This window comes from Pseudoalteromonas sp. Ld20, from assembly GCF_045064175.1.
Lineage (GTDB): Bacteria > Pseudomonadota > Gammaproteobacteria > Enterobacterales > Alteromonadaceae > Pseudoalteromonas > Pseudoalteromonas neustonica.
Genome location: NZ_JBISHB010000046.1, coordinates 113,626 through 171,296, shown reverse-complemented (window position 1 = coordinate 171,296; position 57,671 = coordinate 113,626). Strand labels below are relative to the sequence as shown.

45 protein-coding genes, 1 pseudogene and 1 riboswitch (2 of these 47 only partly in view) are annotated in these 57,671 nt (G+C 40.6%); of the genes and pseudogenes, 19 read left to right on the top strand and 27 right to left on the bottom strand.

The genetic code is table 11. The features are described from left to right. Nucleotides 1-1,292, bottom strand: the 5' portion of a protein-coding gene (locus ACJJVX_RS20955; RefSeq protein ID WP_405633375.1) for a 5-methyltetrahydrofolate--homocysteine methyltransferase. Its footprint begins 106 nt before the window's first position; the window shows 1,292 of its 1,398 coding nt (coding positions 1-1,292); it begins with the start codon at nt 1,290-1,292; the stop codon falls past the left edge of the window. Nucleotides 1,293-1,324: 32 nt separating this feature from the next. After that, on the bottom strand, nt 1,325-3,739 hold the full coding sequence (locus tag ACJJVX_RS20950) for a TonB-dependent receptor (RefSeq protein WP_405633373.1): 2,415 nt from the start codon (nt 3,737-3,739) through the stop codon (nt 1,325-1,327). Nucleotides 3,740-3,917: 178 nt separating this feature from the next. Between ACJJVX_RS20950 and ACJJVX_RS20945 the strand changes: the two genes are divergently transcribed. The 4 genes from ACJJVX_RS20945 to folE2 are packed head-to-tail and all read left to right on the top strand — an operon-like array spanning nt 3,918 to nt 7,093. After that, complete coding sequence (locus ACJJVX_RS20945) at nt 3,918-4,394, top strand: Fur family transcriptional regulator (RefSeq protein ID WP_054205896.1); 477 nt, start codon at nt 3,918-3,920, stop codon at nt 4,392-4,394. Nucleotides 4,395-4,404: 10 nt separating this feature from the next. Further along, nucleotides 4,405-4,833: a MerC domain-containing protein gene (locus tag ACJJVX_RS20940; RefSeq protein WP_342883015.1), complete on the top strand. Its 429-nt coding sequence runs from the start codon at nt 4,405-4,407 to the stop codon at nt 4,831-4,833. Further along, the gene (locus tag ACJJVX_RS20935; RefSeq protein ID WP_054205827.1) at nt 4,830-6,158 is read left to right on the top strand and encodes a dihydroorotase; all 1,329 of its coding nucleotides are present in this window, start codon (nt 4,830-4,832) and stop codon (nt 6,156-6,158) included. Before ACJJVX_RS20940 ends, ACJJVX_RS20935 begins: the two co-directional genes overlap by 4 nt. 20 nt (nt 6,159-6,178) lie before the next feature. Continuing rightward, a complete protein-coding gene (gene folE2, locus ACJJVX_RS20930; protein ID WP_054205828.1) occupies nt 6,179-7,093 on the top strand; it encodes a GTP cyclohydrolase FolE2 in 915 nt (304 codons plus the stop codon). 107 nt (nt 7,094-7,200) lie between these two features. On the opposite strand, the gene ACJJVX_RS20925 is transcribed toward folE2, so the two are convergent. Continuing rightward, entirely contained in the window at nt 7,201-7,998 is a 798-nt protein-coding gene (locus ACJJVX_RS20925) for a response regulator (protein WP_054205829.1), read from the bottom strand. Nucleotides 7,999-8,245: 247 nt separating this feature from the next. Here ACJJVX_RS20925 and ACJJVX_RS20920 point away from each other — a divergent pair, with 247 nt between their 5' ends. After that, the gene (locus tag ACJJVX_RS20920; RefSeq protein ID WP_405633368.1) at nt 8,246-8,680 is read left to right on the top strand and encodes a fatty acid desaturase; all 435 of its coding nucleotides are present in this window, start codon (nt 8,246-8,248) and stop codon (nt 8,678-8,680) included. A gap of 77 nt (nt 8,681-8,757) precedes the next feature. Here ACJJVX_RS20920 and ACJJVX_RS20915 read toward each other — a convergent pair whose 3' ends face one another. From ACJJVX_RS20915 to ACJJVX_RS20880, 8 genes are all read right to left on the bottom strand, one after another. Beyond that, nucleotides 8,758-9,003 carry a DUF3297 family protein gene (locus tag ACJJVX_RS20915; RefSeq protein WP_054205830.1) on the bottom strand — a complete coding sequence of 82 codons (246 nt, stop codon included), beginning with the start codon at nt 9,001-9,003 and terminating at the stop codon, nt 8,758-8,760. Nucleotides 9,004-9,119: 116 nt separating this feature from the next. Beyond that, nucleotides 9,120-9,563, bottom strand: a complete 444-nt coding sequence (gene nudB / locus ACJJVX_RS20910; RefSeq protein ID WP_054205831.1) for a dihydroneopterin triphosphate diphosphatase — start codon at nt 9,561-9,563, stop codon at nt 9,120-9,122. Between the two features lie 251 nt (nt 9,564-9,814). Continuing rightward, the gene (locus tag ACJJVX_RS20905; RefSeq protein WP_170173272.1) at nt 9,815-10,933 is read right to left on the bottom strand and encodes a serine hydrolase; all 1,119 of its coding nucleotides are present in this window, start codon (nt 10,931-10,933) and stop codon (nt 9,815-9,817) included. 435 nt (nt 10,934-11,368) lie between these two features. Next, nucleotides 11,369-12,259, bottom strand: a complete 891-nt coding sequence (locus ACJJVX_RS20900) for a DUF4097 family beta strand repeat protein (RefSeq protein WP_054205833.1) — start codon at nt 12,257-12,259, stop codon at nt 11,369-11,371. A gap of 229 nt (nt 12,260-12,488) precedes the next feature. Next, the gene (locus ACJJVX_RS20895) at nt 12,489-14,894 is read right to left on the bottom strand and encodes a PKD domain-containing protein (RefSeq protein ID WP_405633364.1); all 2,406 of its coding nucleotides are present in this window, start codon (nt 14,892-14,894) and stop codon (nt 12,489-12,491) included. 441 nt (nt 14,895-15,335) lie between these two features. Continuing rightward, nucleotides 15,336-16,178, bottom strand: a complete 843-nt coding sequence (locus tag ACJJVX_RS20890) for a DUF4198 domain-containing protein (RefSeq protein WP_054454313.1) — start codon at nt 16,176-16,178, stop codon at nt 15,336-15,338. A 43-nt stretch (nt 16,179-16,221) separates the two neighbouring features. Beyond that, nucleotides 16,222-16,731 carry a DUF2271 domain-containing protein gene (locus tag ACJJVX_RS20885; protein ID WP_405633362.1) on the bottom strand — a complete coding sequence of 170 codons (510 nt, stop codon included), beginning with the start codon at nt 16,729-16,731 and terminating at the stop codon, nt 16,222-16,224. After that, entirely contained in the window at nt 16,731-17,363 is a 633-nt protein-coding gene (locus ACJJVX_RS20880; protein WP_170173275.1) for a PepSY-associated TM helix domain-containing protein, read from the bottom strand. Before ACJJVX_RS20880 ends, ACJJVX_RS20885 begins: the two co-directional genes overlap by 1 nt. A gap of 182 nt (nt 17,364-17,545) precedes the next feature. Here ACJJVX_RS20880 and ACJJVX_RS20875 point away from each other — a divergent pair, with 182 nt between their 5' ends. Next, nucleotides 17,546-18,304 (top strand): transporter substrate-binding domain-containing protein, encoded by a 759-nt coding sequence (locus ACJJVX_RS20875; protein ID WP_405633360.1) that lies wholly within the window; start codon nt 17,546-17,548, stop codon nt 18,302-18,304. A gap of 181 nt (nt 18,305-18,485) precedes the next feature. On the opposite strand, the pseudogene ACJJVX_RS20870 reads toward ACJJVX_RS20875, so the two are convergent. From ACJJVX_RS20870 to ACJJVX_RS20840, 7 genes and pseudogenes are all read right to left on the bottom strand, one after another. Then, nucleotides 18,486-18,869 (bottom strand): annotated as a pseudogene (locus ACJJVX_RS20870) (YbaN family protein); the annotation flags it as partial. Continuing rightward, entirely contained in the window at nt 18,866-19,453 is a 588-nt protein-coding gene (locus ACJJVX_RS20865) for a biliverdin-producing heme oxygenase (RefSeq protein ID WP_342883023.1), read from the bottom strand. The pseudogene ACJJVX_RS20870 and the gene ACJJVX_RS20865, both read right to left, overlap by 4 nt. 91 nt (nt 19,454-19,544) lie before the next feature. Further along, entirely contained in the window at nt 19,545-22,172 is a 2,628-nt protein-coding gene (locus ACJJVX_RS20860; RefSeq protein ID WP_405633357.1) for a TonB-dependent receptor domain-containing protein, read from the bottom strand. 91 nt (nt 22,173-22,263) lie between these two features. Continuing rightward, complete coding sequence (locus tag ACJJVX_RS20855; protein WP_231659060.1) at nt 22,264-23,214, bottom strand: FecR family protein; 951 nt, start codon at nt 23,212-23,214, stop codon at nt 22,264-22,266. A gap of 11 nt (nt 23,215-23,225) precedes the next feature. Continuing rightward, nucleotides 23,226-23,693, bottom strand: coding sequence for an RNA polymerase sigma factor (locus ACJJVX_RS20850; protein WP_054205841.1), 468 nt, complete (start codon nt 23,691-23,693; stop codon nt 23,226-23,228). A gap of 194 nt (nt 23,694-23,887) precedes the next feature. After that, nucleotides 23,888-25,186 (bottom strand): porin, encoded by a 1,299-nt coding sequence (locus ACJJVX_RS20845; RefSeq protein ID WP_169326668.1) that lies wholly within the window; start codon nt 25,184-25,186, stop codon nt 23,888-23,890. A gap of 97 nt (nt 25,187-25,283) precedes the next feature. Then, the gene (locus ACJJVX_RS20840; RefSeq protein WP_054205843.1) at nt 25,284-25,787 is read right to left on the bottom strand and encodes a MarR family winged helix-turn-helix transcriptional regulator; all 504 of its coding nucleotides are present in this window, start codon (nt 25,785-25,787) and stop codon (nt 25,284-25,286) included. Nucleotides 25,788-26,123: 336 nt separating this feature from the next. Between ACJJVX_RS20840 and ACJJVX_RS20835 the strand changes: the two genes are divergently transcribed. From ACJJVX_RS20835 to ACJJVX_RS20815, 5 genes are all read left to right on the top strand, one after another. Further along, nucleotides 26,124-26,975, top strand: coding sequence for a D-hexose-6-phosphate mutarotase (locus tag ACJJVX_RS20835; RefSeq protein WP_054205844.1), 852 nt, complete (start codon nt 26,124-26,126; stop codon nt 26,973-26,975). A 65-nt stretch (nt 26,976-27,040) separates the two neighbouring features. Then, the gene (locus ACJJVX_RS20830; protein ID WP_405633353.1) at nt 27,041-27,613 is read left to right on the top strand and encodes a PH domain-containing protein; all 573 of its coding nucleotides are present in this window, start codon (nt 27,041-27,043) and stop codon (nt 27,611-27,613) included. After that, nucleotides 27,606-29,141 carry a PH domain-containing protein gene (locus tag ACJJVX_RS20825; protein ID WP_082916327.1) on the top strand — a complete coding sequence of 512 codons (1,536 nt, stop codon included), beginning with the start codon at nt 27,606-27,608 and terminating at the stop codon, nt 29,139-29,141. Before ACJJVX_RS20830 ends, ACJJVX_RS20825 begins: the two co-directional genes overlap by 8 nt. Before the next feature lie 95 nt (nt 29,142-29,236). Next, entirely contained in the window at nt 29,237-29,482 is a 246-nt protein-coding gene (locus ACJJVX_RS20820; RefSeq protein WP_157601505.1) for a hypothetical protein, read from the top strand. Between the two features lie 95 nt (nt 29,483-29,577). Next, nucleotides 29,578-32,421, top strand: coding sequence for a PD40 domain-containing protein (locus ACJJVX_RS20815; protein WP_064435640.1), 2,844 nt, complete (start codon nt 29,578-29,580; stop codon nt 32,419-32,421). A 44-nt stretch (nt 32,422-32,465) separates the two neighbouring features. On the opposite strand, the gene ACJJVX_RS20810 is transcribed toward ACJJVX_RS20815, so the two are convergent. Both ACJJVX_RS20810 and ACJJVX_RS20805 read right to left on the bottom strand, forming a co-directional pair. After that, nucleotides 32,466-33,602: a PepSY domain-containing protein gene (locus ACJJVX_RS20810; protein WP_054454328.1), complete on the bottom strand. Its 1,137-nt coding sequence runs from the start codon at nt 33,600-33,602 to the stop codon at nt 32,466-32,468. A 524-nt stretch (nt 33,603-34,126) separates the two neighbouring features. Then, the gene (locus tag ACJJVX_RS20805; protein WP_054205849.1) at nt 34,127-35,284 is read right to left on the bottom strand and encodes a lipopolysaccharide assembly protein LapB; all 1,158 of its coding nucleotides are present in this window, start codon (nt 35,282-35,284) and stop codon (nt 34,127-34,129) included. A 304-nt stretch (nt 35,285-35,588) separates the two neighbouring features. Here ACJJVX_RS20805 and ACJJVX_RS20800 point away from each other — a divergent pair, with 304 nt between their 5' ends. From ACJJVX_RS20800 to ACJJVX_RS20785, 4 genes are all read left to right on the top strand, one after another. Further along, a complete protein-coding gene (locus ACJJVX_RS20800) occupies nt 35,589-36,203 on the top strand; it encodes a PQ-loop domain-containing transporter (protein WP_054205850.1) in 615 nt (204 codons plus the stop codon). 84 nt (nt 36,204-36,287) lie between these two features. Further along, nucleotides 36,288-37,115 carry a hypothetical protein gene (locus ACJJVX_RS20795; protein WP_405633349.1) on the top strand — a complete coding sequence of 276 codons (828 nt, stop codon included), beginning with the start codon at nt 36,288-36,290 and terminating at the stop codon, nt 37,113-37,115. After that, on the top strand, nt 37,112-37,597 hold the full coding sequence (locus tag ACJJVX_RS20790; protein WP_342883029.1) for a pilin: 486 nt from the start codon (nt 37,112-37,114) through the stop codon (nt 37,595-37,597). The genes ACJJVX_RS20795 and ACJJVX_RS20790 overlap by 4 nt, the downstream gene beginning before the upstream one ends. 24 nt (nt 37,598-37,621) lie before the next feature. Continuing rightward, on the top strand, nt 37,622-38,410 hold the full coding sequence (locus ACJJVX_RS20785; RefSeq protein ID WP_405633346.1) for a PhzF family phenazine biosynthesis protein: 789 nt from the start codon (nt 37,622-37,624) through the stop codon (nt 38,408-38,410). Between the two features lie 29 nt (nt 38,411-38,439). Here the strand turns inward: ACJJVX_RS20785 and ACJJVX_RS20780 are convergent, their stop codons facing one another. The 7 genes from ACJJVX_RS20780 to ACJJVX_RS20750 form a co-directional block, all read right to left on the bottom strand. After that, entirely contained in the window at nt 38,440-39,684 is a 1,245-nt protein-coding gene (locus ACJJVX_RS20780; RefSeq protein WP_405633343.1) for a sensor histidine kinase, read from the bottom strand. Next, nucleotides 39,677-41,026 carry a sigma-54-dependent transcriptional regulator gene (locus ACJJVX_RS20775; protein ID WP_405633341.1) on the bottom strand — a complete coding sequence of 450 codons (1,350 nt, stop codon included), beginning with the start codon at nt 41,024-41,026 and terminating at the stop codon, nt 39,677-39,679. Before ACJJVX_RS20775 ends, ACJJVX_RS20780 begins: the two co-directional genes overlap by 8 nt. A 12-nt stretch (nt 41,027-41,038) precedes the next feature. After that, nucleotides 41,039-43,543 carry an ABC transporter permease gene (locus ACJJVX_RS20770; RefSeq protein ID WP_405633339.1) on the bottom strand — a complete coding sequence of 835 codons (2,505 nt, stop codon included), beginning with the start codon at nt 43,541-43,543 and terminating at the stop codon, nt 41,039-41,041. Then, the gene (locus ACJJVX_RS20765; protein ID WP_054205856.1) at nt 43,540-44,232 is read right to left on the bottom strand and encodes an ABC transporter ATP-binding protein; all 693 of its coding nucleotides are present in this window, start codon (nt 44,230-44,232) and stop codon (nt 43,540-43,542) included. Before ACJJVX_RS20765 ends, ACJJVX_RS20770 begins: the two co-directional genes overlap by 4 nt. 10 nt (nt 44,233-44,242) lie before the next feature. Continuing rightward, nucleotides 44,243-45,499 carry an HlyD family secretion protein gene (locus ACJJVX_RS20760; protein WP_054205857.1) on the bottom strand — a complete coding sequence of 419 codons (1,257 nt, stop codon included), beginning with the start codon at nt 45,497-45,499 and terminating at the stop codon, nt 44,243-44,245. Nucleotides 45,500-45,717: 218 nt separating this feature from the next. After that, nucleotides 45,718-47,994 carry a DUF5916 domain-containing protein gene (locus ACJJVX_RS20755; RefSeq protein WP_405633336.1) on the bottom strand — a complete coding sequence of 759 codons (2,277 nt, stop codon included), beginning with the start codon at nt 47,992-47,994 and terminating at the stop codon, nt 45,718-45,720. A 148-nt stretch (nt 47,995-48,142) separates the two neighbouring features. Then, entirely contained in the window at nt 48,143-50,659 is a 2,517-nt protein-coding gene (locus ACJJVX_RS20750; RefSeq protein WP_170173285.1) for a zinc-dependent metalloprotease, read from the bottom strand. Between the two features lie 290 nt (nt 50,660-50,949). On the opposite strand from ACJJVX_RS20750, the gene ACJJVX_RS20745 reads away from it, so the two are divergent. The 4 genes from ACJJVX_RS20745 to ACJJVX_RS20730 form a co-directional block, all read left to right on the top strand. Then, complete coding sequence (locus tag ACJJVX_RS20745) at nt 50,950-52,128, top strand: efflux RND transporter periplasmic adaptor subunit (RefSeq protein WP_054205860.1); 1,179 nt, start codon at nt 50,950-50,952, stop codon at nt 52,126-52,128. A 15-nt stretch (nt 52,129-52,143) separates the two neighbouring features. Then, the gene (locus ACJJVX_RS20740; protein ID WP_054205861.1) at nt 52,144-55,317 is read left to right on the top strand and encodes an efflux RND transporter permease subunit; all 3,174 of its coding nucleotides are present in this window, start codon (nt 52,144-52,146) and stop codon (nt 55,315-55,317) included. A 185-nt stretch (nt 55,318-55,502) separates the two neighbouring features. Next, a riboswitch (cyclic di-GMP riboswitch) is annotated at nt 55,503-55,595 on the top strand. A 118-nt stretch (nt 55,596-55,713) separates the two neighbouring features. Next, complete coding sequence (locus tag ACJJVX_RS20735; RefSeq protein ID WP_405633333.1) at nt 55,714-56,280, top strand: chitin-binding protein; 567 nt, start codon at nt 55,714-55,716, stop codon at nt 56,278-56,280. Between the two features lie 102 nt (nt 56,281-56,382). Beyond that, on the top strand, nt 56,383-57,671 hold the 5' portion of the coding sequence (locus ACJJVX_RS20730; protein WP_405633330.1) for a S9 family peptidase. 790 nt of this gene lie beyond the right edge of the window; 1,289 of the gene's 2,079 nt are visible here — the first part of the coding sequence; it begins with the start codon at nt 56,383-56,385; its stop codon lies beyond the right edge, outside the window.

The window sequence follows — 57,671 nt, the reverse complement described above, 5'->3', positions numbered from 1 at the left end:
TGTACTTGCACAACGTGCTGAGCAATAGGGTCGGCTACATAAGCGAAATGACCGTTTTGTGCTACTGTCATACTAAACTTCATACCCTCAGGCATGGTTGTTACGTCTTGTTCAGTGATATCAACTTGACCTGCTAGTTCCCAGTGCGTGTGACCGTCGTGCGCATGTGCCTCAAGTACATTTAAAAAGCCTAGGCTGTCTAGTACTAAAAAGTGCTCGCCATTGGCTGAGAAAGAGTAAGATACCGCACTTGCGCCATCGGCTAGTTGCCATTCTAACGCTTCCATTTCAGCGTCGCTTGGGTTGATACTTAACAGTACAGCAGCGCCGCCGCCATGACCCGAAGCTATACCAATAAAGGTATCGCTTTTTTCGTGGCCGTATAATCGACCAATTCGTAGATCGCCTACAGCATCAATGTTGGCCACTTTTACAGCTTCGTACTCGTCATTATGTTGATGCGCTAATAGCACGCCGTCACTACAACCAAATACGATGGTGTCGTGGTTTTGTGCTGCACCGTGTAAATCTGGGCAAGTAAGTTCAAGTGTTTGCTCTAGTTCGTATTCGCCATCGTGAAGGTGGTAAACACCGACTTGATCAGGCAGAATCTTAGCGTTTGATGTACTCTGTGCATCATCGCGACGAATTGTTGATAATACGTGCTCGCCGCGTGGCTGCGCTACACCGTGCATATTTATATTGTAGCTAATGCTTGGTAATGCCGCTGTTGCGTTTGTAATATCGTTGTCGGTTAGAACCGCTACTGAGGCGGTTGTGCCTGAGTCTGTATCACCATCATAAAATATAGCTAATTTACCATCGTGATTAACGAGGTGGGTAGGGCGGCTGCCGCTGGTTAGTTCATAACTGCTAAGTACAGGGCTTTGTTCGTAGTCATGTAGGTGTGCACCGTGATCTTCACGCCATAAGCCACCATCAATAAAGCCAAGGTAATCTTGGCTGCGACTTGCAATAAGTGCATAACGAAAATCAGGAGACACTGACAGCGTATTTGAATCATGTGTTAGGGTGAATGTTTCAAGCAGTTTATTGTCGTCTAAGTCAAAAAAGCTGGCTGCGTTGCTATCAGCGGCAAGTACAGCGAGTCTTCCTAATGAGTCGATTGTATAGCCATCGCCGTGGTCGCCACCATCACCGTGATCATGGCCGTCATCAGGCACTGCAATTGGATCTTTTTCAACAATGTTGGTTTCTGCATCGCCGCAGGCTGTAATTAATGTACTGCTAATTGCAAGTGCAATAAGTTTTAGTTTGAATAGTTTGGTCATGTTAGTTTCCTTTAATTTATAATTTTTATGGCTTAGAAATAGCCACGAATGCCTAATGCAAAGCTACGGCCTGGGCGTGGCGCAATATTCTTTAAGAATGAGCTATGCACACGGGCTTCTGTGTTCGTTAAATTTGTGCCTCGTAGGTACAAAGAAAGGTCTTGATTGAGTACCGATAAATCATAAGAAATACTGGCATTGACCAAGGTGTAACCATCGGTAGCAGTTTCTTCAGGAGCGGTACGGTCTTGCTCTTGGTAGCGAGTGGCATGAATGTGGGCACTGAGTTTTTCGGTTTGGTAGCTAAACTCTGTACCGAAACGCAGTGGCGGCGTACGCGGTAGGTTGCCACCTGAGTCAAGGCGAGCGCGCACGTAATCTGAAAATAGCTCAAGCTTGAACTCGCCGGTTAACTGCCATGCAACTTGCGCTTCAAAACCGTGTAAAGTTACATCGTCCGTCTTGAATAAATAAACAGGTAATTCAGATGAATGATCATGCTCGTCACCGTGATCATGGTCATCCCCGTGGTCGTGGCCACTTTCAGCGTATAAGCCAGTTTCAACTTGATAATAATAGTTGTCTACTTGGTTATAGAAGGCATTAAAAATGAAGCCTATATCGCCTTGGGTTTTACGAAAGGTTAAGTCAATATTATTGGCGGTTTCTAAATCAATGGTGTGATCAGATAAGCCTAAATGGCCGTCTTCATGAATATCAAACAATGCGCCGACTTCATAGGTTGCAGTACCAATGTGAGGGCCGAACGACAATAACTCTGATGCTGATGGTGCACGCTCTGAACGCGACAATGACAAGCCTAAATTATAGCTAGGAGCAAAGTCCCAGACTACGCCAGCAGATAAGCTAACAGGGGTAAATTCATGTTTTGCGTCAAATACGCGAGTTGCGTTGCTGTGTTCATCATGGCCGTGATCATGGTCGTCATGTCCACCTACGTCATTGTGCGCGTGGGCATCAATACTAGGTAGTAATACGTTATCTGCATCGATAGTTACGCGTTCGGCGCGGCCACCTAATTGCACTAAAAAATCACCAAAGTGTCTTTCTTCCATTAGTGCAATGGCATAGCTTTGTGTTTGTGAAGGAGGGGTAAACGCTTCTGAGCCTTGTGCTTCAACATCACTTTGTTTGTAATGAAAGCTAATGCCGCCATTCCACTCATTAAATTGACTATGCAAAATGTCTACGCGTAATTCGTTGGTTTCATTTTTAAATGTGGTGCCAACTGAGCCGTGTTCAATTTCTGCGTGCTCGTAATCTGTAAAACCTGCACGTAGGTTGATTTTATTAAGCCATTTACTATCTAGGTTGTATTCACCTAATAGTTGCACTTTAGTTTGTTCTAAATCGGCAAATACGCTTTCTTCTTCATCACTGTGCTCGTCTTCACCACCGTGAGAGTGACCCGGAATGCCGTATTGACGATTAAATTGCTCGATGGCTAAACCAATAAAGCCTTGATCGAATAAATAGCTGGCGCCAACAGTAAAGCCGTCAGACTCTTCGTTGCTGTTTTTTACAACATAATCACTATGGTGTTCTGCATGGTCATGATCGTCATGTGCTAATTCAGCAGCGACGGGTATTTCATAGTCATTCGCTTCTCGCCAAAATGCATCAGCATAAAAAGCAAACGAATCAGTGCCTGTGGTCGCATTAAAAGAAGCAACGGTTTGGTCATCAACCGAGTTGTGCTCTACATTCCATTCACCACGAGTTGAACTGTCGGTTGGTACGCGATTATCTACCACATTGACTACCCCGCCAATTGCACCGCTGCCGTAAAATAACGTTGCAGGGCCGCGTAATACCTCTATTTGTTGTGCAGTTGACGCCTCTGAAGCAACTGAATGATCTGGACCCACTCTTGACACATCACTCACATCAAGGCCATTTTGAGTGATCAGAACTCGAGGTCCACTTAAGCCACGAATAATTGGGGTGCTGGCGACTTTGGCGTGAAAATTAGTATTAACACCTGGCAGTCTTTCCAAGCTGTCACCGAGTGTTGCGGCTTGTTCGCGTCTTAATTTTTCACCGGATAAAACACTCACCGGAGAGGCAGATTCCATTGCTGACATATGAATTGGGGTTGCTTCAATGTCAATAACTTCAATTGGTGAGCGCTCTAAATTAAAAGCAACCGATTGGCTATCACTGGTATTAAGCATGATATCGCGATGAAGGTGAGCATAACCTGGGGCAACAACGTGAAGTTCTTTTAAACCGTCTTTTAAGCCCGTTATTACAAATTTGCCGTTTGCATCCGTTGTAACTTTTATGTCTGAGCCTTCAACTTCTACTGTTGCGTTGGCAACAACGTTACCTTGCTTGTTTAACACAACGCCTTCAATGGATTTTGCAAGCACACTTGCGGGTAATAAAGCCGCTATCAACACAGCTAATTGAGATCTTCGTTTCATTTGACTACCTTAGTGAATGTTATACTATATCAATTGTGCTTGAAATGTTATATTGTATCAATAGAAAAATTAATTAATGTTTGGCGCAAATGGAACAGGTTTACACGAAATGGAATCATGATAAGGGGCAAGGAATGGCAAAGTTTGAGTTGAGTAAGCCTGAGTTAGTGTGGTCAAAGTGAATCAACGGCAAGTTAAAAAAGCGATTCGTTTTGCAAATATTAAGTGCGAAACATCAGGAAAAAAACTGACTGAAAAACGTCAGCAGGTACTCGAAATTTTACTCCATGCAAATAAGCCTTTGTCGGCTTATGAACTTACTGACCAATTCAATAAGGTGATGGATGTGCCGATTTTGGCTATGTCAGTTTATCGGATTTTAGATGTTTTAGAGTCGGTCAACTTGGTACATAGATTAAAATCAGAGAATAAATTTATGGCATGCAGTCATGCCAATGATGGATGCCAGCATCAGTTATCTATGTTTTTAATTTGTGCTTCATGTAACAAAGTGACCGAGATGAATGATGATAATGACAAGGTGAAGGCTTTGTTTGAACATTTGGAGCTTACAGGTTTTTCGCCGGCGGGTTCGCAGTTAGAGATTTCGGGATTATGTTGCCAATGCAAGCCAAAATTGCCGCAGTCCAATTAGAGGAAATAGAATGAAATCGACACAAAGTGTAATGGATAAGCTTGCTATAGGTCTTTCAATGGTATGCACAGTTCATTGTTTTGCAACACCTATTTTACTAACACTTTTACCTAGCTTTGCTGCCTTACAACTTGATAATGAACAGTTCCATTTATGGATATTGGCAGCTGTAATACCTACAAGCATACTTGCATTAAGTTTAGGTTGTAAAAAGCATAAACGTTTTCGCTATATGGTGTCAGGGCTTGTTGGTGTGATTTTAATGGTACTCGCAGTGACCGCTGGTGAGGCGTTATTCGGTGAGTTAGGCGAGAAAGGGTTTACGCTATTAGGTGCGGCTTTTGTTGCTGTTGCCCATTGGTTTAATTTTCGTCAGTGTATAGCCAAAAATAATGAAGACTGTCCGTGTTCAGCTAGCATGTCAGAGCAAGTAAATTGAAAGCCACATTAATTAAACATGCCTGTGTAGTCAATGAGGGTAAGTCGCAGGTTCTTGATGTGCGCATTGTTGGTGGGCGTATCGATAAAATAGCGGCGGATATACCCGCACAAGCGAATGACCATGTAGTTGCAGCAAATGGGTGTTATTTATTACCTGGAATGATTGATGATCAGGTGCACTTTCGCGAACCTGGTTTAACTCATAAAGGCAATATTGGCAGTGAATCGCGCGCAGCCGTTGCAGGTGGCATCACTAGTTTTATGGAAATGCCAAATGTAAGCCCGTCAACGACCACGATTGAGGCACTGGAGCATAAGTTTGCGCTAGGTCGCGACAGCTCATTGGCAAACTATAGCTTTTATTTAGGTGCTACTGAAAATAATTTAGAGCAAATTAAAAGGCTTGATCCAACTCGCCATTGTGGCGTAAAAGTTTTTATGGGGGCATCCACAGGGGATTTACTTGTTGAGCACCCTGATGCGTTAGATGCAATTTTTAAAGAGAGCCCAATTTTAATTGTGACCCACTGTGAAGATGGTCGTGTTATTGAAAAAAACCTTGGTAAGTTGCAGGGGAAAACCTTAGACATACACGATCACCCTATTATCCGAGATACGCAGGCTTGCTATGCCTCATCATCTTATGCTGTTGCATTGGCTAAAAAGTATCAGTCGCAATTACATGTATTGCATATCACCACAGAAAAAGAGCTTAGCTTGTTTTCGGCAGGTGATATTCGTAATAAACATATAACTGCTGAGGCCTGTGTTCATCATTTGTGGTTCAGTGCAGAGGATTATGCAAAGCAAGGTAATTTGATTAAATGTAATCCAGCAATCAAAGCAAAAAGCGACCGCGATGCGCTACTCAATGCAGTTATAAATGGTCAAATTGATATTATTGCAACCGATCATGCTCCACATACTTGGAGTGAAAAACAGGTTCCTTATAGTCAAGCACCAGCAGGCCTGCCTTTGGTTGAACATGCATTATTAACTTTGCTTGAACACGTAGAGCAACAGCGCTTAACACTAGAGCAGGTCGTTGAAAAAACAGCCCATAATCCTGCATTGCGTTACCACATAATAGATCGTGGTTTTATTCGTGAAGGCTATTTTGCCGATCTGGTTTTAGTTGATACAAATCAGCAAACCTTAGTCAATCATACAAGCACCCGCTACCATTGTGAATGGACCCCCTTTGACGGTCATCGATTCCCGGCAAAAATTATGGCCACGTGGGTTAATGGTAAACAAGTATTTGATGGCCAGCAGCTAATAGACACGACTGGCATTGCAATGCCTTTGTTATTTAATCGTTAAAAGTGAATAGTAGTTAAAATATGAAATTACAATTACCTGATATTGCATCTGGGCAGCGCGCCGGGGCAGCCTTACCATTAAAATGGGTTGGTATGGAAGGCATTGCCATTCCTTTAAATATTATTGAACAACCCAGCTCATCAATTGCAGCAAAAGCGGATGTATTTGTAAGTTTAGATAAAGCTGACGCGAAAGGCATACATATGTCGCGGTTGTATCTAAGGGTAAAAGATATTTTGGCGCGAGAGCAATTAAGTGTAGGTGTGTTGGCTGCTCTTTTAAAAGAGTTAGTCGAGTCTCAACAAGGATTAAGCCTTGCTGCACGACTGCAATTAGCGTTTGAATTAACGATTCGCAAACCTGCGTTGCTCAGTGATCAATTTGGTTATCAAACTTATCCTGTGAGTATTCGTTGTGAATACATTAATGAACAAATGAATATGGAGTTGTCACTGACCATTCCTTATTCAAGTACATGTCCTTGTTCTGCGGCTTTATCAAGGCAGGCAATGAGTGATGCCATTACTTCACAGTTTAGTCAGGATCTTATATCTAAAGAGCAGCTTTTAGATTGGGTTACCTCGCAGCAAGGTTCAGTTGCAACACCACATAGTCAGCGTTCATATGCCTATTTAAAATTACGCCTGCAAAATAATGCGTTGCCGAACCTTGAAACGTTGATTAAAAACTTAGAAGAAGTGATAGGCACACCTGTGCAAACCGCAGTAAAACGCGAAGACGAGCAAGCGTTTGCAAAATTAAATGCTGAAAACCTCATGTTCTGTGAAGACGCAGCAAGACGTTTAAAACTAGCGCTAGAAAATAATGGGCAAGTCATCGACTACTGGTTTAAGGTTGAGCATCAAGAAAGTTTACATGCTCATAATGCGGTGGTTATTGATCATAAATCTTCACATGGTTACGAAAAGCTTTAAAGACCCAAATGGAGAGTTTTATAGGTGAAATGACTCACTAACCGTATGAGTTATTTCCCTGTTATTAAGCTGTAATAACAGGTCATTAATTTAATGCTATGGGTATATTAAGACATAATTTTAAACAGCAGCTCTCTTACTGTTGCGGGTTCAAATGGCTTGTCACAAATGGCATCAACACCCGCTTGGGCAATGTTTGCTAAATGAGTTTCGTTGGCTTCCGAACTTACCATTAGAACCGGAATATGCGAATAGGTTGCTGAGCTTCTTACTGTTTCGGTCAGTTCTTTGCCATCCATTTCAGGCATGTTGTAGTCGGTTACAATTAAATCGAACGACTGTTCATTAAGCAGTTCTACAGCTTTTTTTCCATCTTCTGCTTCAACAGGTGCAGGGATCCCCATACCTGCAAGCACCCTTATAATATGCTTACGCGCAAAACGGCTATCATCAACAACAAGCACGCGCAGCAAAGTGACATCAAAATGCTCTAATTCAACTTCTTCTTCACTAATAATATCTAATGTTGCTTTAAGCGCACGGGTAATTGCTTCGGCGCTAAATGGCTTGGGTAGAATAGCTAATACCCCAGATTGCCTTAGTTGCTCTAAATATTTTTTGTTGCGCTCGCTTGATACCAACATAAACGCTTGATGCTCAGTTTGTGGTGTTGAGCGTATTTTCTGTAAAAGTGAATCAGCGGTGCCGTCAGAAAAATACATGCTACTGATCACTAAATCAGGCTGATAGCTATCAAGCAACGCTAAAGCTTGGGCTTGTGTGTTAGCTGTTTCAACTTGAGTTACACCGCTCTGAGTCAGTGATTTTATTATCAACTTTTGTTGCACATCGGAAGGCTCAACTAACAGTATTGATAAATTGGCTATTGCGGTTAAATCACTCATTTATATCTCTTCAGTGTTGTTGTTATACGAAAGCTTTTTCTTAGATCGGTATTATAGATCAACAATATGCCCTAGCAGGACAAAACTTTGCATTTTTGTAACTAAAAGTATTAAAAAGCATGTAAAACAAAGAGTAAAAAGGCCTATGAACGACCAATGACAGAGTGTGAAGGTTAATCTGTAGTCTTTTTTGCTCTTTTGCGATATAAAACTTGCCGATCCACCAAGCTTTAATATTGAATCGAGTGTGGCCAATAGTCGCATGTATTTATGGATGCAAAGAACATGGATGCTGCAACAACTCCCTTTAGCGCTGCTATTATTTTGGCTGGGCGGTGTCTCTTGGGTGGTGTGGGGTGTATGCCTTAGAGTGAGTGTATCTGTGGTTGGGCATTGGTTAATTGGTTATTTTGCACATAATCATGGGCAAAGGGATTGGCATGTTGAGCAAGCATATGTTCAAGGCTATAACGTGCCTTTTGCTGCATTATTAACTATGGGCGAAAGTTATCATAACAATCATCATGCATTTCCTGGCTCTGCAAATTTTGCTTTAGAAAAAGGGCAATTGGATATTGGCTGGTGGGTGTTAAAAGGGTTGTTCGCGATCGGTTTGGTGTGGGGTTTAGTATTGCCGCAGCATTTAGCACAACGTGACGAGTTAGTACGAATAGATCGCTAATATGGTGTTGTGCTTACGACGGATACGTTAATATTCATCGTAAGCTGCAACGTTGAGCTTTTGTTTACCGTTAGGTATTAACGATAAAACGCTTCAACAGTGCCTTTTACTTTAATTAAAAGTGGTTGGCCGCGGCGATCTAACGCTTTTGGTGCTGCCACTTTGATCCAGCCTTCGCTGATGCAGTATTCTTCAACGTCTGAACGTTCTTTGCCATTGTGGCGAATACCAATGTCGTGATCAAAAACGGCTTCCACATAATGTGGGCTACGAGGGTTGATCGAAAGTTGATCAGGTAGTTCAGGTTTATTTGTGTCAGTCATAATTGTGATCTGCAAAGAATAGATTGTGCGCTATTGTAGGCAATACACGCTTTAGGCTCAATAGTGGCTGTGATAAATATGAACGATTACCGCTAAAATAGCTAAGAGATAGGAGCTTATAGAGCCAATATCTCGTCGCGGTTGCTCGGTGACCATGCTTTGTTTGCGGCTTGTTGTTGCGGTAGCCATTCGTAGTCAGTGTGTTCTTTAGGATCGAGTATGATGACGATATCATCTGGGACGCAAACACTAAACACATGCTCGGTATTAATAAGCGCGTTGGCATGATAACGAGGACGCCAGTTTTCGCGGATAGTATATTGGTTGGTCTTTTGGTGATTGCGAATGGTTAAACCTAATGACCGTGCATCAATGCCGGTTTCTTCAAGTAATTCGCGGTAGGCGGTTGTTGTAGGGCTTTCGCCTTCATCGATGCCACCTGTGACTGATTGCCAAAAATTAGCGTCGTCAGTGCGTTGAATCAATAAACAGTCTTTATTGTTTTTATAAATAACCACCAGCACAGAAAAGGGCTGACGAAGTGGTAAGTTTGCTGACAAAATAAACGCTCATTCTACTTAGTTATCGCTAGTTTAGCGCAGTAAAAACTAAGAAACTAGCGTGAAGTGTCACTTGTTTCGTGTGGCTCTTAACTAAGTGCTTAAACCACCCAGTATGTAGAATTCAGCGCATTGATTACTTTGAGCTGCTATTCGAGGGCTTGGGTAGGAAGCGCAGAATAAGCCCTGAAAGTTGGTTAAACAAGCGACATAAGGTCTTAACTTTAGGTCGCTTGTGCTTCATTTAATGGTTAATTAGAAATAATTTCTATAATCTTTTTACTATATTCAGTAGGGTTAAGCGTGTCATCGTTGCAAAAAACTATTGCGGAGAGTTGCTTGTCAGGGATGCGTTGATAGTGCGTTGCTACACCTAGCCAGCCACCGCCGTGGGAAAAAACTTTACCGTCGTCTTTTTCTTCAACCCCTTGCCCGTTTGCATACAAAGAGCCTCTTGTTAAATGTTGGCTATTAGGCGTATTAAAATGCTTAAGTAAAGCATGCGGCTGTTTGCCTAAAGTAGGGCTATAAAAATAGTGATCCCATAGCAGCATATCCTCAATATTTGTATGTAAGCCACCATCGCCGACCCAAAATAAATTGGTCATATTTGTAAAGTATTCACCACTTTTGTTTTTACTGTACCCACTAGCTCTATTAGCGACTATCTCAGTGCTATCATCACTAAAAAAGGTATGCTTCATACCAAGAGGTTTAAATATACGTTTATCGGAATATGTTCTTAATGATTCCCCTGAAACTTTTTCGACCAGCATCGAAAGTAAAAAATACGCGTAGTTGCTATATTCCCATTGTTGATCGGGTGCTCTTCTTAATGGCACTGTTTTTACATAATCGTAAAACTCTTTAATACTCAGGTAATCTTGATTGCCAAGCCTAAATGGCCCTCCCGCGGAAGAGCGTAAATCCATTGCCTTTTCATCTGTTAGGTCATCCACAAAGTCGTAATCACCCATGCCCGAGAAATGCCCAAGCATCGAGTTAATTGTTACTTTGTTTTTATAATCACGTAATTCGGGCAAGTGTTCACGAATGTCGTCCTCTAATTTTATTTTTCCTTCATCAGCCAAAAGTAATACGGCCATCGCTGTGAATTGTTTTGATACAGAGGCGATACGATGAATATGATTGCCATCTAAAGGTACATTTAGTTCAAGGTTTGCTGACCCATATCCAGCTTGATGTATGAGCTCTCCTTGTTTAATAGCGCCAACGGTACAACCAGGGATATTGTCAGATATGTCACTAAAAAGTGCGTCTATTTGTTCAGCATATGAAGGTTGAGTTTGAGCGAATACGCTATTTGAAGATACCAATAAAGCTAAATGAACAACTGTTCTTTTAATCATATTATTCCTTAATATTATATTTTTATTATTTACTCAATTAATTAAAATTGAACGATCTATCAGCACAAAGGCGAGTATTTTGATTCTATGCATTAAGAGGTAAAGCGCTATAAAGTAATTGCTACTTGTTAATGTGTAATAAAAAAGTAGGAAAAACATCCCAAAGAATATTTGTTTCTTCTTCAATCTTCAACCTCAAAATGATTAGGGGTGGTTTTATTCTAAGGGGCTATAAATAGGGTTGTGCTGAGGCTGCCTTAGACATCATGCCAATCCGTATTCTGAAAAAGTGATACTGGGTGCAATAAGGGCGGAAGCAATCGTATACTGGGCATTAGTGGGTAATATTAAAATCTAAAAACAGGTAATTATAGGCTAAAGTTAGCCAATTCTTCGTTTTGTAATATTCGAAGCACCGGCTATAAAAACTTAGTATTAATTTAGTTTTACTGGGCCGTTGATATTATCAATGCTTAAATCGCCTGAGCCAGCTTCAATAATAGTTAGGCCTTTACTGTCATTGACGCGAATACTGCCTGAGCCGTCTTCAATCGTGACTAGGCCATTAACGTGTTCAACATAAATGTCGCCAGATTCATCTTCAATTGTGATGTAATTGCCTAGAGTTTTGGCATTAATACTGCCAGAGTTATCGTCAATATCGACACTGCCGGTGATGTTGGTCAGGGTGATATCGCCAGAGTCATCTTCGATAACCAGGTTACCACGTACATCTCGAATATTGATGCTGCCTGAGTCGTCACTGATTTCAATATTACCGGTGATATTCTGCAAATCGAGATCCCCAGAATCATCATCAATCGTAACATTGTGCCCTTGATTAATAGTGATGCTGCCTGAGTCATCGTCTATTTCGATATTGCCTTGCACACTAGCTATATTAATATCGCCAGAGTCATCATCTATATCAAGGTTAAATGCACTTGGTACAGTCACAACTAAATCGATACTTGGCGAATTACCTTGGTATACAACCATGCCTGTTGGGTTGTAGTCTTTTGCAATTAATACTGCTTTGTTGCCTACTTGCTCTAGAGTGAGTGTGTAAGCGTCATCTATCTTTGCTGTATAAATAGTCGCATCTACGGTGATTTCAGTGGCGGTGCTTGAGCCAATTATTTGCAATGACCCCGATTCAGCATCAATAGAAAGTTGCTGTAACTGCGCTGCTGACAGTGAGAGTTGTTGTTGCTGTTGTACATTGGAGCCTGAGGTTGAAATATGCACAATACAGCCACTGAGCAATAATAGGCTAGCGGCAATAGGAAGGGTTTTAGTTAGCGAAGACAGACGTTTGTTGATCATTATATTGGTTCTCATTTTTTTAATTAGATTTACAGCTTATGATTTTAATAGCAAAAATAAAGCCAAAGTTTAACAAGCTGTTTTTATTAGTTTTAATTTTTCATTGCTGATAAGCATAACGAAGAATTGGTCAAATGGACTAAATTCGAGTGGTTATTAATATTGTGGGGTCGATAGAGAAGGCTTATAAGCCACTTCAACAAAGGTTAAAGTGGCTTAGATGATTATTTTAGATATTACAAATACTTATTATTGCTAGGTTTGGAGTGGCTTGAGAGTAGTAAATAGTTGTGTTTGCACCAGTTGTATTACTCACAGTATCCTCAGTGACCGTTACCTCATAAATTGCGCTGCTAGGAAGTGCAATATTCAAGGTGGCATCTAGGTAGGTGCCATTACTTTTTGGCAATACCAAAGATTTTGTTTCGTCAAACTGAAACTCAAAGCTGCTTGAAGTTAAAATAGTATCAACCATTTTAAAGCGTAAATTTACTGTATCAGGACCAGTAAACTCTGGGCATACGAATACAGATACTTCAACATCTTGCACTATCGGTAAGCTTGATTGGCCTAAATTTAAGGTAAAGTCATTTTGTGTAATTGCTACCGACTTATATTCGCCGCTTGCTAACCTTTCATCTGCAATTGTAATTGTGGTTTTTGCGCCTTCTTCTAACGCCGTTACTGTATCAAACACGCCGCTTGCATCAGTTGTATGCTCTACTCCATTAATTAGCAACTTAGCATTAGCTATACCTATTTTTTGGGTATCAGTAATTTGCCCTTTTACAGTACCTGTAAGTATTGCCGTGTCTGTTGCTGAGGTGATGAAAAGCATATTTTTCGAATTACCATCAGCATCCTCAATAACAATAGCGCTGCTGTAGATGCCAGCAATATCAGGTGTAAATTGTGTGGTGCTTTGATCTGTAGTTGTTAAAGCTGCATTTGAACCATCAGGCTTAATAAGTACCCAAGTAAAATTAAGCGCGGTACCTTCTGGATCGTAACTTTGGCTAACATCAAACGTAACGGGGTTGCCAACAACAGCTATGCGGGTTTGCAGTCCTTCAAAAATAAGCACTGGCGGCGCATTTTGATTAACAGTGATGGTAATAGTTTGCGTGTCAGAGTATTTAGCGCCATCGTTGGTACGTAGCGAAACAACAAACTCTCCCGCCATTGATGCTTTAAATAAAGGCTTAGCAACATCGGTGTTAGAAAGTGTAGCACGACCTATCGGTGATACAATTTCCCACTCATAGGTAAGGTCTTTGCCTTCAGGGTCTGTACTTTGTGAGCCATCAAGTTGAATTTCCTCATCGACTAAAATAGATGGTACATCACTAATAATGGCTGTTGGTTTTTCATTAGCTTGCGCGTGTAACACGGTTGTAGCTTGCTCAGAGCTAAGTTGTCCATCTGATACGATTAATGTGATCACATAATCACCTTCAATATCAGCGCTAAGCGAAGGTGTTGCTGTTGTGTGCTGGATTAGTTGCGCGATACTGTTTTCTGGTTTGCCTTGTAATTTCCAAAGGTAGCTTAAAGGTTGCCCTTCAGGATCGTTACACTGCGCGCACTGTAGCGTGACTAAGTCATTTAACATGATGCTTCTTTCAGCTACAAGCTGCGCAATTGGGGCTTGATTAGTCGCCTCTACCGCTAACGTTACTGAGGCTGTACTTGCTTCACCGTGTTGATCTTTAACTGTTAATGAAAGCGTGTACTGGCCAAGTACTGAGGAAGAGAATCCAGCTGTGTGGGTTAAGTTATCCGTTAGTGCTGGGTTGCTATTGGCAGGTTGTGAGGTAATGGCCCATAAATAGCTCAGGGTATCACCTTGATCAGGGTCGCTACTTTGCGTGCCATCAAGTGTGGCTATGCTGTTAGGTGCGATGGTTTTATTTTGCACTTTAATAACAGCTTGAGGAGCTGAATTATCATCGAGCGGTTCGCTTTGTATCAATACCTCATTACTTGCTGTTTCGCCTAATGAATTAGTAATTGTTAGCTTTACTGCATAACTCCCACTTTTATCTGCAATGAATTGACTTTTAACGCTATTATTGTTTTCTATTGTTGCACTACTGCTAAGTGGTTTGGTATTAAATTGCCATTTGTATTGATTGATCACACCGTTTGAGGTGCTGCTTAGTGCGCCATCTAATAAAACTACATCACCTTGTTTTACTGTTTGAGGCTGTCCTGCTCTGGCTATTAATTGCGTGGGAGCGGTTTTAATTTCAATTAATTTATCAACCGGTGTGCTCGAAAGCTTGCCATCATTGACGATTAAAGTGAGCTTATAGCTTTGTGCTTCAGTTACGGATATTTCGACTTTACTTTGATTGTTTACAGCAATGGCAAATTCAGTTTGTTCGTCAACACTGGTTAAGCGCCATTGGTAAGTTAAAGTATCGTTCTCAGGGTCGCTACTGTTTGTGCCACTAAATATGAGTGTTGTATTTACACGCATTTCACCTGCCGGGGCATTAATCATGGCGGTTGGTTTGGTGTTTGTTGGTGCTGTTTTACCTGGGTTTGTATTGCCTGTCGGTGAACCGGAGCCGCCGCCACATGCAGTGAGTGTAAATGCCAAAGCACACGGAATTAAGATCTTCCACGTCATATCAATTTCCTTATCGGTAATATTGTTGTGTAAATTTATTTTAAGGATGTGGGATGGATATAATTATTATGGAGTAAGTAATTACATTGTTCATGCAGGAATGAAATCCAATTTCCATACTATTTATATCCGTTAAATATAGTTTAAAGTAATTATTCAAAACTGGTATTTAATATGTACCTAAAAATACAAGTAAGCAAGTGGATTGCGTTAATTAACTGTATTTTTTTTCGTCACAAAAAACTTAACACAACTAGGTTATAGTAATTGTTGTTTTTTTTAGGAATAAATGATTTGGCGTTGATTAGTGTTTTTTGATTTAAAATCAAAAGGTTTAGTTTTATGGTTCGGTGTATAAATATAGAAAATTGTTGGTGCGAGCACAGCAAATAAAAGGCCAAGCAAACAGCTTGACCTTATTTTTTGCGTTATAAAAAGAGGTTACTCTGGCGCTACATCAAGTGTCGTGAATAACGAATAGCGTACGCTATCAATGCCTTTTTCAGTCGATTCTTCACTGATACTGGCTTCAATTAGGTATAAGCCAGGGTGTTGCCACGTTGTGCTAAAAAACCCCTCTTTATCGGTGGTTATTTTTACTTCATTACGTTCGTTACGATAGCGTGTATCGCCTTTTAAGATTGCGAGTTCTACGTTAGCCGCAGGTTTTCCTGCTTTTAATAGTTGAAAACGCGCTTGTTCACCAACAAATAAATCATTAGGGTGCGTTGGACCACTTATTTCTAAACCTTTACCGAGCAGAGCAGGTTTTGATGTGCCGTTACGACTTACAAAGGTATCAACGGTAGAGATTGCTTTCGTTGTTTTGATATCGGTTGCATCGGCTGGAATATCCTTGCTGTCTTTACCAGCAAATACACGACGACGGTCGCCATCTTTATTCTTATAGAATGTCATTAAGCGTGGTTTTTGAGTCATGGCAATGTGGTAAGTCCCTTCGCCATCAAGCTTCACAGCTGCTGAGTTTTTGCGCTTTAGGTAATAAGCACGAATTTTGTCACTAACAGGTTTACCGTCAGGGCCAATCGCCATAATTAAGTTATCGTCATATTCAGCGCCTTTTTCTTTTGGACGATATGCTTTATCTGGTGCAAAAATTTCATTTGAAATACTCGCATCTACCATTACGTAATGCGCTTTATCGCCTGATAAAGAGGTGTGCGATGGCACTAACCATTGTGCATGTGCGCTGGCGTAGCTTGATGCAAGAGCAGTGAAAGTAAGTGCACCAATTAGTGCGCTTTTAAGTAAATTGATTTTCATAATCTTTCCTTATTTAAATTGTTGTAGCTGCTTTGCTTACGTATTACTTAGCAATAATAGTGACGAAACTTTGTGAATATTCATTAGTACCATCAATGGTTATTTTGCCATCGTTTGTTAGATCGATTGCAACGCGGGTATAATCACGGCCGCCTTCTTCACGAACAACTTCTAGGTTTAGCAAGTATTTACCTGGTTTAACTGCATTGTTAGCCAAGTCTTTGCCGTGCCAATTAATGGTGTAAGTGCCGGGGCGTTTTGTAGCGCCTGTTATGCCGTCAAAGTTGGCGTCGCTTTTACCAGCTTTACGCCACCATTGACGTAAATCTTTAAACCATTCTGCTTTTTCTACCCACAATGCGAGTGTTGTTACATGCTTTCGCTCAGGGGTTTCTAACCAAACAGCCACATAAGGGCGGTGGTATGGCTGTACGTCTAAATCAGGTAGAGTTATTTCAATTTCAAGCTCAGCCTGCGCAGCAGTAACATGAGGTAGAAACAAAGCCGCTGTAAATAAGATTACGGCGCTAATTAAGGTGTTAAGTTTTTGCATTAAGACACTCCTTTTAGTTGCGGTACCCAGCATAAATAAATGACGGCAGGTGTTGCGACCCCAAGCACTGTTAGCCATATTCCTACTAAGCGTTTTTTTCTATTTTGAAATAAAATAATCATTCCAGTGATGGAAAATAAGATCATCAATACCGCTGAGATATCAATAACCCAGCTCCACGCCTCGCCGGTGTGGCGACCTTTGTGTAAATCACCTATTAGGCTTAAAATTCCACCCGTTTGGTATTCTAAGTTCAATTCGCCACTGGTAAAGTCGAGCTCAGCAAAGGCAAAACCTGCGGGGAGAGGGTAGTCGAGCATGACTAATGCATCTTCTTTTTCCCACTCGATACTCTTCACTTTTGTTAACCCATATTGCGCTGCTAGATAGGCTTCTATCTCAGGGTATAAAGCAGGTAAGGTTGTTAAATTTTGCTGTGCTTTGTCGAGTAAATCCGTGGGAATTGGCGTATTTAATTGCCCATTACTTTTATCGCCTTCGAGCCAATCAACATGGTTAAGCACAATGCCGCTGACACAAAATAGAATAAGTAAAAATAGCAACGCTGTAGATAGATAAATATGTAACGCACGGCTAGTGCTGTATAAGGTTCGTTTATTTATTAACGGCATAAATAATTAAGTAGTTAAGGCAATATTATCTACATGGTAATGATTTGCATTAGCTATCACAACATTATTTACGAACTTTACACTGTTTACTAGGATAGTGATTAAAAATCCATCTAGAGGCTTATCAAATCCAAGGAAGTAAGATGTTATAATGGTAGAGATAGTATTCTAGAGGCTTAGAGATGAAGTATTATTTACTAGTAGCATGTGCTTTATTTATACCTGCAGTGGCCGCCAAACCATTGATGCAGCTATGCCTAGAGGCAAAAGATTTTTCGCCTTATGTTTTAGGGCAAAATATAGAGAAAAGACCCACAGGCAGTATTATTGATAATATTAATGCCGCCGCTAAACACGCCAATTTAAAAGTACAATACCAACGTAGCTCATGGTTAAAATGTCAGCAAAATGTAAGCCAAAATAAGTCCCAAGGATTATTTTCAATGGCGCGCACGGATGAGCGCGCGCGCGAGTATCAATTTCCACCTGTTGCAGCCTATTTAGTCAAAGCTAGCTACCCGCTGATTGTTAAAAAAGGCGGTGTATTTGATCGGGATCATTTAGTCACTCCTTTGGTAAATAAGCAGGGACTTAACGAATTATTATATCGAGCTAATATGCGTTTTGGGTTATCAGCACCTTTTGGCTATTTATCATATGAGTCATTCCAACAAGCGGGCTTACTTGCTGATTCACAGCTCACGCTTGAACGTGGCTTGCAATTGGTCGCTGTAGATAAGTTAGATGGGTACATTTTTGAGCGTGAGGTTGCTCAGCATTACATCCAAAAATTGAATTTAACTGAGCAACTGACAATAACTAAACACAACATGATGGAAATAAAATTGTACCTACCAATTAATAAAGTGTTTTATCAGGAAAACACGCAGCAGGTAGAGTTATTTTGGCAATATTTGGCACAGGCTGCTAGCGAACTATAAAGCGGCACTGAAGAAGCATGCCAAGCTAACTATGCAGTGCCGATGTGGGTTTACTATAAAATTACACTAAAGTTGCTTGATGTATAAAAACAGTTAATACGACAGCATGAATTAGCATTGCAATTGAAGCGGCTAATATTTTAACTTGTTGTTGTGATATTTGTTTTTCTTTGGGTTGACTTGGGCGGGATGGTCGAGACAATAAGTAAATCATGACTGACGACTCAATTACGGCAACCATGTAGAGAACCCAACCCGATGGTGATGACATAGCCAATAAGACGAAGCCACACAACATGCCAATACCTGCAAACCATTTGGCCTTTATAGGCACAACTTTATGTTCTTGCCAATGGCGCAGTGTTGCGCCATATCTTGGATGATTAAGTAACCATGCCGTAAGTTTAGGTGATGAGCGTGTAAAGCAAGCCAGCGCCAAGATAAAGAAAATAGTGGTGGGCATAACGGGTAAAACAATCCCAATGATCCCCAGCCCAACTAGGGCTAAGCCGAGAAGTTGGTATCCAGCATTTTTATACGCGACTAACGTTACCTTTAAGCTCATGAATAGACGTGTGCCTGATATAGTTGAAAGCGGCTGAACGCTTGACGAGCACCGTTGATAAGTGCCTGCTCTTGTTTATCGCTTAGCTCAATGTTATCTATTAATTGTACTAGATGACGCCACGCACTACCACGCCCAGCACCTGGTCCTGCTAAGTAGCGAGCAGCAAAGTCTCCGTTATATTGTAGACGAACTTGCACTTGTTTTCCTAACATTGCTGCGCCTACTTTTGAGCCTTCAACAACATATAACCAACCAAGTGCGGTTGCCAAATCTGTAGTGTTATCAACTAAAGGATTGAGTGTAATAGTTGGCAATTTACATCTTAAATCAATAAAGTCTTGCTCTAATAAACTTAAGCGACGACGTGCTACCAAGTCATCAATATGTTCACTTAATTCACTGTGTTCATATAAAGCCGCTACATCTTTTAAAAAGTGATATTGCAATGATAAAAACTGCACGTAGTTATCTACGCTAGCGAATGGGTCTTTTTCCATAATACTTTTATCGATATTGTCATGTAAATCAGCGGTGTGTTGGCGAAGTTTTAGTGCCCTAGATGGAGCGCTTACTGCTGTCATTGTTTGATTCCTTAATGGGATTGACGGTTTATAAATATTTATTTGGGAATGTGAAGTACAAAGTGGCGGCTAACTAGCCGCCATCATTGGGTTATAGCTTGATCTCGAGGCCGATTGTGATAGTGCGTCCTGGCTCAGGCATAGCAACAATTGAGCCTGATGACACCGTGTATCTATCAGTTAGATTAGTGATAGTGGTATAGCCACTAAATGTGTTGTTAAATTTATAATTAGCAAAAAAATCAAGCTGGTAGCTAGCAGGAATTTTGCTGATAGCTTTTGCGCCAGTTCCACTTAAGAATCCAGCTGGGTGGTGTTTTTCGGAGTGCCCTTTATAAGTAAAGCCGATATCGAAGCGATTATTGATAAATGACGTACCAACCGTGGCGACGATGTTTCTTTTTGGTGGAATACGAAGAGGCGTTAAGCTGCCCGAAAAACCTTGATTGTTACAGTTATTAACCCCTTCAATACCTGCAATGAGCGCTGAACATATTTTGATATTTGTGTAATTGGTGTATGAAATAGTACTGTAAAATAAATCGCTTTTATAATTAAGGTTAAGTTCAATACCCGGTAATTCAAAGCTGTCGTAGTTGGTAAAGGTATATTTTACTTGCCATGGTTGAGCATTAGGATCTTTGTTTGGCAATTGCGCTGTTGCCAACATGTTTTCAATTCGGGTATCAAAATAGTTAGCTGATAGCGTTAGGCTATCACCCTTAATTAACGTGTCACTAAAGTGGCTTTCAATTCCTAGCTCAAACGTGTTGCTGTTTTCGGGCGTGACAGGGTAGTCAGGCGAATATGAAAACACTTCATTTGAAACGGTCGTTTCGTATATGTTTGGCATGCGGTACGCTTTGCTGTACTTCGCTTTTAGTGCTGTATTATCAAATAAGCTGTAATAAAGCTGCGCTGTAAAATCTGTTTTTGGATCGAAATTTAGCGCCAGTTCACTTTGGTTATCTTTAGTCTGTGAGTCATGGTGGTTAAGGTTCACGGTTAACTCAATTGGATCTAAATCAAACTGTGCATTCACGAATAAGCTACGGATTGTTTGTTTGCCATCACGAGAGGTGGTTTTATCTCCGTAAAAGTACTTTAGGGACCCTTCTTTAGGTTTAAGGATTTCGTTTTGTAAAGAAACGCCATACATCAATGTAGTTGGCACTGAAATGACATTAAAAGCAGAGGTATTATAAGCACCTAAGCCATGGCGCTGGTTACTGTATTCATGAAAGTATTGCAGTGCATTAGGGCCCAAATTACTGGCCAAGGCGTTATATTGTCGTAATTTTGCGTTGGTTGTCCATACATTGACTTTCAAATCAATTAATGGATTGTTAGTTGGCAAAAAGCGATAGAGTAAGTTTGCGCTATTTACGAGTGCAGACCCCGGCTGCCACTGTGGCATAGTTTCGATGCCAACAGGGATAGTGCCATATTCACCATCAGGCAGTATCCAGAAATCCCCTTCGCGTTGTTTGAACCAGTATGATGCAAGCATTTCACCCGCTTCTTGTTGGTGATGACGTGTATTTAGCTCAATATTATGTTCGTCGTTAAAAGCATATTGTATTTTTGCAAGATAAGACTCACTTTCAAAACTGGTGTTTACTACTTCACCATTTTGATTTACTGGTGGCAATCTTTGCCCCCACTGATACGTTTCAACAAAATTTTCATAACCGTGCTTACCAGCAAAGTAGTTACCAGTTTTTTTATCACTATAGGCAAGCACTGCATTTAATTGATCCGTTTTAAATGCACCCGCGAGTAGAATACCGCCATTATCAAAATCACTGGCGCTATTGTGGTTACGGACCTGATAATACAGCTGCTGGTTGGCATCATCACTGACGGTTGGTGTGTGATTATTGTTGTATGTTTTGAGCTTTATTAATGCGCCAGCATCGGCGTTAGGCTTTAGAATATCACTCGTATTTAAGGTGGTAATATTAACCGTTCCGCCAATAGCACCAGCACTAAATGCAGCGCCTTTAATGGCCGAGCCTTTCTCTACGGCAACAGTGCTGATCAGGTCTGAATCGATATAAGTGCGATCTGAAGTGCCCATATAGCCGCGATTGGTATGGGTTGATTGCAAGCTACCATCAATAAAAATGGGTACCCGACCTTCGCCTTGCACACCACGAATACCTATATCTAATGCGCCAGCTTCATTGCGTAAATTATTAGCATCAATACCGGTAAATGTTGAAAATATGTCTGAATTAGAGCTCCCTTTGTTACGGTCAAGCTCATGGCGATTGAGGTTTATTTTATCGCCATTGATCACGATTACTTCAATATTTTGATCGTCTGTTATTGTCGTTTTTTCATTGATCTGGGTCTTACTTAAATCAGGTGTTTGAGATGATGTATCAGCCGCGATATCGGCTTTGATGATAATGGTGTTATCTATAATTTGCGCGTTAATGCCTGTATTTTGCAATGCATGTGATAACGCATCATGAATTGTTCTTTGGCCATACACTGCAGGTGCTTGTAAATTTCGCAAAATAGCGGCATCAGCAATTAGGCTCATATCTGCTTGCTTTGCTAATTGATTGAGTGCCTGACTTAATGGCTGCTGCGCAATATTGAAGGTTACAATAGTTGATGAGCTTTGAGCCATTGTTGGTAGGCTCAAAGCAAGTCCCAATGCGAAGGCAAGCGGGGTTAACTTAGCATGGTAAGGCTGGTATTTTGGCATTGTAATCGTTCCATATAAAACAAATTGGTTTATATGAAAACGAATGATAATGAGAATCCCTCAATAAAAAGTTATAAAAATATAAAATTAATTAAATTTTACTAATAACTATATGATTATTAGTATTTTTAATTTCAACAGGTAAAACGTGAGGGAGTAAATTTAAAAAGTTATCGAGATCTGTTGCGCTAAAAGTCCCCGACAACATCATATTGCTTACCGTGCTATCAGTAAATTCAAAATGAGTATCATGATAACGATTAAACTCAGCAAACACTTCATCCAAAGGTGCGTTATTAAATATTAAGCGCCCATCACGCCACGCAGCAACAAGATGTGGGTTTACGTTTTGTACAGCCATACCTTGCTCATTAAATAGTACTTGCTGGCCTTGTACTAACTCAATTAAATGTTGCTTGTTTTGCACTTTGACACGCCCGTGTTCGACACTGATTCGTGTGCTATTTTGTTTTTTATCAACACTAAAGCGTGTCCCAAGTACGGTTATTTTTGTGTTATCAGCGATGACAATAAAAGGGCGTTGTGGATCGCTGGCAACATCAAATAACGCGCGGCCTTGGATGAGGTTATTTACCCGTTGATTAGCATCGAAAGCTAATGTCAGGTGAGTTTGCGCATCAAGGCTTAATTGCGAACCATCAGGTAGCGCAACATCAAATTGCTCACTTCGGGCTGATTGATACTGTGCGCTGTAATGTGCACTGGTGTCATTTTGCGGCCAAAATTGATAACTAGTTATGCTGACCATAAATAATGCCACACACGCAGCAATCGCCCACAATGGCGATACACGCTTGGTGGTTGATATATTAAGTTGTGTAATATCACTATCAGAAAATTGTGTTAATAACTGATCTACTTGCTGGCTTTGTTGATATGCCGCCAGGTGCTCGGGGTTGGTATTAAGCCATGTTAAAAATGCGTGCTGTTGGTTTTTACTAAGCCCAGTTTTTTGTTGTTCAAGCCAAGCGTTTGCTTGCTGCTGAAGTTGCAACTGTGTTTGATGACGATCCATTTTCATTTTTCTCGTAATTATTTTTTTAGTGTATCGCGACATGCCAGCATGGCGATTGCCAAATGTTTTTCGACCATACTGACAGAAATACCCATTTGATCAGCGACTTGTTGATAACTCAAATTTTTAAATTTATAAAGCACAAATGCTTGTTTAGTTTTAAGTGGCAGCTGATCAATACAAGTATAAAGTAAATTGAGTTGTTGCTGGCTGGCTAATTTTGCTTCAGGCTCAAAATCAGTAGGTGCGATCAGTTCAATCTCAACAGGTTCTGCAAATTTTTTGCTACGTCTATAGTGATCAATAACAATATTTTTGGCGGTAGTAAAAAATAACGCCCGTTGATGGTTATCGTCTTGGCTTTGTTTATTAGTACGGTTGCTGAGTAGGCGAGTGTAAGCCTCTTGAACTATGTTCTCCGCTTTATCTCGACAGCCTACTGAACGAGAAATAAAGCTTAAGACCTCAGCGTAATATCGTTCCAATTCACACCTGTTTTGTTTCTAAAAAAGGAGGTGGATGCTAGCAGTTTATATCAGTAATGACAATTGTTATCGTTTGCGTGTTCAAGTACACACAAAGCAAAGGGCTTATAGTTGTAGTTTATAACGTATTAAAAAAAGTTAAGTGAACACCCAGTATGTATGCATACATACTGGGTGTTTAAGTAAAGTGAGGTTTAGAAATAGTAACCAATATTGATATTAAAGCGGCGTTCTGTTTCATCGCTGTCGCCAGCACTAGAACCACCAACAAATGGCTGATTACGTGCGTGCACTAAATCAAAGTAAGTAAATAAGCCACCAGCGGCGACAGATACACCCGTTACATTCATCCAGGTGTTTGCACTCTCATCAGACTTGTTGTAAATAATGCCGTAATCATTATAAAATTGCAGGTTACTGACCGGTCCCCATTGAACAGGCACGCTATACGCTACGTTGAATGTGCTCGTGGTTGCGCTGGCGGCAATCGAGTCATAAAACGCATACGAACCAACAGCAATGCGGTTGGTTTCATCTAGGTTATAGTCGTATTCGCCATGTTGTAGCTGAATATTCCACTTATTAATGGTGCTATTAAGGTGTAACGCCCAAGCGTTGTAGCTGCCCGCGCGATCTTGGCCGTCATGTAAACCACCCGCTAGAGCTGAGAGACCCACTTCGGTGGTCATGCCTTCGCCATGGTCAAAATAATAGGCATAGCGGCCTGTAAAGGTATTGTATTCACCAAGCTCTTTTGTTGGCTGTGCGTAAATGCCCTCGTCAACAGGACGGCTCCCTACAATATCATATGAATAGCGGTGACTACGATCTTCAACATAACCATCAACCCCACCAAGTTCATCATTTTTGAAAAAACCTAAGTCAAGCTGCCAATTGTCTGCGACTTGGCGTTTAAATATAACGCCTAAATCATGATCGTCTTCTAAACCAATGTAGTAATTGGTACTAAAAAAGTAGTTATGTGAGTTATAAGGGTCATTACCAAATGGGACTTTGGTAATACCAGCTTGTACTTGCCAATCATCAGCAAATTGATAACCAGCCCATGCAGATTTAATTGCGGTCATATAATCAAAAAAGCGAATTTCACCGCCAATTAATACACCGCCAACCTCACCAGATACGTTTAAACGGAAAATATCAAAGTCAAAATCGCCGCCGCGATTTTTATTTCCATCACTGTACGATGTATGGCTGTAATTAGTACGAATTGCGCCGCCAAATTTAACACCTGATTGGGCTGCTTCGGTGTTGTTCTCAGCTTGCTTGGCGATGGTTATATTTTGCTCTTCAAGCTGTTGATTAACCTTTGCTTGTTTCGCTTTTTCAGCAGCAAGTTGCTGTTGTAATTGCTGCATTTGTTGTTGTAACAGATTAAGCTGAGCTTGCATGGCATCGATATCAGATGCATTTGCAGTGCTAGTTGTTGCGCCTAGCATGGTCGCGAGGGCTAACTGTGAGAGTTTAAGCATGATAAATCGCTAAATTCGAAATGAGTATATATAGAATAAACTATTTCTTAATTTAACCCAAATATCTCAATTTATCGAATAATCTTAAGTTGCTGTTTTAACTAGTTTGAGTTGAGCTCTTACCTTCAGCTGGGCGAGTTATTATTCCAACTTCTAACAGGGGGGCTGCATCGAGACTTTGGGCGTCCATCATGGTTGCAATTCGTTGCATTGATGAGAGTAGCTGACTTTGCTCCCATTCTTCAAGTGCGGAAAACTGCTCAATAAAATGCTCTTGTAGCGGTTGCGGTGCGGCTTGCAAAATAGTTTCACCACTTTCGGTAAGGTAGAGGCTTACTCTGCGCTTATCTAGCTGACTACGTACACGGCTGACTAAATCTCGGTTTTCTAAGCGATCTAAAATATTGGTAACCGTGGCAGGGCTTAAATTTACATTTTGAGCGATGCGACTTGCCGTAATGCCATCTGTTTGCGCCACTTCAGTCATGATCAATAATTGTGGTCCGGTGAGGCCTGATGTTTTATTTAATTGTTTAGAATGAAGGTCAATCGCACGGATCACTTTGCGTAAAGAAACTAGTAACTCGTCATATTTTTGCATTTTTTATCTCATTAGAAGGTGATTTACGGCCAAGGTACGAGCGCAATCAATAAATATTACACATCTAATAAATAGAGTTCAAATAGATGTAGGTGATTAATGGCGTATTAATAGCTTTACAGTGGTCTATGATTGCTTTTTATTTAATTTGAGTTGAAATCAAAATTACTTCATTTCAATGCATTTTAATTAATTGTTTAGAGTACTCATCTTGCTAAAAGAGAGTGACAGAGTGAGAAATTGTAAATTTGACATAAAAACTCACTAAATAATATTTACTAACTGGTTAGGTATTGGGTAAGGTGTGACAGGCTTTTCATTTTTATGGGACGTATTATGAAGTTATCTCCATCTGTAAGCATAGAACAAACTGATTCAGGCTTAGAATATATCAATGTAGCAAGCGAGTTTTGCAGTGCTAAAATCTTCTTGCAAGGTGCGCAACTCACTGAATTTACACCTAGCGGCAAAAAGCCATTAATTTGGGTGTCGAGTGAGGAAGATTACCAAGAAGGTAAAGGCATTAGAGGTGGCATTCCAATTTGTTGGCCATGGTTTGGCGTAAACCCTAACCCAGAATGGCCGATTCATGGTGTTGCGCGCACTAGTCTTTGGCGTGCGGATGAAGTGGCTGAGCAAGATGATGAAATTAAAGTGAGCTTAACTTTACCAATGGCACAGGTGGATGAAACTTATTGGCCGCATAAATCTAAATTAAAAGTTGAGTTTATCTTAACGTCAAAACTTGAAGTGCGTTTGACGACTACAAATTTGAGCAGCGAAACCATTACCTTTACCCAAGCATTACACACTTATTTCCCCACCCCTTCAATTGTTGATACTAAGGTTGATGGCTTGCAAGGTTCGAAGTATATAGAGTTTGACGAAGGGCCATTTGATCAAAATGAACTAGTTGGTTTTGCTCGTGAAACAGACATGGTTTATACCCAAGCATCAGAAACACAGCGTATTATCACGCCAGATGGCATTATTGAAGTCGGCCGTGAGAACTCAAGCTCTTGTGTATTGTGGAATCCATGGATTGATAAATCAAAGCGCTTATCTAATTTTGCTGACGATGAGTATCACACAATGCTTTGTTTAGAAGCCGCAAATGTAATGAATGACAGCGCGGTTGTTGCGCCCGGTGAAAGTCATACCCTAGCTACGACAATTAGCTGGGTATAGTCTATTTACTCACCTCATTTAAGCCAACTCACTATGTGGGTTGGCTTTTTAAGGATTTAACCACTGTGTTCGAAAACCATCAGCTAGATACTTTACCAAAACACCATATTATTGACTTTAAACCCCTTGCAGACAAAGCATTACTTTATACACAACTTAGTTGGTTGCTTTTTTATGTACCAGTTATGGCTGTATTGGCTGGTGTATGTGTGTTTAATGACGATTTTTCTAATTTTGCACAAACGCCTTTATTGATTGGCTTACCGATTATTTTACTGATCTCGTTAGCTTACAATGTGATAAGTGTGCGATTGAGGGGCGTGGCAGTACGTACTCATGATATTGCTTATCAAAAAGGGGTTATTTGGCAGCAAGTAACAATTTTACCGCTTTCTCGCATACAGCACACAGAAATTCACAGGGGCCCGTTGGAGCGAAGGCTAGGGCTTGCGAGTTTACGTTTATACAGTGCAGGTGGCATGAGCGCTGATTTAAATATTAGCGGGTTAAGCCATGATGATTGTAAAGATATCCGTCAGTTTATCCAAAAATACACCGAAGACAGGCAAGCGACCGAAAGTGAAGATTTAGTGGTTGAAAAAGTTATCGACACTGGTAATGAGCAGTCAAATGGGTAATCTAAAATGGCAGCGAGTATCGCCTTGGGCGCTGGTTTATTTTGTGCTGCACTTTGCTTTTCGTTTTGTAAAAGACGGTATATTTAACCTTTTGCCTATTGGTATTGTATTTGTCACACAGGTACAGGACAAATTGTTTTGGGGGCAAATAGCGGGATCGGTGGCTGTTGTAGGATTACTCGTTTATTCGTTTGCTTATTATATAAATTTTCGATATTGCATTTCTGATGATCACGAAATCTTACTCAACAAAGGTGTATTTAAAAAAGAGCGCCTGACTCTTAATTTTTTACGCGTACAAAACGTTAATATCGCTGAACCATTTTATTTTAAACCGCTAGGCTTAGTTAATTGCATTTTTGATGCCGCAGGGAGTACCAGCCAAGAGGCCGTTTTGCCTGGCGTTACCGTTAATTATGCAGAGCAGATGCGTGAGCGTGTACTGGCTTACAAACAAACGCAACAACCAGATGCCACTGCGCCAGAGGCGGATGATTTAGATGCAAGTGAACCACACCAGTGCCTTACATTAAGCAATAAAGAAGTCGCAAAGTTTGGTCTGATGTCGAACATGGCGATTTTAGCGCTGGCAGCGCTTGCGCCTTTTATGAATGTTGTATTTGAGTTTTTAGAAAAAGCAGTCATTAACCGTCTTGAGTCTTTTTATCAACAAGAAGTAGGCATGCTGGTAAATGCAGCTGCACTCGCTGTTTTTTCATTATTCGTATTTATTGTGCTAATCGCAGTATTACTGTCGGTGTTAATGTCGTTGATCCGCTTTTATAATTATGAGCTGTACTTTCATGGTGGAAAATTTAAGCGTATATCTGGGCTATTAGAGCGTCACCAGTTATCAGTGAGTCTTGATAAAGTTCAATCTATGCTTATTAAACAAAACCTTGTCGCACGTTTATTAAAGCGCTATACAGTGCAATGCTTGCAAGCAACCAGCGGTGGGTTTACTGCGGGCGCTAAAAGTAAGCAAAGCTTAGTCATGCCGGTGCTAACACTTGAGCAGGTAAAGCAAGCTTGCCAATGGGTGCATCCTTGGATTAATACCGAGGGATTTGATTTTAAAACGTTGAATTTTAAAGGAGTCGAAAAGGCGTTATTGATTAAAAATCTATTCTTATATGCATTTTTGCCGAGTTTGATCTTTGCTATATTTGGTTACTTTAATGAAGTAATAAACCCCTTTTATAGTGCGCTTAGTTTTACCCTACTCAGCATGTTAGTTTATTTATCTTATAAGCGTTATGGCTACTATTTCTATCAATATAAAGGTCGCTATTACGGTGTATTTCGCAGTGGTATGATCGGTGTTCAATACCGTGTGTTTGAATTATACAAAGCACAAAGTACGTATAGTGTAAGCACTTATTTTATGCGTAAAAGCGGCTTGAAAAGCATGTATATACAACTTGCGGCAGGCACTGTTTCAATGCCATACCTCAAGGCAGATGTAGCAAATGAGATAATTGACTTTACTTTATTTCAAGCTGAATCAGATCAACGCAGTTGGATGTAGTTAAATAAACCCAATTGCAAATAGTTATCAATTGCATTGATCTATTTTTAATTCTCACTATACTTAATGCCACCTTATCTCATTCATTGGAGGTTATGATGGCATTAACGCTTTGTTTAATTGCTTTTTGCTGTGTGCTGGTACTAATGTGTAATGTGCGTTGCGAGAGTAAAAAATCACAATTATGTGCCCGTTGTGGCGTGTTCGTTATTGGAGGCTTGATCACTTTAGCCATGTATAGCGCAGGATTAGGGGTATTACGTACCGTATTTGTGTTTGTTATCTCAATTTTTATCGTCAGTATGCTGGTCAGTTTAGTGCGACCGCTGGAGCTTGATTAGTTGTAAAAGTAGCACACGCTTTCTTACATTTTAATGCTCTCTTTTTATCTTGGTTATGGCCATAATAACGCCAATATAAAGATTCAGGGATCATGATGAAAAAGACCTTACTTGCCGCAGCGCTATTAGTTGCTACTAACGCACAGGCCGCTGTGCAATGGCAAACTATTCATACTGAGCATTTTAATGTTCACTTTAGCCCCGAAAGTGCTGATTGGGCTCGCTCAGCAGCCAATGAACTCGAAATTGTTCGTAGTAAAGTACTCAAACAACAAAACCGGGCGCTTGACGAAACCGTCGATGTGGTGGTGTTTGATCCTCTTAATGCCGCCAATGGTTTTGCATTACCAGTATCTAATAAACCATTGATGGCGCTTTTTACCACCCCCCCGCAGTCAGATACCGTTATTTCAAATAGCAGTGGTTGGCAACAGCTTCTTGTTTTGCATGAATATATTCATTTAGTTCATTTAGCGCAGCCAACGCGAAGTCATTGGCGCCAAGAATTGCGCGATATATGGGATGTATATGATATCGCGCATAGCGAAATACCGCGTTGGGCAGCTGAAGGGTATGCAACTTTGCTTGAATCTAAAATGACCGGGCGCGGGCGGCTCTTTGATAATTATAGCGAAGCAATCCTAATTGAATTTGCACAGCAAGGCGCATTACCAACTTATGGACAGTTAAGTAGCACTGAAGGTGGCTTTATGGCTGGCTCAATGGCGTATTTAATGGGTGTGCGCTATTTGAATTGGCTCGAGATTAATTATTCGCAGCAAACGCTCGATGCAGTATGGACGCGGATGCAAGGCGTTAAAAACCGTGAATTTGAAGAGGCGTTTACGGGCGTTTTTGGTGATTCACCGAGCAAACTTTATCGACGTTTTGTTGCTGAATATACTTTTCAAGCTATGAGCAAAGAGCAGGGCGAACAGGCGCTTACAAGTAAGCTGTGGCTTGAACTAGATTTATACGCGAGTAACCCTGCATTATCACCAAACAATCAACAGTTAGCTGTGGTTGAACGCGACCGTGATGGTAAAACTCAACTTAAAGTTTATAGCACGCAAGATAACGAAGAGGCATCAAAGAGGTTTAATAAGCAGCAGCAAGCGCTATTAGCTGATGATCCAAACGATATTATAGATACTGCGCCAAGTGTATTTAAGCGTAAGCAAAAGCACATTCTTAACCAGATTAATCATGCGGGTATTCAAAATCCACAATGGTTAAATGATGAGGTAATTTATTTTGGCGCTTTTAGTACTGAGGAGGAGGGCGCTAACAACCGAGTTGCAGATGTTTTTAGCTGGAATACGCAAACCGGTGACATTGAGAAACTGACTAACTTGGCAGGTATTAGACGTTTTAGTATTACTGATAATGGCCAAACACTCTATGCAGAGCAAGTGCGTGGTGGCTATTCTGAATTAGTTCGATTTGATGTCCAAACAGGTGTAAGTCACGCATTATTTGAGAAAGATTTAGCAGTTGTTTATGACTATCCAGTCCTTAGTCCAGATCAGCAGCAGTTAGCGTTTATAAAAACCGAGTTTAATCATAATTGGCAGTTGTATATACAAGATTTGCATGGTGCTAAAACGGTCGCGGTGCCCATGCCCGTAGGTTATCAATATCTTTCTCAGCCGAGTTGGAGCAGTGATGGAACTTCGGTACTTTTTGTTGCTGGATTAAATGGTGCTACAGATATTTATCGCTACAATTTAGCCGATGAAAGCTTACACAAATTAACTCAAGGGCAGCAGGCTGTTGCTAACCCACTTGCTATGCTGGATGACTCAGTGCTGTATTTTTCTATTGGCAGCGATGGCCCCGATGTGATGCAACTAAGAGTCGGTGATAATGCAGAGCTGGTCACTGATTTTGCGCCAAATAGTATAGCCCCAAAGTTGGTTGTTGATGAGCATACTTTGCCTGATGCTAAAGTTTATATGCAGCCGATAGGTGAGCAAACTAACTATGATATTTGGCAACAAAAAGCCACTTTAGCACTGGGGGAGCAATATAACTCAGCGTCAGCATCGTTATTTAGTCTAAGTGTAAAAGGCAGTGACTTACTTAAGCAGTTAGATTGGCAAGCAGGATACAGTATTGATCTACATGACTCTGCACTTAAAGGGGCGTTTGGGCAAGTGCGATACAGTGCACTCCCCGTTAAAATTAATGCCGAGTTATTTTCGTATGACCTTAATGCCGAAAAGCAGTATCAAACAGCCTTAAGTGCGCATTATGTTGCAACTGGGGGTTATCTGTCTGCAAATCTGCCACTACGCTTTGGCGAATTTAAGCTAGAGCCGGAGTTGGCATATAACTACACCGATTATGAGTATGCAGATAAATCCCTTAAAGATAATGCTAGCCAATGGTTACGAGCAGGTGTGAAGCAATCATGGCATTATGATCAGCAAGTATTTGCTATTGGCCAGGAGGTTAATGCCCGATGGTACACAGGCAAAGCACAAGCAAAGAGTTGGCAAGGTTATGATTTAGCTGCGAAGGTGTTTGGACAAGCCTATGATGTACCAATGTACGTTAGTTATCAGCAGCAATATCGTGATGATACACACCTTGTAATAGGTGGCTTTAGTTCATCGCTGATTTCAGCTAAAACGCACAGTGACATTGTATTTTCACCCGAGCTTCCTTTTTATAGCACTGTAGGTCAACGTTATCAGGGGTATGGCGGCGGTATTAGCTTGGAAGAGGGAATGCCATGGCTTTACTATAAACAGCACCAGGTGGATAGCCAAGTATACGCACAAAGCTATGGATTGAAGTGGCAAGGCCCTTTCAATTTTGGCTTAGGCCCTGCGGGCCTAAGTGATCTTAATTTTGATTTTGGTTTAGTCAGGGTTGAAGGTGACAGCTTTGAAGATGAGCTTAGAGGTTGGTTAGGGTTTTATTATTCTCTTTAATAGTGAAAGAGGCTTTTAAAGGCCTCTTTCAGCTTATCTATTCGTTATGTGTTTAATGGGTGTTGTTGCTTTTGCTGTCGGTTTTTTTGCGATTGTTTTTTACGTTTTCTGCGGCTAAACCATAGGTAAAAGCCAGTACCTGCAAGCCATACAGGGCTTAAACCAATCACGCACCATAGAATTTTACTGATTAACCCTGCAAAGTAGCCAAAGTGTAATTTTCTAAAACTATCAATAACTTTCCAGCCTACGGCTACTTCGCGAATATCCCAGTTAGCCATGTGTTTTCCGGTTAACTTGTTGTAAGTAACAGTATTTGCGTATTCACTGGCTAATGGGTTGTTGCTATCAACTTCACCAAATAAGGTAATATTTTCATCAGGCTCTAATGGCATAACTAAAAAAGTGGTATTAAACGTTGGCATTTGCTTTTTACTATCATCAAGAATAGCTTGAAAATTAATGGCATCGCTGTGCAGGTTTTTGGTCAGTACAAAGTGTTCTTCTTCTGCATGTTCAATCACCTCGTGATACCACACAGCCCAGTTAAAATAACCCCCCGTGATCGCTAAAATTAAAATAATCGGCGAGCCAAGCACACCTGTCATTTTGTGAATGTCACTCAGCACTATTTGTAACGTTGCACGCCAGCGCACTGAGAATAAACGCTGCCAAAATTTACGATAAATAATTAACCCTGTAATACCTAGTACAAGTAAAAACAATGCGAAGAAAAATCCTAAAACAGTGCCCGTTTGCCCTGGCAGTGCTTTTATGTCGTTGAGTAAAAAAGTGTAATGTAGTTCTAAAAACCAATCAGTGAAATAGTGACTAGTGCCTACCGGTTGAGAGAGAATGTCACCTGTATATTGATTTAAATGAAATTTATGCCAAATCCCCGTTCCGCGTTCAACTAAATAAACCCGATCAGCAGTATCATCACTAAATATTTCCCAGCTCCCGATCACGAATCGTGGGAATGCATTTTCGGTAATGGTAATTAAGCTATCGATTGGCTTTCGCTCAGAGGACGACGGCACAACAAAGTGGCTGTCAGGCATGAGTAAACCGTCTATTTCACTTTTAAATACTAATATGCTGCCAGTAATGCTGATCACAATCAGTGGGATCAATGCACAAAGAGCAAACCAACTATGAACTTTAAACAGTGTTTTTCTCATAAACCCAGTAATTACAACAGTAAATAATGGCGTATGATAACAATTCGCAATGTTATTTCAATTGCTGTTATTGTTTTTTAACATTTACAGCAGTAAACCAGCGGGAGATAACAGGAACTGTAATGGTAACTTGCCAGTTGACGAGTGAGTTTATTTTGGCGCATTATCTGCAGGTATTATCATCATTTATTCTGGTATTTAGTTTTTTACCGTTACTTAATAAAAATCACAGCGTGTCAGGGTTATCGTTAGCATCAAGTTGACAGTGAAGTGTTCGCACAGAGCTATGGCATTAAATGGTAAGACTCAATTGGCTTTGGCCTAGCAAGTGCGGGTATCAATGATCTTCATGTTGATTTTGGTTTGGTAAAAAGTAGAAGGCGATAGCTTCGAGGGTGAGCTAAGAGGATGGTTAGGTTTTTATTACTCTCCTTTATTACGCTAATGCCTTGATGTACTTCAAGGCATTTTACTTAACCGACTTCAAACCGCCGATACTCTTGCTGAATTTGTTTGGGTTGGGCTCATTTCTTTTTAGTAAAAACTGACGCCAGCTTTGCAGCATATACACTGCGCTGCGTCTCATCTCGCTCAAGCTTTATAGCTTGCTCCAACAGCCTTCTAGTGGCACCTAAATGACCTTGTTGATAGCGAATTTTTGCTAATGCTACATAGGGCTCTGATAAGTAAGGGGCTTTATCTATGGCTTGATTGATATATTTTTTAGCAGGCAGATATTGCCCGCTTAATGCCTCAGTTTCACCTAACACAATTAGCTGATAAGGATCTTTCTCCGTTAGATCTAATTTTTGGTTAATCTGTTCAACCAGCATCTCATTGCCAATATCTTCAGCCAATGATTTGTAATTGCTTAATAAGTTTAAGCTTTCTAGTTGATGGTCAAATGCACTTTGGTAAATACGATGAGTTGTTGCTTGATCATTCACGCGTTTGTGAAGAATAGCGGCTAAATTGAACAACTCAGGGTCATCAGGCGTGAACGTATTGGCTTTCGTTAATAAGCTATAAGCTAAATTGTAGTTTTCTTGCAACAGCGCTTCTGCTGCGAGATTACTGTAATACTTTGCAATGAGATCGTTAATGTCTGCACTACCAGAGTAAAAACTCCCTCTTGATGGAAAGTAATCAACGATGACACCAGGGCGGATAAAAGCGATTTTACCTTCTTGCTTTTTAAGTGGTTTATACAGCTTTGTTCTAAAATGATTTGCGATAAATACCAAATTACCTTCTTTGGCGTAAACAGGCTCACTGGTCATTTCTTGAAAGGCTGTTTCAAGCCCAATAACATTGGCATATGCTTGAGTCACAATGGCTAGGCTTATACAATTGCCGTGGGCTTTCTCGAGCGCTTGCGAAGCCGTTAACGTATCACCATGGTAAGTAAACCCGTCTAAACTGCTTTCAATGTAATTATATAAAATGAGTTCGTCAGATTCGCCTAGTAAGCGGTTCGCCTTTACGTAAGCAATAAATTTTTGCTGTTCTTGCTGTGGAAGTTGAAAAAGTTGCTGCTGAGCAGGCACGAATTCAAGTGTGAATAGCGAATGATTAATCAGCTGCGTTAGTGAGGGGGGCTCCTGAGTTGAGGGGGCTTTGGGTGTTGTAGTTGAGGCGCACCCCGCCAGTAAACCTAAAAAAAATATAAAAGAAAACTTCATAATCTCTCCGCTTATTCTTAAATTACGCTGAAGCGCACTTTATAATCAAGCAAGAAAATCAGCCTGGGTTGCCATCTCTTCCTTACTCAATTTGATGCTAAACATGTGTAAAAGCCGTTTATACTGTAATGTAAACTTGCCAACAAAGCTTGTCTTTTTTTTCATCAATAGTTGCTTGCGAAAATAAGTTATATACAATGCCGCGCCTTATATAAAACAAATAAAAACAGTGATTTACAATTTTAATTTATTTTGTTTAAAGTCTGATAACTTATTAACCAATTAATAACGAGCGAGGTTTATTTTGGCGCATTATCTGCCGATATTATCATCATTTATTCTAGTATTTAGTTTTTTACCGTTACTTAATAAAATACGTAAAAATCGCAGTGTGTCAGGGTTATCGTTATTGATGATGACATTTGGTGTTGCGCAAAGTGTCTACTTTATTACTTTTAATTTATACTTTGAGCGGTATTACATGGTGTTACCGTTTGTAGTGACTGGTGGTTTAAGCGGCTTGATTTTGTACTATTTTGCCCGCTATAACGCAAAGCGAGAGGAGCGAATTCAATTAGCAGCGATGCTTGGCTTCTCACTTTTACCATTTTTACTCTTACTAAACCCTGAGCTTGAGATTGCAAAAGTGCTGACGTGGTTAACGTTTGTAGGGCTAATTATGAGTTCGGTAAGGGTAATGCCACAAACTTATAAAACACTACGCAGTGGCGATATAAGTAACTTAAGTGCGCGTTACTTTAGCCTGCAATTTTTAGCGGGTGTGTGTGGTTTATTTGCAGAATTGGCGATGGTTGTACCAAGCACTTCGCATATCTTAACATTTGTGATGATACTACTTACTAATGCCGCACAACTGGGCTGTATTCAATACTATAAAATGCGCCCTGCAATAATCTAAAATGTGCTTGAATAGCCAACAATTAATTCCAAACCAGCTGATTGTATGGCAAATTACCCTATCTTAAAATAAAAAGGATAGGGTATGAATTGGAATCAGCTCGGTTATTTGTGTCGATTATATTCACTAGCAAATGATCTTAACACTACCCAGCAAAATCAATTACGTTCAGCGACTCACTTAAAAATCTATAAAGCAGGGCAGCCTGAAAGTCAGCTTGCAAAAAAATTAGCGGCGCAGTTAGTCGGCAATCCAAATCCGAGTGAGCAAAAGCAATTATCAGCTTGTTATAGCACATTGCCAAAAATCATCGCATCCCCTTCCTTTGACTATAAAGATAAGCTTAGTTATCTAGCTGCTTTGTTCGTTATTTTTATTGCGATTAGCACTATCTATCAAGTGTTTGTGCTCCCTACTTTTTCAGAGGTGCTTAGTTCTCATAATATCAATGTGGCAGACTCGTTAATGCAATACACTCAGTATTGGTATGTTGGTATTGTCGTGTTAGCAATGCTATTTGCAGTTGTGTGCTTTACTATTTTTAAACTACGAGAGGCATGTAATTTAGCCTCACCAGATTTATTTTTGGGAATACGTGGCTTATTTATTCCTAAGCAGATAAAACAACAATACGCTACTTTGATGGCAGTTCTTGGCTTTTTTGAGCGTGGCTCAAAAGACCGTTCAGCTTTACCCGAAATCATGTATTTAGAAAGCTGTCAATTACATGGACTGGCGATAAGTGATGAATTTGCATTTTTAGTAGAGCAAAAGCTGCGGCTATTAAATGACACGATTAAAGTCTATATCAACAAGCTCATTTACCTATTCACCGCTATTTTAGTTTTAATCATTTGCTTGTTTTTACAACAAGCATACAAACCTATTTTTATGATTGGAGAAATAGTATGAGGCATAAAGGATTTACACTCATTGAGTTAATGGTCGTTGTGGCTATTATAGGTATTTTGGCGTCTGTTGCATTGCCGCAATATAGTAAATACTTACAACGCAGTGAATTGGTTGACCCCTTGGCAATGGCGGCTGCAATTCGCGAAGACGTCACTGCTTTTTATTTAGAGCAAGGGCGATTTCCTGCAAATAATGAACAGGCAGGCGTACCCGCGAGTGAATTTTTAATTGGTAATCGCGTTACTGGGATCAGCGTAGATGGCGGCGCCATTCATATTAGCTTAGGTAACAAAGCTTCTGCGCCTTTACAAAATACGGTACTTACATTTCGTCCTGCGGTTGTGATGGGGAGCCCAACAAGCCCGATTGCTTGGCTGTGTGGGTTTGATAAACCTGTTACTGGTATGCAAGCGATAGGGGAGAATAAAACCACAGTCCCTAAAGATATTTTGCCCTCTTCGTGTTTAAACATTAAGTTATAAATACCTCATTAATTAGGAAAGCAGATGCAATTAACGATTCATCAAATTGATGCATTCACCAGTGAATTATTCAAAGGTAACTATGCTGCGGTAATCGATGTTGAAGCGTGGCTAAGTGATGAGCTTATGCTACAAATAGGCGCTGAGAATAATGTGTCTGAAACCGCGTTTACGTGCAAACAAGCCGATGGAAGCTTTGCAATACGTTGGTTTTCACCATTAATGGAAATTGATTTTTGCGGCCATGCCACACTTGCCGCCGCTTTTGTGTTGTGTGAACAGCATGATGTAAAGCAAGTAACGTTTCATGCACCTGCGGTAGGTGAGCTAATTATCAATAAAAATGATGATGCTAGCTTTGCTATGACCTTCCCGAAGCAAGCACCGAGTGAGGCTGAGAATATACCTTCAGAGTTGTTTGATGGCTTGTCTATACAACCAATTAAGGTGTTGAAAAATCAGCAGGCTTACTTTGTTATTTATGAAAATGAGGAAGATGTCGTTCACCTTAAAACAGACTCTAGTTTGCTCAAAACCTTATATCCGTTAGATGTAGTTGCGACGGCTAAAAGTACAGAATATGATTTTATCTCACGTTATTTTTGGCCTGCAAGTGGTGGCGATGAAGACTTTGTAACTGGCTCAATTCATACGGGTCTTGCGCCTTACTGGGCGCAGCAATTAGGTAAAAAGTCACTCAGCGCGTATCAAGCTTCAAGCCGGGGTGGGCATATGCAATGTGATGTAGGTGATCATACAGTGACTTTAACAGGGCGGGCTGTACGCTATATGCAAGGCACGATTTATTTATAACTGATATTTATAACTGATATTTATAACTGCTATTTGGTGCTGCCTTGCGGAAGTTTAATGGTGATTTGCGCGCCATGTTCGGTATTTGCTAACTGTAGCTGGCCGTTGTGCTTTTGTATTATGTCGTTACATAGTGCGAGTCCAAGCCCGTTGCCGGTTTTTTTAGTGGTGTATAAAGGCTGGATTGCGTGCTCTAGATTAGCAAAACCTGGGCCGTTGTCGGTCAGTTGCAGTATTTGTATATCGGCTTGGTGAAAGCAACGTAAGGTTATACATGCAGGACTGTGAGTGGCCTCAAATGTATTTTTAAATACATTAATTAACAGTTGCTCAATAAGTAGCTTATCAGCAAAGCATTGCGACTGGCCTGCAAAATTAAGTTGAATATTTTGCTCGGCAGCATTGAGAGTCGCCAAGACTTTTAAATCAAAGTAGTGTGGCTTTGCTGCAGGCAAGCGGCTTAATTCTGAGTAGGCTTTTATAAACTGCAGCAGTGATTCACTGCGTGATTTTACTCGCGTTAATACTTGTCTTGTTTGTTTTTCATTTAGTGTTTCTGTGCTTAGTAGTGTATCTGTCATAGATGCCATGGGGGTCAGCGAGTTATTTAACTCATGCGATAAAATACGAATTAAATCAGCTTGGGATTGACGTTTTGCATCTTGCAGTTGATGACCAATATAACTGGCGGTAATAAGTGTTTGTTTTGTATCATTGAGCGCAATACGTTGCACTTGCCAATTTTGATTTAATTTAGCATGACTACATTGTTTATCTTTAACTGTAAAACCGCATTCAGCCATACTCATACCCCGTAGTAGCGGCGTTTTAAGTTGCTGATACATCGGATGATTGAAGAAAATAAGCTGCTCTTGCTCGTTAAATAGGGCTACTGGGTGGGGCCAGTGTTGAAATAGCCCGTCGATCAAATGCGTTGATTGTGGTGCAGGCTTGTTAAATAGCGTTTCAATTTGTGCACCGAGAGCCGTCCATGGTGAGCTTGGATCTTTGTAACCTAAGCTAAGGTTACTTTGCCCTTGCTGTTTTGCATCAATGTAGGCTTGCAGCTGAGCAACAGGCGAAAAATAAGCGTTAAATAGCCTGTAGATACACATAATAAGCAGGTAACCAAGGCAAATAGCCAAAGTGGTAGTTAGCAGTACGTCTTGGCTGAATTGGTAAATCCAGCCTGTACTTGGCACAATAATAGCGCAAAAAATACCAGTGAACGTGCTAATTACCTTGGCTTTATGGCTCACTTTAAAGTTACTCATCAAACCCCTCTAGTTGGTATTTTTCCATCCGTCGGTACAGCGCATTACGTGAAATACCTAAACTTTTTGCCGCCGCAGTTATTTGTTGGTTATGCTGTTGTAGTACGTCAGTGATTCTTTGTTTTTCAAGCTCTTCAAGTGTGAGTTGTGGAATTAATTGGCTTTTACTTGTTTGGCTATCCAGCATTATATGGGCTAATTCGATGACACTCTGCGTGCAAATCAACATAGCGCGTTCTATTACATGGCTTAGCTCACGAATATTACCGGGCCAGCTATGGTTGCATAGCAGCTCTTCAACGCTTAGGGATAATGTGCAAGGCGACTTGTTATATTTACCAGCAAACTGATTAATAAAATGTGCGGCGAGTGGCAATATATCGTCTTTTCGTTCACGCAGAGCTGGGAGCGTGATCACAAAGGTGTTTAAGCGATAATATAAATCTTGGCGAAATTGCCCGTTTGTAATCGCGCTGGCTAAGTCTTGATTGGTTGCTGCAATTAGGCGTACGTTAACCTGCTCACTGTTGTTTGCGCCCAGCGGTGTAAATTCACCGGTTTCGAGTACTTGCAATAATTTAGGCTGTAAATGAAACGGTAAAGTGCCTATTTCATCCATAAATAAGGTGCCATTTTTGGCGCGGCTAAACGCACCAGTGCGGTCTTGCTTAGCGTCGGTAAACGCGCCTTTATGATGACCGAATAGCTCACTTTCAAATAGAGACTCTGCAACAGCACCCATATTTAGGCTCACAAAGGGGGCTTCACTGCGTGCGCTTAATTGGTGGATACGCTTGGCTAGTTGTGATTTACCCGTGCCGTTTTCTCCTAAAATTAATAAGTTAGCATCGGTTGGTGCAAGCTGTGTTATTAGGGTATTGAGCGATTGCATCGCGCTGGAGTATGCTATCCAATCACTTTGTGTCGGCTGCGTAGTAATAGGCTTAATGTGATTAGCTATTTGGCTGAGTAATTTTTCTTTTCGCCATGGTTTTTCAATAAAATCTTTAGCGCCAGTTTGTAACCCGGTTACTGCAAGTTCAATATTTGCCCATGCAGTCATTAGCATAACGGGAATATCCAATGGCGTGATTTGCTCTAGTAGTGCAAGACCTTCCTTTCCTGAAGTTGTATCACGGGTGAAGTTCATGTCCAGTAACACCAGCGCAGGCGTTAACCGACAGAGCAATTGCATGCATTGGCTTGGTCCATCAGCTTCAACCACACGATAGCCTGCCTGCTCTAAAAGTAGTGATAGGGCAAAGCGAATGTCATCGTCGTCATCAACAACTAAAATAGTGTGTGGGGTCATTGTGGTTGTAATGGCAGCGTATGCTGCCATCTCCTTAAAAGTTTATTGCTCTCTAAGCGCACGCATAGGGTCAGCATTAATAATACGCCATACTACCAAAACAATGGCAATAAAGACGATAGCAATCAATAAACTAGTGAATATTGTTAGTGCTTGCCAAGAAAATGCTGGCAACATAGGAATTGCTTTTTGTAGCGCTAAATAAAGACCGCAGGCGAGGGTAATAGCAATAGCTAGCGCACTCAGTAGTAAGCCATTAAAGCTTTTTAATGTTCGCTTCATTAGGTTAATACGGCTTGCGCCGGTTGCCATGCGTATTGCAAGTTCAAAGCGTTTTAATTCTGTAAAGCTCATCGCCATACCATTACTACCTACGGCTGCAAGTAGTAAAGTTAATAGAGATAACGCACTGATAAAATAAAACTGTACGCGCTGCGGCATTGTTTGTTCTGCCCAGCGCTCATCAAGTGTGCGTGCATCTACTTCAACCACTTGTGGGTGAGCATATTGAATCGCTTGCATAATGGCATGTTTGTCAAAGCTCTGCCCTGGTGGTAGCTGCATAGCAATATTGATCCCAAAATTAGCATTATCGTGCGAATAACTGTAAAGCATAGTTGGATAGCCCTGATCTTTTGCCATCATGGTGTAATTGTCTGCGATTACTCCAATAACTTGACGATTAGAAACTTTTTTACCTATTACCGATTCAATCGTGCCATCTGTGGACAATTGCTTGGCAAAGGTTTCGTTGATCAATGCCACAGGCTCTAAATTTAGATACTGCGTTTGAGTCATATTCTGCCCTGCTAGCAAATTGAGCTTATAGGTCTGTAAATAATCAGGCGCAATATTAATCGTCATATAGGTAAAGCGCTCTTGTGTTTGCTCATCCTCAGTCATATTTATGACGGTATTAAAACTAAAGGGTTCGCCTTGGCTTTGTAGTGGGGTGATATTGGGCTGCACTTGGAGGATTGCTTGCTCAAGTTGATTTTTTATTTCGAGCGCCCCCTGATAGCGTTGCTTAGTTTTTTGCTCTGCGGCCTCAGGATCTTGTGCGACTTGCGCTACTTTTTCCTCAATTTCAGCACTGTCTAAAATCGGATCATCGTTACTTTGTAGACGTACATTGGCTATTAGTGTATTTCCTGGCTCAAAACCTAAGTGAATATTTAGCTTATCGTAGGCGGTATTTGCCAGCATAGCGGTGCCCGTTAAAATAACCGCAGCGGAGCTTAACTGTGCAATAAATAACACTTGACTAAGACGGGTCACTTTACCTGCATTGACACCCTTATTACCGTTATTAAGGTTGCTAATTAGTTGTGTTTGATCAAACTGACGGGTTGATAAAAATGCAAAAAATAAATTTATCGTCAGCACAATTGCAACCGCAACAGCAATAGTTATTGCATCAATTTGCACTAGTTCAAGCATCGCGATATTACCACCACTGATGATAGGTAATAGCCTAATCAGCCAAGCTGCACCTAACAAACCTAATACTGCGGCGAGTAAAAAGGTGCTCAGGTTTTCTAAAAAGCTCATTACTAATAATTTGTTGCGTGATGCGCCCATACATAACTGTGTGGCAAATTCTTGTTCGCGTTGTTGGTAATGGGCAATAAATAGGTTTAGTAGGTTGAGGCTTGCCATTACGAGTAAGATGACCACAGTTGCTAATAAAAACAACAGCATGGTTTGCTGATCTTCCATCAGGTTATCGCGATATAAGGTTGCCGTGCTTTCTGGGGCCATGCTCTCAAACATTTGTTTCATAGGGCCAAGCTGTTCACCTTGGTCAAGATAATACTGCTGCCAAAAACTCTCCATGTCATCGGCCGTAAATGCACGTTCGGTTTGGCGAAATAGGGGCTGCAGGCTGCCATCTATCGTCATTTGTGTAGGCATTGCTGCTTTTTCGGCTAAATCATAATAACGCCAAACTTGTTGAGTATATTTTTCATCGTTATCGGAATTAAACGATGAAAAGTCACTGACCACTCCGCGAATTTGCACCGATGTGGCGTCTATTTGTAATGTTTGACCTATTGCATTTACGTTTTTTTGAAATGCGCTTTGCCATAAACTCTCAGAGATCCACACAGAGTTTTGAGTATTTACTTTGTTTGGTTGTTCACCTAGTAGCAGGGTTCCTCCGACCATGGTCATAAAGTTATTACTGGCATCAAAACGTGACACTGGGTAATTCGTTTCATGCACTTTTACCGCACTTTCGTCAGCTTGGTATGCAGCAAACTGGCCGTATCCTTTGTATTGCTCAGCTAATAGTGCCAAGCGCTTAGCAGTAAACATAGAAACACGCATGTCTTGTGAAACCGCCATGGTACGGTTAATGACATGCAGGCTGTTTTCGTCTTTTATATCAGGTAAAGGTTTAAAAATAAGATGGCTACTCATGGCGACAACAGCAAGCACCGCTGCCAACGTTAAACTTAACGTAAGTAGAATTGGCAGTGACAAGCGTGGCAATGTAAATAGCCGTAAAACACCGTGACGTAATGCGCGTAGATAAAAACTCATGCAACGGCCTCCTGATGTTCAACCAATACTTTACCATCAAATAAACGGATTTGACGCTGTGCCATTTGACTGTAACGTTCATCATGCGTCACCATAACAACGGTGGCACCTTGCTTGTTTAAATCAAGTAACAGTTGCATTACAGCATCGCCGTTTTGGCTATCTAAGTTACCGGTTGGTTCATCTACTAGCAGTAAGTCAGGGTTGCCTACTAATGCGCGAGCGATTGCAACGCGCTGCTGCTGTCCGCCAGATAACTGGTTTGGTTTATGATCTAAGCGTGCACTCATGTTTACCGCAGCTAGCTGTTTCTCCACTGCGGTTTTTATTTCTTTGCTAGATGTGCCGCGGTGCTCCAATGGCAATGCCACGTTTTCAAATACAGTTAGGCTATCAATTAAATTGAATGACTGAAATACATAGCCAATATGCTTGTTACGTACGCTAGAGCGTTGATCAACTTTAAGGCTATGTGTATCAATATTGGCTAATTGATAATGGCCATCAGTTGGCGTATCTAGCAGGCCTAAAATACTGAGCAAGGTTGACTTTCCACAACCTGAAGCCCCTGAGATAGCGATGAATTCACCTTTATTGATAGTTAAAGATACATCTTGTAGGGCATGTGTTTTTACTTGGCCTTTACTGTACACTTTATTGATATTGTTAATTGTTACGAGTGCTGTCATGAGGTTTTCCTTAAAGTTTTGAAGTGTCTAGGGCCAAGTGGGTGTAAGTATGCCATTGGCTTAAATCATTTGTGATAATTTTTTCACCCGCAATAGCCCCGGTGGTAATTAACAGCTCAGAGCCTGTTAATTCGCCAAAGGTGATTTGCTGTTGTTGTAGTTGTGGTTGGTTGGGAATTTGTTTGTATAGTCGTTGTGCGCCAAGTGGTTTTAAACCGGGTTGCTGGCTCACATATAATGCATTCTCTTTGCGCTCAACGAATACCAATGCATTGACTGGTTGTGCTGGGCGTAGGTTTGAAGGTAATGGTTCGCTCAGATGTACTTCGGCTACAATAAAGCCATTTTCGACTACAGATGCCAGCTGTTTAACTGTGCCTTTTAGCGTGCCATTGGGATGCTTTAATTCAACCGTAGCACCAAGTTGGATACGCTCAGCAATACGTTGTGGGATATTCAGTCTTGCCATTAATTGTGTTTTTGAACCAACGCGCGCCATTGCTTGCCCTTGGTTTACCCGCTCTCCAAGTTCAATATCTAAACGTTGTAGGGTGCCTGCAATCCCTGCGGTGATAGTTAATGCCGCAACTTTGTTGCTGACTAAATCGACTTGTTTTTGTTGCTGTGTTAATAGAATTTTCTGTTGCTCAAGTTCTAACTTGTGCATTTCTTTTTGTTTTTCAAAGCGGTAATTTGCAAATTCTAGGCGTTTCTTAAGTTGATTGTGTTTAAGAATGGCACGCTCTAAATCAATTTTGGCAGCAATACCTTGATCCGATAGGCGCTGGTTTACGTCAACATCTAACTTAGCCCCTTGTATCTGACTATCAATATCAGCCAATTCGGCTTGGAAGGTTAATTGCTCGTTTTGTTTTTGAAATTTAAATGAGGCAAATTCAGAATGCATACGCTCAAGTTTGGCCTGTGATTCAAACAATTGCTGTTGTAAATCAGGATTAACTAACTTCGCGATAATAGTTGTTGCTTCTACATCAGCACCTGCTCGTAAATAAATCTCACCCACTTGCCCTGTTGCTGGTGCGCTGATCAGGCGCTCATAGCGCGATGCGTATTGACCATACACTGGCGTCATAATGTCAATATCGCCTTGCTGTACAGTAACTACATTGAGCGTGTTAGCGCTAAGCTGTGGTGTGGTCGGTTTAATAGTGAAATAACCGATACATGTGACAGCCACAAGCGCTGCAATAATTAGCACAACTTTTAATGTGTTCGGTTTTGTTTTTTGGTCAATATTGATATTCATTATCTACTCATCATCTTGGTTGATACTGTAGTTAATGAAAGTTTGATGCCAAAATTAAATTTATTTATATTTCAATGGTTTGGTTGTTTTTGTGGTGTTTTTTAGTAGATGTGTGTTCGATATCGAACACGGCTGTGTTCGGTTTTGAATACGCGTTACTCACCCCAGGCTTAGTTAACAGGCTTGGGGTGAGTAATCAGAGTGTCAGTTAAGCAGGCTTAAAAGCGGTAGCGGATTTTTGCGACAAAATTATCGCCAGTGCGCTCTCCCCAACCTTCACTAAATAACTCCAAGTTAGCCTGATTTAAGTCATTCACCGAACGTCCGCCTCGGCTGTAGACTAAAAATATATTTGATAGTGGCGACAGCTCATAACGATAGCGAATTTGCATACGAGTGGTAGAGCGCGAGAAGTCATTGGCTACCACATTGCTAGCGTATAAGTCGCCGTTACTATTAATACGCTGTGCTTGGCCATCTGTACCTGTGGCACTGATCCACTGAAAGCGTACTCTTAGTTCTTGTTTATCATCAATAGTGGCATCAAAATCAATGCTGTTATTAAGCTCTTTAAAGTTATAGCGAGCCAGTTGATTATCTATCCACAGTAAACTGTCTTTTTCCTGTTCTGCCCACAAGCTCCACGATATACGATAATTATCAGTGAAGTAATAACTGGGATGGTAATGTAAGCTGGTGGCTTGACCGTCAGAAAAAGTGTCTTCATACCCTAAACCAATATGGTGGCGAAACTTGTTTTGATTACCAAAGTTATATTCAGTAAAAAATTCGTAACCTGACTCGGTATTGAATATACCATTGCCACGACTAGTACGGTCATCTTTACCTGAGGTGATATATTCAGCGCGCCAAAACAAAAATGAGGTATCTTTGTATTCTTCATTACCGCTGAGAAATATAAAGCTTTTTAGATGATCGCCTTGGCTGTTGTAATCAACTCGCGCAGCAAGTTCAACACGGCGCTGCTTTAATGAATCATCGGCACTAAAGTCTGTAAAATAACGCTCATTAGAGTAGTAAATACGCTGTAAATCATTGCGCGATAAAAAGCCTAGATCGTTAACGTCATAATCATCAGTGTAGCGCGTTAAATTAAGTCGTTGCTGCCAGTTATCATTAAATTTATGCACTACATTAAACCATGCGCCTTGGCCTTGTGTGTCAGGCTCTTGCGCGTGTTCATTATCAATAAAACTGCCGCTTAGCTGACCTTGTATTTGTATGCTGTCACTGACATCTGTTCTAAAATCAATAGTGTGTACTTGCGCTTCTCGCCCTTCGCTGGCTCTATCTGCGTAAGTGGCTAAATAACCAACTTGTGCTTTTGCGAACTTATATTGACCTCTGGCTGTAGCAAAACGACTTGCGTCTAAACCGCTGTGAGTATCGTCTTCGATAACCATCATGGCACCAAAATCTATGTTTTTACCATTGCGGGTGTATTTTACTGCAGCATCAATATCGCCATCAACACCAATGCGCCGTGTATGCACTAATCGCAACCCTGCATTACCTTGCAAGTCGAACAGTGACTGGTTTTCAGTGAAGAAAGAGCGACGTTCGGCAAAGAATGTTTCAAATGGTGAAAAGTTAACGACGAGGTTATCAGATTCAACTTGGCCAAAATCAGGGTTTAGCGCCACGCTTAATTGCTGGCTTGCATCTGGTCGCCAAAATATATCAAGACTCAGATTGCTGCTATTTTTGCTGTTCAACATATCTCGTTGATACATTGCGGAGCCGAATATTTCCAGTGATGAACTGGCAAAATTATCAACGCTAACAGTACCAAACTCGCGGATAAAATCAGGTTGCTCACGAGATGTAGGCACTTGGCTGTAGCTACTGTCAGATTTGACGTCGTGACGACGGACAAAAAGGCCAAGCTGACGTTGTGCGCTGCTTGCTTGTGCCATGGGGGCAACTGACCAAGGGATTAAATATTCAGCAGTCCAGCTGTTATCAGTTTGTGTGGTTTTACCAAACCACGTACCGTCCCAGTCGCTTTTAAAGCTATTATTGTTTTGCCAAATGCCATCGCGCATTGAGCCACCGTTGCCAAGAATAAAGCCATAAGCGGTATTTTTACTGTTGTCAAAATCAATGATGAGTTCAATATAGTCACTTTCAAGATTGCTATCGCGGGCTGTACGCATGGCTGTTTGCTGTGTTTTAGGTTGCTGAGCAATAACTGCAACGTGAATGCCTTCTTCACTCGTAAAGTATTTCACTTCAGAGGCAACTGGCGCAGCCGCAAGACTAAAAGGTCTAATTGTTTTATCTAATACTAATGTGTGCGCTGTTTGCCACTGCACTTCATTTAATTGGCCGTCAACTTCCATTGCGCTAGTGTGTTGAGAAAAAAGGCTAATAGAGCAGGCGAGTGCTAAGGGGGCGAGGCTAAAATGAATTTTATTTTTTTGCAACCAAGTTTGGGGGAACCGAGACAAACCAGTCATAACTATTCCTGTCATTTAATTACCGAGTATTTACTGGCGCGTAAGTGAAAGTAATGTTGTTAGGTTAATTTACGCATAAATATCAATAATTTGGTGTTATAAAAAGACCGTACTTTTTTATATTGATCAAGACGATCATATAATAAAAGTACGGTCTAACGACTTATGCTTCTAGTGCTTTACTAATTAAGCGGTCTATATACTTTTTATGTGCTTTAGTTGCCGTATCTGCTCCCCACGCAGTGCTGAGATCAGCAATTTGGGTTAGTTGATAAAGTGCGGCTGTTTTAGCTAGGTTATCGTGCTTGCTTGTCTTGCCCAGTCCGGCAATAGCAATTAGCTGATTTACATATTCAATTTGTAAATTGTGGCTGATTGAGTTCGCTCGTTTACTATCGACAAAAATGCTGGCTGATAACTCTTCCATAAATTGACTAAGGCTGTATTGGTTACCATAAAGTGCGGTGTCTGAAATACGCTGCATTACAGCAGGGTGTAGCAGCTGCGATAACACTGATTTTTGCATGCCTAAAATCATTTTATGCGGTTTAGGATCTTCATTTTTACCGTAATGATTAAAACCACGACGCTGCTGTTGCATGTAGCTATAAAGTGGCTTCATGCTAGTTAGCACGTCCGGTGCAAATACGTTTTTAGCTAAAATTTGCATCGCTTGCTGTTGGCGTTCAAGTGGCACTGGTGTATAAGGTGCAACCGCCTCATTCCCACCTACTACAGCACGCTCTACATACACACCACCAATTTGACGAGAAATCACATTAGCTTGTGTTCTGTATTGACCAAACAAGCTGTTTGCCGAGATTAGCAGTTGTTGATGCGATTCACCTTCAATACGGGCTTTATCTTTAAGTTCAGTAAACAGCTTATTGATTAGTGCCATTCTGTCTGCGCCATATGCTGCAGGATTAGACGACATATCACCAATCATAACGCGTGGGTCAATATGGCGACCTGGCGCACGCATATCATCAGCATCATTACCAAAGGCAAGTTTGTGTTCTGTTGAACGGGCTAAGATGGCTTCTAGACGTTGTTGTTCAGCAGTATTGTCTGGTTTAGCTTGGCTGTAACCAAATTCTATGGCCCAATCATCGTAAGGACCAGGCTTAGTTTGGAAAATGTCACCTTGTGTCATGCCAATTGGTGCGATATTAGCTGGGGCATAATCCATAACAGAACCCGTCACGATCCCTTGCGTTTTTGTTTTGTCATGTACGTCTTTTTCATTCCACAATATAGATGACTTCATGTTGTGGTTAAGACCCAGTGTGTGGCCGACTTCATGTAAAACTAACTGTGTAAGACCCTGGCGCAAAATTTCTTTATCTTCAATGCTGGCACCTGTTGATAGGCTATTTGCAAGCATCATATTTTGTTGAATTTCATGACCAAGAGAGCAGTTTAGTTCACCGGTATTTGCATGTTCATTACTGTGGTTCATAGTGCCTTGAGTAAAGAGCGTGTCGTAAATCCAGCGGTTTTTCATAAACACAAACTCAAGCATGATGTCTGAGCCGAGGATTTCGCCGGTTAACGGGTTTGCAAGTGCAGGGCCGTAACCACCAAATGGAGGCTTAGGTGATGAAGTCCAACGTAGTACGTTATAATTTATATCGCCCGCATCCCAATCAGCATCATCTGGTTGTATTTTTACTACGATGGCATTTTTAATTCCCGCTTTTTCAAACGATGTATTCCATGCAAGCGTTGCCTTTGCAATGGTATCACGCCATTCAACTGGTGTGGTATTTTCAATCCACCATGTGATCGGTTTTACTGGCTCTGATAATGCGGCGCTTGGATCTTTTTTCTGTAAATCCCAGCGTTTTATCACATCTTTATATGGTGCCCAATCTGGCGAAGTCATTTGATCAAATTGGTTAGTAAAGTAACCAATGCGAGCATCATCAATACGCGGTTGATAGTTATTGTCAGGTAAAGCTACAAATGAATGTTGTACTTTTACAGATACATTGCGAGGGTCGCTAACGGCGCTTGAGCCACGAACACTTGGGTTAGCATTTTCAAATACATAATCTACAACAACATCTAAGTTATTAGCATAAGGGCGTTGTTTTATAATGCGCGATTTTTTATCACTTAATTTGCCGACTTTAAAACGTTTTTTAGCGTTTTTGTCGTTTGGGTTTGGCCATGGCGATACTTTATGTAGCGCTTCGCTTAGAAAAAGCTTATCTACATTAAAAGCGATTTTGCCTTCTTCTTGTTTTTCAATTTTAATACTAGCGAGTACCGCTTCACTGATATTGGCATCGGCTGCTTTTGCAATTGCGCTGTTTTCATCAAACTGGTAGCGCGGTGTTTTACTAATAATATCAATACGGTCAAAGTACTTTCTAAATTCAATTAGCTTGGTTTCACGGTATGCGCCGCGAAAATGTCCAGCATCAGTCACGCCATCAACAGTATGTGCGAAATACACAAATGGCGTATCAAGTTGCGACTCGTTAATCACCATTAAGTGATCGCCAGTTTTTTCGTCTTGGTATAAGCTAAAAATACCAGCGAATTCAGTTTTGTTTTTAATTAATTCAGCAATAGTTTTACTTTTTTTGTCATCTTTTTTATCGGCAGCTAATGTGTGGCCGCTGGTTGCTAATGCTAAGCTCAGTGCTAATGTGAGTGTAGTTAATTTCATTTTTATATTTCATTCAGCTTGTAAAAAATTTAGGTAATAGTACCGAATAAAATTAATGAAAAAAGAGAACCGCGATGAATGCTGTTGCGTTCAATGTAATGTGTTGATTTTAATATTTATTTTATTGTAACAAAATGTTCAAAAAATGATTTCTAAAAGATAAACAGAGTAAAATATAAGCGTTCCTGTTTTGGTACGTAAATTGTAACAGTTGCTTACAAATGTCACGTTAATGTTTCATTTAGCTCTGTTATTATACTGTCAGTGAAATTTTAAGGGGAATAATAATAATGCGTACAGGTATATTGAAATGGATACTTCCTTTTGTCGCACTAGGCATAGGTATTGTCGGCTTTGTGGGAATAAATGCAATCGCACAAGAGCCAGATAAGAAAGAAATCGTAGATACACGACCCACTGTAAAAGTTGAGCCTGTCTCGGCTAACAATCACCAAGTGGTTATTAATAGCTATGGCGAAGTTAAGCCACTTGAAAGCACACGCCTTTCTGCACAAGTGTCGGGTGAAGTGGTGAGTTGGCATCCAAACTTTGTTGCAGGTGGCATAGTTGCCCGCGGTGAAACATTGTTTAGTATCGAAAAAGATAACTACGAAGCAGCCTTATTACAGGCTGAAGCAGAGCTGGCCCAAGCGCAATCGAAACTAATTGAAGAGCAGGCACAAGCTCAGGTTGCTGGCGATGAAGCAAAGCGTTTCCCTGGTAAAGTGCGTACCGCATTATTTTTACGTGAACCACAAGTATTAAGTGCCCAAGCATCTGTTAAATCAGCTCAAGCTCGTTTAAAGCGAGCGCAACGTGATTTAGATAATTGTGATGTAACAGCCCCTTATGACGCACTTATTGTTAGCCGTGATATTGGTGTTGGTCAATATATTAATATGGGCTCTCAAATTGGAGAATTAAATAATATCGAACAAGCAGAAATCATCATTCCTATCGCTGGTTTTGATAATGTATTTTTACCTGAGCGCGTAAAAGGTATTACAGCAACAGTGATTAAAACAGGTTTACATGGTTTTACTCGCCAAGCAGTAATAGATCGAGATCTTGGTGTGATTGATAACGCAACGCGTATGAGTAGTTTAGTGGTGCGTATTGATGACCCATATGGCCTTACAAATAAACAACCAGCAATTAAATTTGGCAGTTATGTACAAGTAAATTTTGCAGGGACGATGTTGCAGAATATTTATCGTTTACCGCAAGAGCTGGTTAATAATCAAACTGTATGGATTGTAAATGAAGAGCAGCAATTAGAGTCACGTACAGTGAAAGTAATTCGCGAAGAGGGTGAATACTTTTATATCAGCGATGGATTAGAAGCGGATGATCAACTTGTTGTTACTTTACCTGAGTACCCACAAAAGGGTATGGCAGTAAAAGTTGCGGGTGTTCCAGACGTTAAAAAAAGTGATGCGCTAGATAGTGCAGCCACAGAAAAATTATAAAAGGGTGACTGCGTTATGAATAACACTGAATTACCCAGCTCAGATCAACCAAGTGTTGATCCTGTAAGCAAAGAAAAGCAAACAGGTATAATTGCCTACTTTGCGAATAACTCCGTTGCGGCAAATTTAATGATGTTTTTTATCATTTTGATGGGTGTTATAAGCTTTTTTACGATGCAACGCCAGATGTTCCCAAACGTTGAAATCAATTATATTTCTATTAATGCTAATTACCCGGGGGCGTCACCTCAGGAAATGGAAGAAAGTATCTTAATTAAGATTGAAGAGTCTTTAAAGGATATTACCGAAATCAAAAAAGGTGTCTATCGCTCATTTCGTAATGGCGGTAGCGCGCAATTAGAAATAAATACTGATGCTGAATTAAGTGAGGTGCTTGATAAAGTTAAGTTGCGCGTAGATGGTATTGCAACTTTTCCTGCAGGAATGGAGCCGGTCACCATAAGTCAAATAGAATTCCGCCAAGATGTGATTGGTATGACTTTAGTTGCTGACTTACCATTGAGCGAGCTTAAGCCGATTGCCAATCGTATTGAAAGCGAATTACTGCAGTTATCAAATGTGTCGTTGGTTGTTAATGATGTACCGCTTGATGAAATTGCGATTGAAATCGAACCTGACACATTGCGCCAGTATAATTTAACGTTAACTGACGTCGCAGGTGCGATACGTCGTTATTCAGCTAATTTTTCAGCTGGGCAGTTAAAAACAGACTCGGGTGTTATTTCAGTACGAGTTGAAAACCAATTTTATTCAGGTGAAGAGTTCCGTCAGATCCCCGTTAAAATAGGTGAAAATGGTGCTAAAGTATTACTGCAAGATATTGCAGTAATAAAAGACCAATTTACTGAAGGCGAACGTTACTTTAAGTTTAACGGTGAAAATGCAGTTTACTTATCAGTAAAGGCAACCGAAGATCAAAATATGATCCCAGTTGCAGAGTCTGTAAAAGCGTATATTGATCAAAAAAATAAAAATCTTCCATTAGGTGTTCGACTAGAACCGTTAATGGATATGACCTACTACTTAAATGCCCGCCTAGACATGATGTTATCCAATTTATTGCAAGGAGCGGTATTGGTCGCGATTATGTTATCAATATTTTTGCGCTTTAAATTGGCGTTATGGGTAATGATTGGTTTGCCAGTTTGCTTCCTTGGCGCGATGATGATGATGCCATTATTTGGTGTGACCATAAATATTATTTCACTCTTTGCCTTTATAATGGTGCTAGGGATTGTGGTGGACGACGCCATTGTCATCGGTGAAAGTGCCTACACTGAAATAGAGAAAAAAGGTGGTGGTGTAGTTAATGTAGTCAACGGCGCAAAACGTGTGGCGACCCCTGCAACTTTTGGCGTTTTAACAACCATTGCAGTATTTGCCCCGTTTACGTTATCAAGTGGTCCTGAGAGTGCTTTCTTTTATGGTATCGCCGTCATTGTGATTTTATGTTTAATATTTAGTTTGATCGAATCAAAGCTAATATTGCCAGCGCATATTGCACACACGAACTTTCCGCCTATCGATCCGAATGGTTGGCGAGCGCGTTTTAATAATCGCTTTTTTGGTTTTGTAAATGGCCCTTATAAGCGCTTTGTTGTGCGCTGTGTTGAGTGGCGTTGGGTGGTACTGTTTGGTTTTATCGGGATGTTAATTTTTACCTTTGGATTAATTTCATCAAACCAAGTACGCATGGTTCCTACACCAAAAGTACCGCACGATTTTCCACAAATTAACCTAGAGATGAACGATAACGCTTCTGATATTCAAACGATTACTGCTATTCGTGAAATCGAAGCCATGGTACTTGAAGTTGATAAACAAACTGAGCGTGAGTTTGGCCAAAAGATTGTTCGTGACGTATTAGTATTTAATCAAGGTCGTACTGAAGCCCAGTTACTTGCACCGTTGGTTGAAGAAGATTTACGCCCATACAATGCGTTTGAGCTTTCACGTCGCTGGCGTGATGCTATGCCAAATATTGCCGGTGTAAAATCACTCACAATCCAAGATGACGTTAATGGTGGCGGTGGTGATGGTGAGTTTGGTTATCTATTATTTGGTTCTGATATCAACACTCTTAATGAAGCTGGGCGTCGCTTTATTCAATTATTGCAACAACAAGAGGGATTGTTTGATATCAGCTCAACCATTGACCCTGCGAGCAAAGAAGTGCAAATGAGCTTAAAGCCAGTTGCCTATGATTTAGGCTTGGATTTAGCATCGATTGCTAATCAAGTTGGGGCGAGTTTTTATGGTGGTGAAGCGCAGCGTGTTATTCGCGGTGGTGAAGAAGTACGTGTAATGGTGCGTTACCCAAAACTCACTCGTGAAGCTTTTTCATCGCTTAAGCATGCAGTGATCACAACTCCGCAAGGCCGAGAAGTATTACTTGGTGATGTGGTTGAGCTTACAGAAAAGCCAGGTATCAGCTATATTCGCCGAGAAGGTGGTTACCGTACAGTATACATATATGGCAGCATCGACGAAGAAGTGATAGAGCCAAACGAAGTGGTTAAGCAAGTGAAAGAAAACCTACTACCGCAGCTTAAAGAAGAATACCCAAGTGTTAAGTCTGAGCTAGGTGGTGCCATAGAAGAACAACAAGCACAAGCTAATGAGCAGATCATGTTCTTTATTGGAGGCATGTTTTTAGTTTATATTTTGTTAGCGGTTCCACTAAAAAGTTACGCACAGCCTCTTATCGTAATGTCGGTTATTCCGTTTAGTTTAACGGGAGCAATTTGGGGTCATTACTGGTTTGGTTTAGATATTAGCTTAATGTCAGGTTTTGGCTTAATTGCTGCCGCAGGTGTTGTGATCAATGATTCATTAGTTATGACTGACTTTGTAAACCAAGCGCGTCGTGCTGGAGTGAGTATTAAAGATGCTGTAATTGAAGCGGGTTGTGCGCGCTTTAGGCCTATTTTACTTACTTCAATTACTACGTTTGCTGGTGTATTACCGATTATGTTTGAAACCAGTTTACAGGCTAAATTCGTAATACCAATGGCGGTTGCTCTTGGTTTTGCTGTTATGTTTGCAACCCTGATTACACTCTTATTAGTACCGTGTTTGTACATTATAATGAGTGACGTAGGTGGCGTATTTAGAGGCCTATTTAGAAAAATAAAAGGCCTATTTTCACGTAGGAAACAACTTGCCTAAAGAAAAACAACTCAAATATAATGAGTTATAAAAGCCAGTGCATTACGCACTGGCTTTTTGCTTTTTAAATCGATACTCAGACCACCTTTAACAGTCGGTTTTTAATTTTTATAGGTGTTAAGGGTTGGTTTTTTATTTTGATTACATTCTTTTGTTTGATTTGTGATGCAGCTCACTTTATAATCCACCTGTATTGGCAAACTAATCGAAAGGTTAGGACGCAAAGTTTCCGGTCTAAGGTTTTAGCGTGCTAAAACTAAGATAGCGGAGCCGTCGCACGGCGTTATTACACCCTCACTGTGTGCCATTTGTCCTAAAAGTAATAAAAAAGTATTTATTTTATCCGTCAAATGATGGATAGTACCTATTAGTGATTCTTAAGGTGTTGCTTTGTTTATGCATACGTCATTGGCTTGCGGAAAATGGATGCCAATTGGTTGCTTAAATCACCATACCCAATTATTTGTGGGTGATAGGGTGACGGTAACCTTTTTTGACATGCAAGGAGAGCTAGTCGGTTTATCATTTAACTACCAAATCACCAGCTCTGAGCAGGGTGAGCCACACAGTTGGCCGCGTTTTATTGCCGAATACATTAATACACATATACCGCTAGTTGAAGCAGGTAAAATGACCGAACAAGGGCTAATCGTTGCCTATCGGTCAAATCAAATTTACGCCCTTGAGGGGTGTGGAATTGAACGTGCTGAAATAACGTTTCATTGCATTGCAAAGTGCGATGACATAAAAACAGACAAACCAGCATATGATTATGTTTACCCAGAAAAAAGTAATGACTATAATGCCGGCGTTAAAGTATTACAGCCAAAAACAGGTTTAATTTATAAATGTAAGCCTTGGCCTTTCAGTCAATTTTGCAAAGTTAAAGAAGAAAATAACCCACTTTATGAGCCTGGTGTTGGCCAAAGTTGGAATTTAGCTTGGCAGCAAGTTTCCCCCTAATGCTATTTGGCATTTTTTGGCCCACTCATTGAGTGGGCTTTTTTATGCGCATTTAAAAATTATGGTAGACTCAGATTCTCAAAATTTTTTATTGGTTTTTCTGTGGCTCAATCAAACTTATCGTTGTCTGTACTTTCAAATGCGCCGGTTGCACATAAGCAGCCGCATACTTTAACAACACATCAAAAAACACGAATTGATGATTACTATTGGATGCGTGATGATGATCGCTCTGAGCCTGCGATACTTAAACATTTAGAAGCCGAAAATAATTATTGCGATCAGCAACTCGCAAAAATTAAGCCTTTTCAAACACAATTGTTTGAGGAGCTAAAAGGGCGAATTGTTAAAGATGACAATACCTACCCGGTAAAAGATGGCGAGTATTGGTACCACAGTGAAGTACGTGGCGATGACGAATACTCTCGCCATTACCGTAGTCGTTCAATGACTACGGCAGATAAACAATTGCTATTAGATGTAAACCTACTTGCTGAAGGTTTTGAATTTTACGAGTTAGGCGAGGTGGCGATTAGCCCAAATGAACAACTACTTGCTTACTCTGAAGATACCGATGGTCGTCGTATTTATGTGGTTAAATTTAAAAAAATTGATAGCGATGGTTTGCTTGAGGATGTATTAGAAAACACCGAAGGCCAAGTTGTTTGGGCGAACGACAATAAAACTGTTTTTTATGTTAAAAAAGATCTTAAAACCCTGTTGGGGTATCAGGTTTATCGCCATGTATTAGGTACACCACAATCTGACGACGTATTAGTGTATGAAGAACAAGATCGCAGCTTTTTTATGGGGTTAGGTAAAAGCCGCGATGAAAGCTTAATTATTATTGATTTAGCGACCACTGAAACTAATGATATGTGGGTGTTAGATGCTAATCAGCCTTGGGGCGAATTTGCTCAGTTGATGCCGCGTGAAGAAAGTCATGAATTTGATATCGATAAACTTGATGACACATTTTATATTGTTACTAATTGGCAGGCAAAAAACTTTCGTTTAATGACGGCAACCGCCACCACTATTGCGGATAAGATGCAGTGGCTTGAGCACACGCCCCATCGTGCAGAGGTACTTTTAGAAGGTGTTGAAATATTTAACGATTTTTTAGTGCTGACTGAGCGCGAGCAAGGACAAACGCGTTTTATTGTTATTAATAAACAACAGCAACGAATGACGTTAGAATTTGATGACCCTTGTTACTATGCCGCTATAGCAATGAACCCAGAGCATGATTCGCACGTGGCACGTATTTATTATTCAAGCCTGACAACACCGGGTTCGCTGTATGAAGTCGATTTAAATAACGGTAAAAAGGCCTTATTAAAACAACAGCAAGTTTTAGGTGACTTCGATCCTGAAAATTACGCCTCAGA

Bases quoted from the DNA above. Each gene is read 5' to 3' on its own strand.
- ACJJVX_RS20950 (WP_405633373.1), bottom strand. From the start codon at position 3,739: ATGAAACGAAGATCTCAATTAGCTGTGTTGATAGCGGCTTTATTACCC.
- ACJJVX_RS20940 (WP_342883015.1), top strand. From the start codon at position 4,405: ATGAAATCGACACAAAGTGTAATGGATAAGCTTGCTATAGGTCTTTCA.
- folE2 (WP_054205828.1), top strand. From the start codon at position 6,179: ATGAAATTACAATTACCTGATATTGCATCTGGGCAGCGCGCCGGGGCA.
- ACJJVX_RS20925 (WP_054205829.1), bottom strand. From the start codon at position 7,998: ATGAGTGATTTAACCGCAATAGCCAATTTATCAATACTGTTAGTTGAG.
- ACJJVX_RS20915 (WP_054205830.1), bottom strand. From the start codon at position 9,003: ATGACTGACACAAATAAACCTGAACTACCTGATCAACTTTCGATCAAC.
- ACJJVX_RS20905 (WP_170173272.1), bottom strand. From the start codon at position 10,933: ATGATTAAAAGAACAGTTGTTCATTTAGCTTTATTGGTATCTTCAAAT.
- ACJJVX_RS20900 (WP_054205833.1), bottom strand. From the start codon at position 12,259: ATGATCAACAAACGTCTGTCTTCGCTAACTAAAACCCTTCCTATTGCC.
- ACJJVX_RS20895 (WP_405633364.1), bottom strand. From the start codon at position 14,894: ATGACGTGGAAGATCTTAATTCCGTGTGCTTTGGCATTTACACTCACT.
- ACJJVX_RS20890 (WP_054454313.1), bottom strand. From the start codon at position 16,178: ATGAAAATCAATTTACTTAAAAGCGCACTAATTGGTGCACTTACTTTC.
- ACJJVX_RS20885 (WP_405633362.1), bottom strand. From the start codon at position 16,731: ATGCAAAAACTTAACACCTTAATTAGCGCCGTAATCTTATTTACAGCG.
- ACJJVX_RS20880 (WP_170173275.1), bottom strand. From the start codon at position 17,363: ATGCCGTTAATAAATAAACGAACCTTATACAGCACTAGCCGTGCGTTA.
- ACJJVX_RS20875 (WP_405633360.1), top strand. From the start codon at position 17,546: ATGAAGTATTATTTACTAGTAGCATGTGCTTTATTTATACCTGCAGTG.
- ACJJVX_RS20865 (WP_342883023.1), bottom strand. From the start codon at position 19,453: ATGACAGCAGTAAGCGCTCCATCTAGGGCACTAAAACTTCGCCAACAC.
- ACJJVX_RS20860 (WP_405633357.1), bottom strand. From the start codon at position 22,172: ATGCCAAAATACCAGCCTTACCATGCTAAGTTAACCCCGCTTGCCTTC.
- ACJJVX_RS20855 (WP_231659060.1), bottom strand. From the start codon at position 23,214: ATGAAAATGGATCGTCATCAAACACAGTTGCAACTTCAGCAGCAAGCA.
- ACJJVX_RS20845 (WP_169326668.1), bottom strand. From the start codon at position 25,186: ATGCTTAAACTCTCACAGTTAGCCCTCGCGACCATGCTAGGCGCAACA.
- ACJJVX_RS20840 (WP_054205843.1), bottom strand. From the start codon at position 25,787: ATGCAAAAATATGACGAGTTACTAGTTTCTTTACGCAAAGTGATCCGT.
- ACJJVX_RS20835 (WP_054205844.1), top strand. From the start codon at position 26,124: ATGAAGTTATCTCCATCTGTAAGCATAGAACAAACTGATTCAGGCTTA.
- ACJJVX_RS20825 (WP_082916327.1), top strand. From the start codon at position 27,606: ATGGGTAATCTAAAATGGCAGCGAGTATCGCCTTGGGCGCTGGTTTAT.
- ACJJVX_RS20820 (WP_157601505.1), top strand. From the start codon at position 29,237: ATGATGGCATTAACGCTTTGTTTAATTGCTTTTTGCTGTGTGCTGGTA.
- ACJJVX_RS20815 (WP_064435640.1), top strand. From the start codon at position 29,578: ATGAAAAAGACCTTACTTGCCGCAGCGCTATTAGTTGCTACTAACGCA.
- ACJJVX_RS20810 (WP_054454328.1), bottom strand. From the start codon at position 33,602: ATGAGAAAAACACTGTTTAAAGTTCATAGTTGGTTTGCTCTTTGTGCA.
- ACJJVX_RS20805 (WP_054205849.1), bottom strand. From the start codon at position 35,284: ATGAAGTTTTCTTTTATATTTTTTTTAGGTTTACTGGCGGGGTGCGCC.
- ACJJVX_RS20795 (WP_405633349.1), top strand. From the start codon at position 36,288: ATGAATTGGAATCAGCTCGGTTATTTGTGTCGATTATATTCACTAGCA.
- ACJJVX_RS20790 (WP_342883029.1), top strand. From the start codon at position 37,112: ATGAGGCATAAAGGATTTACACTCATTGAGTTAATGGTCGTTGTGGCT.
- ACJJVX_RS20785 (WP_405633346.1), top strand. From the start codon at position 37,622: ATGCAATTAACGATTCATCAAATTGATGCATTCACCAGTGAATTATTC.
- ACJJVX_RS20780 (WP_405633343.1), bottom strand. From the start codon at position 39,684: ATGAGTAACTTTAAAGTGAGCCATAAAGCCAAGGTAATTAGCACGTTC.
- ACJJVX_RS20775 (WP_405633341.1), bottom strand. From the start codon at position 41,026: ATGGCAGCATACGCTGCCATTACAACCACAATGACCCCACACACTATT.
- ACJJVX_RS20770 (WP_405633339.1), bottom strand. From the start codon at position 43,543: ATGAGTTTTTATCTACGCGCATTACGTCACGGTGTTTTACGGCTATTT.
- ACJJVX_RS20765 (WP_054205856.1), bottom strand. From the start codon at position 44,232: ATGACAGCACTCGTAACAATTAACAATATCAATAAAGTGTACAGTAAA.
- ACJJVX_RS20760 (WP_054205857.1), bottom strand. From the start codon at position 45,499: ATGAATATCAATATTGACCAAAAAACAAAACCGAACACATTAAAAGTT.
- ACJJVX_RS20755 (WP_405633336.1), bottom strand. From the start codon at position 47,994: ATGACAGGAATAGTTATGACTGGTTTGTCTCGGTTCCCCCAAACTTGG.
- ACJJVX_RS20750 (WP_170173285.1), bottom strand. From the start codon at position 50,659: ATGAAATTAACTACACTCACATTAGCACTGAGCTTAGCATTAGCAACC.
- ACJJVX_RS20745 (WP_054205860.1), top strand. From the start codon at position 50,950: ATGCGTACAGGTATATTGAAATGGATACTTCCTTTTGTCGCACTAGGC.
- ACJJVX_RS20740 (WP_054205861.1), top strand. From the start codon at position 52,144: ATGAATAACACTGAATTACCCAGCTCAGATCAACCAAGTGTTGATCCT.
- ACJJVX_RS20735 (WP_405633333.1), top strand. From the start codon at position 55,714: ATGCATACGTCATTGGCTTGCGGAAAATGGATGCCAATTGGTTGCTTA.